Origin of the sequence: Herbaspirillum sp. LeCh32-8 (assembly GCF_017814915.1) — a bacterium.
Taxonomy (GTDB): Bacteria; Pseudomonadota; Gammaproteobacteria; order Burkholderiales; family Burkholderiaceae_D; genus Herbaspirillum.
Map to the genome: position 1 here is coordinate 1 of NZ_JAGIPZ010000019.1, position 56641 is coordinate 56641.

55 protein-coding genes, 1 tRNA gene and 2 pseudogenes (1 of these 58 cut by a window edge) are annotated in these 56641 nt (G+C 63.2%); 37 read left to right on the plus strand and 21 right to left on the minus strand.

Features of this window, described 5'->3' with window-relative positions; genetic code table 11:
• Positions 1–696: 696 nt before the first annotated feature.
• Positions 697–772: transfer RNA gene (locus tag J8I26_RS21435), tRNA-Arg, on the minus strand.
• Between the two features lie 242 nt (positions 773–1014).
• On the opposite strand from J8I26_RS21435, the gene J8I26_RS21440 reads away from it, so the two are divergent.
• A complete protein-coding gene (locus tag J8I26_RS21440; protein WP_209609153.1) occupies positions 1015–1590 on the plus strand; it encodes a c-type cytochrome in 576 nt (191 codons plus the stop codon).
• 92 nt (positions 1591–1682) lie between these two features.
• Here the strand turns inward: J8I26_RS21440 and J8I26_RS21445 are convergent, their stop codons facing one another.
• The 5 genes from J8I26_RS21445 to J8I26_RS21465 form a co-directional block, all read right to left on the minus strand.
• Entirely contained in the window at positions 1683–2408 is a 726-nt protein-coding gene (locus J8I26_RS21445; protein ID WP_209609154.1) for an OmpA family protein, read from the minus strand.
• A 209-nt stretch (positions 2409–2617) separates the two neighbouring features.
• Positions 2618–3052 carry a hypothetical protein gene (locus J8I26_RS21450; RefSeq protein WP_209609155.1) on the minus strand — a complete coding sequence of 145 codons (435 nt, stop codon included), beginning with the start codon at positions 3050–3052 and terminating at the stop codon, positions 2618–2620.
• Between the two features lie 25 nt (positions 3053–3077).
• Positions 3078–3479 carry a phage holin family protein gene (locus tag J8I26_RS21455; protein ID WP_209609156.1) on the minus strand — a complete coding sequence of 134 codons (402 nt, stop codon included), beginning with the start codon at positions 3477–3479 and terminating at the stop codon, positions 3078–3080.
• A 9-nt stretch (positions 3480–3488) separates the two neighbouring features.
• Positions 3489–3797 carry a DUF883 family protein gene (locus J8I26_RS21460; protein ID WP_079217878.1) on the minus strand — a complete coding sequence of 103 codons (309 nt, stop codon included), beginning with the start codon at positions 3795–3797 and terminating at the stop codon, positions 3489–3491.
• Between the two features lie 192 nt (positions 3798–3989).
• Entirely contained in the window at positions 3990–5102 is a 1113-nt protein-coding gene (locus J8I26_RS21465; protein WP_209609157.1) for a gamma-glutamyl-gamma-aminobutyrate hydrolase family protein, read from the minus strand.
• Positions 5103–5483: 381 nt separating this feature from the next.
• Here J8I26_RS21465 and J8I26_RS21470 point away from each other — a divergent pair, with 381 nt between their 5' ends.
• Positions 5484–6020, plus strand: coding sequence for an NAD(P)H-dependent oxidoreductase (locus J8I26_RS21470; protein WP_209609158.1), 537 nt, complete (start codon positions 5484–5486; stop codon positions 6018–6020).
• A gap of 69 nt (positions 6021–6089) precedes the next feature.
• A complete protein-coding gene (kefC, locus tag J8I26_RS21475; protein WP_209609159.1) occupies positions 6090–7946 on the plus strand; it encodes a glutathione-regulated potassium-efflux system protein KefC in 1857 nt (618 codons plus the stop codon).
• A 182-nt stretch (positions 7947–8128) separates the two neighbouring features.
• Here kefC and J8I26_RS21480 read toward each other — a convergent pair whose 3' ends face one another.
• The 5 genes from J8I26_RS21480 to J8I26_RS21500 all read right to left on the minus strand — a co-directional run bounded on the left by J8I26_RS21480 (position 8129) and on the right by J8I26_RS21500 (position 13344).
• A complete protein-coding gene (locus J8I26_RS21480; RefSeq protein WP_209609160.1) occupies positions 8129–9610 on the minus strand; it encodes a DegQ family serine endoprotease in 1482 nt (493 codons plus the stop codon).
• 374 nt (positions 9611–9984) lie between these two features.
• Positions 9985–11313 carry an ATP-binding protein gene (locus tag J8I26_RS21485; RefSeq protein WP_209609161.1) on the minus strand — a complete coding sequence of 443 codons (1329 nt, stop codon included), beginning with the start codon at positions 11311–11313 and terminating at the stop codon, positions 9985–9987.
• On the minus strand, positions 11310–11966 hold the full coding sequence (locus tag J8I26_RS21490) for a response regulator (protein WP_209609162.1): 657 nt from the start codon (positions 11964–11966) through the stop codon (positions 11310–11312). Before J8I26_RS21490 ends, J8I26_RS21485 begins: the two co-directional genes overlap by 4 nt.
• Positions 11967–11978: 12 nt before the next feature.
• Positions 11979–12173: a DUF2905 domain-containing protein gene (locus J8I26_RS21495; protein WP_209609163.1), complete on the minus strand. Its 195-nt coding sequence runs from the start codon at positions 12171–12173 to the stop codon at positions 11979–11981.
• A gap of 10 nt (positions 12174–12183) precedes the next feature.
• Positions 12184–13344, minus strand: coding sequence for a class I SAM-dependent methyltransferase (locus J8I26_RS21500; RefSeq protein WP_209609164.1), 1161 nt, complete (start codon positions 13342–13344; stop codon positions 12184–12186).
• A 22-nt stretch (positions 13345–13366) separates the two neighbouring features.
• Between J8I26_RS21500 and J8I26_RS21505 the strand changes: the two genes are divergently transcribed.
• The 5 genes from J8I26_RS21505 (at position 13367) to J8I26_RS21525 (ending at position 17183) form a co-directional block, all read left to right on the plus strand.
• Entirely contained in the window at positions 13367–14146 is a 780-nt protein-coding gene (locus J8I26_RS21505; protein ID WP_209609165.1) for an SDR family oxidoreductase, read from the plus strand.
• A gap of 18 nt (positions 14147–14164) precedes the next feature.
• Entirely contained in the window at positions 14165–14560 is a 396-nt protein-coding gene (locus J8I26_RS21510; RefSeq protein ID WP_209609166.1) for a dihydroneopterin aldolase, read from the plus strand.
• A gap of 17 nt (positions 14561–14577) precedes the next feature.
• Complete coding sequence (gene ttcA / locus J8I26_RS21515) at positions 14578–15576, plus strand: tRNA 2-thiocytidine(32) synthetase TtcA (protein WP_209609167.1); 999 nt, start codon at positions 14578–14580, stop codon at positions 15574–15576.
• Positions 15577–15865: 289 nt separating this feature from the next.
• The gene (locus J8I26_RS21520) at positions 15866–16735 is read left to right on the plus strand and encodes a phytanoyl-CoA dioxygenase family protein (RefSeq protein ID WP_209609168.1); all 870 of its coding nucleotides are present in this window, start codon (positions 15866–15868) and stop codon (positions 16733–16735) included.
• The gene (locus tag J8I26_RS21525; RefSeq protein ID WP_209609169.1) at positions 16722–17183 is read left to right on the plus strand and encodes a FabA/FabZ family ACP-dehydratase; all 462 of its coding nucleotides are present in this window, start codon (positions 16722–16724) and stop codon (positions 17181–17183) included. The genes J8I26_RS21520 and J8I26_RS21525 overlap by 14 nt, the downstream gene beginning before the upstream one ends.
• Before the next feature lie 36 nt (positions 17184–17219).
• Here J8I26_RS21525 and J8I26_RS21530 read toward each other — a convergent pair whose 3' ends face one another.
• Both J8I26_RS21530 and J8I26_RS21535 read right to left on the minus strand, forming a co-directional pair.
• On the minus strand, positions 17220–17870 hold the full coding sequence (locus tag J8I26_RS21530; protein WP_209609170.1) for a NeuD/PglB/VioB family sugar acetyltransferase: 651 nt from the start codon (positions 17868–17870) through the stop codon (positions 17220–17222).
• A 15-nt stretch (positions 17871–17885) separates the two neighbouring features.
• Positions 17886–18923: a YhdH/YhfP family quinone oxidoreductase gene (locus J8I26_RS21535; protein ID WP_209609171.1), complete on the minus strand. Its 1038-nt coding sequence runs from the start codon at positions 18921–18923 to the stop codon at positions 17886–17888.
• A 370-nt stretch (positions 18924–19293) separates the two neighbouring features.
• On the opposite strand from J8I26_RS21535, the gene J8I26_RS21540 reads away from it, so the two are divergent.
• From J8I26_RS21540 to J8I26_RS21580, 9 genes are all read left to right on the plus strand, one after another.
• The gene (locus J8I26_RS21540; RefSeq protein ID WP_209609172.1) at positions 19294–19533 is read left to right on the plus strand and encodes an acyl carrier protein; all 240 of its coding nucleotides are present in this window, start codon (positions 19294–19296) and stop codon (positions 19531–19533) included.
• 4 nt (positions 19534–19537) lie between these two features.
• A complete protein-coding gene (locus J8I26_RS21545; protein WP_209609173.1) occupies positions 19538–20959 on the plus strand; it encodes an AMP-binding protein in 1422 nt (473 codons plus the stop codon).
• The gene (locus J8I26_RS21550) at positions 20938–22023 is read left to right on the plus strand and encodes an acyl-protein synthetase (RefSeq protein ID WP_209609174.1); all 1086 of its coding nucleotides are present in this window, start codon (positions 20938–20940) and stop codon (positions 22021–22023) included. The genes J8I26_RS21545 and J8I26_RS21550 overlap by 22 nt, the downstream gene beginning before the upstream one ends.
• Positions 22004–23221 carry an acyl-CoA reductase gene (locus J8I26_RS21555; RefSeq protein WP_209609175.1) on the plus strand — a complete coding sequence of 406 codons (1218 nt, stop codon included), beginning with the start codon at positions 22004–22006 and terminating at the stop codon, positions 23219–23221. The genes J8I26_RS21550 and J8I26_RS21555 overlap by 20 nt, the downstream gene beginning before the upstream one ends.
• Before the next feature lie 35 nt (positions 23222–23256).
• Positions 23257–23730, plus strand: a complete 474-nt coding sequence (fabZ, locus tag J8I26_RS21560) for a 3-hydroxyacyl-ACP dehydratase FabZ (protein ID WP_209609176.1) — start codon at positions 23257–23259, stop codon at positions 23728–23730.
• Positions 23727–25340: a GMC family oxidoreductase gene (locus J8I26_RS21565; RefSeq protein WP_209609177.1), complete on the plus strand. Its 1614-nt coding sequence runs from the start codon at positions 23727–23729 to the stop codon at positions 25338–25340. The genes fabZ and J8I26_RS21565 overlap by 4 nt, the downstream gene beginning before the upstream one ends.
• Complete coding sequence (locus J8I26_RS21570) at positions 25337–25771, plus strand: hypothetical protein (RefSeq protein ID WP_209609178.1); 435 nt, start codon at positions 25337–25339, stop codon at positions 25769–25771. Before J8I26_RS21565 ends, J8I26_RS21570 begins: the two co-directional genes overlap by 4 nt.
• Positions 25772–25841: 70 nt before the next feature.
• Positions 25842–26582 carry a glucose 1-dehydrogenase gene (locus tag J8I26_RS21575; RefSeq protein WP_209609179.1) on the plus strand — a complete coding sequence of 247 codons (741 nt, stop codon included), beginning with the start codon at positions 25842–25844 and terminating at the stop codon, positions 26580–26582.
• A 13-nt stretch (positions 26583–26595) separates the two neighbouring features.
• A complete protein-coding gene (locus tag J8I26_RS21580) occupies positions 26596–27426 on the plus strand; it encodes a transketolase (RefSeq protein ID WP_245200455.1) in 831 nt (276 codons plus the stop codon).
• A 69-nt stretch (positions 27427–27495) separates the two neighbouring features.
• Here J8I26_RS21580 and J8I26_RS21585 read toward each other — a convergent pair whose 3' ends face one another.
• Positions 27496–28563, minus strand: coding sequence for an FkbM family methyltransferase (locus J8I26_RS21585; RefSeq protein ID WP_209609180.1), 1068 nt, complete (start codon positions 28561–28563; stop codon positions 27496–27498).
• A 40-nt stretch (positions 28564–28603) separates the two neighbouring features.
• On the opposite strand from J8I26_RS21585, the gene J8I26_RS21590 reads away from it, so the two are divergent.
• The 13 genes from J8I26_RS21590 (at position 28604) to J8I26_RS21650 (ending at position 43351) form a co-directional block, all read left to right on the plus strand.
• Positions 28604–28825, plus strand: coding sequence for a hypothetical protein (locus J8I26_RS21590; RefSeq protein ID WP_209609181.1), 222 nt, complete (start codon positions 28604–28606; stop codon positions 28823–28825).
• A 113-nt stretch (positions 28826–28938) separates the two neighbouring features.
• A complete protein-coding gene (locus tag J8I26_RS21595; protein WP_209609182.1) occupies positions 28939–29916 on the plus strand; it encodes a transketolase C-terminal domain-containing protein in 978 nt (325 codons plus the stop codon).
• A gap of 451 nt (positions 29917–30367) precedes the next feature.
• On the plus strand, positions 30368–31444 hold the full coding sequence (gene rfbG / locus J8I26_RS21600) for a CDP-glucose 4,6-dehydratase (protein WP_209609183.1): 1077 nt from the start codon (positions 30368–30370) through the stop codon (positions 31442–31444).
• Positions 31445–31478: 34 nt separating this feature from the next.
• Positions 31479–32489 (plus strand): UDP-glucose 4-epimerase GalE, encoded by a 1011-nt coding sequence (gene galE / locus J8I26_RS21605; protein WP_209609184.1) that lies wholly within the window; start codon positions 31479–31481, stop codon positions 32487–32489.
• A 13-nt stretch (positions 32490–32502) separates the two neighbouring features.
• Positions 32503–33582 (plus strand): dTDP-glucose 4,6-dehydratase, encoded by a 1080-nt coding sequence (rfbB, locus tag J8I26_RS21610; protein ID WP_209609185.1) that lies wholly within the window; start codon positions 32503–32505, stop codon positions 33580–33582.
• Positions 33579–34490 (plus strand): glucose-1-phosphate thymidylyltransferase RfbA, encoded by a 912-nt coding sequence (rfbA, locus tag J8I26_RS21615; RefSeq protein ID WP_209609186.1) that lies wholly within the window; start codon positions 33579–33581, stop codon positions 34488–34490. The genes rfbB and rfbA overlap by 4 nt, the downstream gene beginning before the upstream one ends.
• Positions 34487–35038, plus strand: a complete 552-nt coding sequence (rfbC, locus tag J8I26_RS21620; RefSeq protein ID WP_209609206.1) for a dTDP-4-dehydrorhamnose 3,5-epimerase — start codon at positions 34487–34489, stop codon at positions 35036–35038. The genes rfbA and rfbC overlap by 4 nt, the downstream gene beginning before the upstream one ends.
• Complete coding sequence (rfbD, locus tag J8I26_RS21625) at positions 35035–35949, plus strand: dTDP-4-dehydrorhamnose reductase (RefSeq protein WP_209609187.1); 915 nt, start codon at positions 35035–35037, stop codon at positions 35947–35949. Before rfbC ends, rfbD begins: the two co-directional genes overlap by 4 nt.
• Before the next feature lie 31 nt (positions 35950–35980).
• Positions 35981–36826, plus strand: coding sequence for a hypothetical protein (locus tag J8I26_RS21630; protein ID WP_209609188.1), 846 nt, complete (start codon positions 35981–35983; stop codon positions 36824–36826).
• A gap of 20 nt (positions 36827–36846) precedes the next feature.
• Complete coding sequence (locus tag J8I26_RS21635; RefSeq protein ID WP_209609189.1) at positions 36847–37641, plus strand: 2OG-Fe(II) oxygenase; 795 nt, start codon at positions 36847–36849, stop codon at positions 37639–37641.
• A gap of 40 nt (positions 37642–37681) precedes the next feature.
• Complete coding sequence (locus J8I26_RS21640; protein WP_209609190.1) at positions 37682–38608, plus strand: methyltransferase domain-containing protein; 927 nt, start codon at positions 37682–37684, stop codon at positions 38606–38608.
• Between the two features lie 83 nt (positions 38609–38691).
• A complete protein-coding gene (locus J8I26_RS21645) occupies positions 38692–39801 on the plus strand; it encodes a DegT/DnrJ/EryC1/StrS family aminotransferase (RefSeq protein WP_209609191.1) in 1110 nt (369 codons plus the stop codon).
• A gap of 100 nt (positions 39802–39901) precedes the next feature.
• Entirely contained in the window at positions 39902–43351 is a 3450-nt protein-coding gene (locus J8I26_RS21650; RefSeq protein ID WP_209609192.1) for a glycosyltransferase, read from the plus strand.
• Between the two features lie 49 nt (positions 43352–43400).
• Here the strand turns inward: J8I26_RS21650 and J8I26_RS21655 are convergent, their stop codons facing one another.
• A complete protein-coding gene (locus J8I26_RS21655; protein WP_209609193.1) occupies positions 43401–44447 on the minus strand; it encodes a glycosyltransferase family 4 protein in 1047 nt (348 codons plus the stop codon).
• Positions 44448–44727: 280 nt separating this feature from the next.
• On the opposite strand from J8I26_RS21655, the gene glmU reads away from it, so the two are divergent.
• Entirely contained in the window at positions 44728–46086 is a 1359-nt protein-coding gene (gene glmU / locus J8I26_RS21660; RefSeq protein ID WP_209609194.1) for a bifunctional UDP-N-acetylglucosamine diphosphorylase/glucosamine-1-phosphate N-acetyltransferase GlmU, read from the plus strand.
• 72 nt (positions 46087–46158) lie between these two features.
• Here the strand turns inward: glmU and J8I26_RS21665 are convergent, their stop codons facing one another.
• Together J8I26_RS21665 and J8I26_RS21670 are read right to left on the minus strand one after the other, a co-directional pair.
• Positions 46159–47211, minus strand: coding sequence for a glycosyltransferase family 4 protein (locus J8I26_RS21665; RefSeq protein WP_209609195.1), 1053 nt, complete (start codon positions 47209–47211; stop codon positions 46159–46161).
• A 109-nt stretch (positions 47212–47320) separates the two neighbouring features.
• The gene (locus tag J8I26_RS21670) at positions 47321–47800 is read right to left on the minus strand and encodes an Lrp/AsnC family transcriptional regulator (protein WP_209609196.1); all 480 of its coding nucleotides are present in this window, start codon (positions 47798–47800) and stop codon (positions 47321–47323) included.
• Between the two features lie 192 nt (positions 47801–47992).
• Between J8I26_RS21670 and glmS the strand changes: the two genes are divergently transcribed.
• Positions 47993–49810 carry a glutamine--fructose-6-phosphate transaminase (isomerizing) gene (gene glmS, locus J8I26_RS21675; RefSeq protein ID WP_209609197.1) on the plus strand — a complete coding sequence of 606 codons (1818 nt, stop codon included), beginning with the start codon at positions 47993–47995 and terminating at the stop codon, positions 49808–49810.
• 329 nt (positions 49811–50139) lie between these two features.
• Here the strand turns inward: glmS and J8I26_RS21680 are convergent, their stop codons facing one another.
• On the minus strand, positions 50140–50799 hold the full coding sequence (locus tag J8I26_RS21680) for a TetR/AcrR family transcriptional regulator (RefSeq protein ID WP_348635354.1): 660 nt from the start codon (positions 50797–50799) through the stop codon (positions 50140–50142).
• Between the two features lie 125 nt (positions 50800–50924).
• On the opposite strand from J8I26_RS21680, the pseudogene J8I26_RS21685 reads away from it, so the two are divergent.
• Positions 50925–51398: pseudogene (locus J8I26_RS21685) on the plus strand (NAD(P)/FAD-dependent oxidoreductase); the annotation flags it as partial.
• 20 nt (positions 51399–51418) lie between these two features.
• Here the strand turns inward: J8I26_RS21685 and J8I26_RS22875 are convergent.
• The 3 genes and pseudogenes from J8I26_RS22875 to J8I26_RS21695 form a co-directional block, all read right to left on the minus strand.
• Positions 51419–51763, minus strand: a pseudogene (locus tag J8I26_RS22875) (IS21 family transposase); the annotation flags it as partial.
• Between the two features lie 100 nt (positions 51764–51863).
• Positions 51864–52187: a nuclear transport factor 2 family protein gene (locus J8I26_RS21690; RefSeq protein WP_209609199.1), complete on the minus strand. Its 324-nt coding sequence runs from the start codon at positions 52185–52187 to the stop codon at positions 51864–51866.
• Positions 52188–52239: 52 nt separating this feature from the next.
• Positions 52240–52938: a pirin-like bicupin family protein gene (locus tag J8I26_RS21695; protein WP_209609200.1), complete on the minus strand. Its 699-nt coding sequence runs from the start codon at positions 52936–52938 to the stop codon at positions 52240–52242.
• Positions 52939–53421: 483 nt separating this feature from the next.
• Here J8I26_RS21695 and J8I26_RS21700 point away from each other — a divergent pair, with 483 nt between their 5' ends.
• The 4 genes from J8I26_RS21700 to J8I26_RS21715 form a co-directional block, all read left to right on the plus strand.
• Positions 53422–54117, plus strand: a complete 696-nt coding sequence (locus J8I26_RS21700) for a response regulator (RefSeq protein ID WP_209609201.1) — start codon at positions 53422–53424, stop codon at positions 54115–54117.
• Between the two features lie 226 nt (positions 54118–54343).
• On the plus strand, positions 54344–54721 hold the full coding sequence (locus tag J8I26_RS21705) for a response regulator (protein WP_209609202.1): 378 nt from the start codon (positions 54344–54346) through the stop codon (positions 54719–54721).
• A gap of 236 nt (positions 54722–54957) precedes the next feature.
• Positions 54958–55686 carry a response regulator transcription factor gene (locus J8I26_RS21710; RefSeq protein WP_209609203.1) on the plus strand — a complete coding sequence of 243 codons (729 nt, stop codon included), beginning with the start codon at positions 54958–54960 and terminating at the stop codon, positions 55684–55686.
• Positions 55687–55927: 241 nt separating this feature from the next.
• Positions 55928–56641, plus strand: partial view of an alpha/beta hydrolase gene (locus tag J8I26_RS21715; RefSeq protein ID WP_209609204.1) — the 5' portion only. Its footprint extends 279 nt past the window's final position; the window shows 714 of its 993 coding nt (coding positions 1–714); its start codon is at positions 55928–55930; its stop codon lies off the right edge, out of view.

The window sequence follows — 56641 nt, forward strand, 5'->3', positions numbered from 1 at the left end:
ACGACCGTGTGGCTGCCTTTGGAAGGCAGTGGAAGGTGGGTCAATTGGAGAGGGTCAATTCTGCGAGCAAATCAACACACTCTGCGAGCGCTTTACAAAGCAGAAGACGCAAGCGAAAAAAGAACGTTGATTTAGGCATGTGTCTGTCCGCAGGAACCGCCTCACTTGTCGGCCACTAACGTTGTACAGCAGATCCCAGTTAACGTATGAATGGTAACAGCAGGGTGATTCCTGCCAGTTGCCAAGGCAACTCACTGCTCCGCCCGTAGGGTTGGGGGCTACGCTGCTTATCTATGCAATACCCCAAATAATGCTAAGCTCTGCTCGTGCGCTTGAGGACAAGCGGGTCAAACCTTCGGGTAAGGGCCTCCCCCACAAGACAAACGAAATATGAAAAACGGCCCACCGAAGTGGGCCGTTTTTCATTTGTGATCGTAAGAACAAGTCCGATGCCCTAATTGATATTGCGCAAAGCATATCAATTGAAACAACAGCATAATATTTCCCAACGGAATACGTTGCAATTTAGATAATTGCGTTGGTTTTTCTTTGTATGCAGACGGGAATGGTTATGCGGTCGCCACAGCTCGGTTGAGGTGGAAGCATATTTTTGCCGAAGTAATTTGGAAGCATAAGGCTGCCAAACGGCAAACTTATGGTTCCTACTTCAGCAAGCCTCTGAATTGAAAAGGCTTTTGGCGCGGCTGGCGGGGATCGAACCCACGACCCTTGGCTTCGGAGGCCAATACTCTATCCACTGAGCTACAGCCGCTTTAAGGGACAATTCGGGGCAAAACCCGAAGAGGCCTGAAGGATACCGTCTTTCATTCAGGCCGTCCATGGCGCAAGGCGTTTTTCCGTGTCAAACGGAAAGCATTGTGACTATAATCAAGAGTTCGGCGAGAGAGCGCAATGAAAGCCCTGCCTGATCCTAGTTCCACGCAATGCCAGGCGATACAAAGGGAACCGACGTTTTCCGCCCCAATTTCGAGGACACACTACGGAGGGACGCTAATGAGCTCAGCTCATCAAGAACACGAGTCGGCAATCAGGACTCCCAAGCAGTTGATCGCAGCTGTCGTTGCAGGTTTTCTGGTTCCCATCGTCTGTATTGTGCTCCTGGTCCAGTATGTGACCAACGGCCAGAAGACGGGCGCCGGGTCCGACGGACAGACGTCCGAAATGATCGCGGCCCGCATCAAGCCCGTGGCCGACGACGGCTTCACCTTCCGTGACGCCAACACCCCCAAACAGCTCCAGTCCGGCGAAGAGGTCTTCAAGTCGACCTGCGCCGCCTGCCATGCCGCCGGCGTTGCCGGCGCCCCCAAGGTTGGCGACGAGGGCGCCTGGAAGGCGCGTATCGCCGAAGGCTACGACAAACTGGTCTCGCACGCCATCAACGGCCTGCGCGCGATGCCTGCCAAGGGCGGCAACCCCGACCTGGACGACGTCGAGATCCAGCGCACCGTGGTCTACATGGCCAACCAGTCCGGCGCCAAGTTCAAGGAGCCGGAAGTGAAGGCCCCGGCTGCAGCGCCCGCCGATGGCGCGGCGCCTGCCGCCGATGTCCCGGCCGCCCCCGCCAAGTAAGCGACCGGCGATCATGCATCACGCATGAAAAAGCCCCGGATTTCCGGGGCTTTTTCTTTTGCTGCCGTTGCGAGTGATCCCGTGTGGTCGCGTCAATAACGCTGCGGCGGCGGGGGCGGCGGATAGCTGCCCGGCGCGTAGCCTGCCGGCGCCTGCTGTTGGGCCGCTTGTTGCGGCTCGGCCACGAAGATTTCCACACGGCGATTCTTGGCGCGGTTGGCGTCCGAGGTGTTGGGCACCAGCGGTTCGTGCGAGCCGCGTCCTTGAATAGCGAAACGGTTCGCCGCCACGCCGCGCGTGGTCAGGTAGTCGCGCGTGCGCGCAGCGCGCTGGCTGGACAGGGGGTCGTTGACGGCATCGCTGCCGGTGTTGTCGGTATGGCCGACGATGGTGACATTGGTGGCCGGATTCTCGACCAACGTGGCGGCGAAGCGATCCAGCACCGGACGCATGTCAGGCTTGATGTCGGCACGGCCGGTGTCAAAGGAAATGTCGCTGGGTATTTCCAGCTTCAAGCGGTTGTCGGCAGTCTGTGTGACCTGCACGCCGGTGCCTTGAGTCGCTTGCTCCATGGCGCGCTTCTGGTTCTCCATGCGGTTGGACCAGATGTTGCCGGCCACGGCACCGATTGCGCCGCCGATGGCCGCGCCGCCCAGCGCGCGCCCGCCACCGCCGCCGCCGGTTGCGGCGCCCAAAATGCCTCCGATACCGGCGCCGATGCCCGCGCCGGTGGCCGTGCCGCGTTGCGTCTGACTCATGTCGGCGCAGCCGGAAATGGCCAGCACGCCTGCGATGGCCGCGATCGATAATGTCTTCATGGGGTGTCCTTTCTTGCCTTCTCAGCGTTGTTGTACGGACCTTGCGGCCGGTCTGCTTGAGAGGCGAAGAGGACGCAATATGTTCCTGCGCCGGCGCAGGATTGTGTAACACAAAAAGACAAGGGCACCCGGCGTACCGGATGCCCTCTGGCATTGCTCAAAAGCGTTCGCTGCAGCGAACGACTGCGCGGCCACGTTCCTGCTGCTGCTCAGTCCGGCAGCGGCGGCCCTTCCAACTGCGACTCGTCGTCAGCGGCAGGCTCGCCGCCGCGCTGGCTGATGTAGTACGCCAGGCCGCCGACTGCAGCGATAATGCCGCCGTACAGCATGGGCTTGCGCAGCCACCGACGCGAGAGCAGCGAGGCGCCGGTCATCAGCAGCGGCGTGACCGACTGCAGATTCACATTGCCCAAGCTTCCGCCGGCCAGCGACTTGATCGACTGCATCGTCTTGCCACCGCCCACGAAGGACGCGGCAAAATGCCCGACGCGGCTCAGCGCACCTTTGGCCAGCGACTCGGCGCTGAGGTTCTCGCGCACCACGTGGCGCGCTTCGATCACCCCAAGGCGATACAACGCGCCCTGCGCAAGCACCTTGCGCTTGCGCTCCTCGCGGGTCATGCCGTCATCCGGATCTGTTTGCATGGCTTTCCTCGAATAACCCACCCTGCTACAGCAGGGCGTCACGGTCCTTGCGCAGCTCGGACATGGTGGCCGGTAGCGACAACTTGCCCTGCGTCAGTATCGAACGCGCGTAGAACACCAGGCCAACTGTGGCCACGCTGAAGACGACGCCAAGCAGCGCCAGGATCTTCCAACCCCAGGCATCCCAGGCCAACATCACGATCAGCACGGACCAGAAGGCGATGGCGAACCACAGCGCAACCGCAGCCAGCACAAAGATAACGGCGAAGCGAACCAGGTTTGCGCCGATTTCCGACATCTCCAGCGAGGCCAGTTCGATGCGGCTGATGATGAGGCCGAGCAGGTTCTTGGCCAGGCCGAGCAAACCGGCGGTCAGCCCCGGATTAGGGGGCTGCGCCGGTTGGGCCTCCTTGTGCGGATTCGCCATCGGCGCGGCTTACTTGCTGCGACCGATGACCAAGCCGACCAGCAGGCCCAGGCCAGCCGAAATCGCCACGGCGCGCCATGGGTTTTCGTGCACGTAGTCGTCGGTCTTGGCGGCGACTTCCTTGCCCTTCTCGATGGCGGCGGCCTGTGCGGATTGCGCAGCCTCGGCGGCGGCTTCCAGCAGGGTCAGGCCCTTGGCGCGCAGCTCATCGGCCTTGTCGCCGGTAGCGGCGGCGGCTTCGGCGAACAGCGCCTGGGCGTCCTTGACGAGCGTCTTCATGTCGTTCCTGACGGTCTTGAGAGCGGCGGATTGGGGCATTCGGATTCTCCTTTTTTTCCCGGTTAGCGAAAAGACAAGCTCGGGTGCCGGCGTGACCCTGCACGGCACCCGATCGATTCTACAGAGGCCTCCGCCCGGCGGGTAGCCGGAACGGGGCAATATTGCGGCAGCGCAAAGAAAGTTCGATGGCGCACCCCGGCATTAGTTTCCGGCAATTGCCGGCGGGCCGGATCAGAACCGCGTTTCGCGGGCGGCGCGCAGGAAACTGTCGAGGATGGGCGTGCAGTCCAGCAGCTCGGCGCCGCCCGCGCGGTGGAACTCGGGGTGCCATTGCAGGCCCATCACGAACGGCGCCTTGCGGTAGCGGATCGCCTCGACAATCTGGTCGGGGCCGGACACTGCCTCCACCGACAGGTCGCGGCCGAGATCGCGCACCGCCTGGTGGTGGATGGAGTTGACCACCGCGTTCTCGGTCTTCACCAGCGTCGCCAGCGACGACCCCTGCGGGAACTGCAGCGTATGGTAATTGCTGTCGTACTGATCATTGACGTGAGGAATCGCAGTGGGAACGTCGGTGGCGATGTCCTGGTAGAGGGTGCCGCCGAAGGCCACGTTGATCAGCTGGCAACCGCGGCAGATGCCCAGCACGGGTTTACCGGCCTCGATGAATTCATGCAGCAGCTCCAGCTCGTACATGTCGCGCACGCGGTCGCCGCTCCACTCGGGGCGGGTCGCCGCCTGGGCGTAACTTTGCGGCGAGACGTCGGCGCCGCCCTGCAGCACCAGGCCGTCCAGGTTCTTGGCGTAGTCGCGCAGGCGGATGTTGCTGGGGTGAACCAGGCCGTTGGTGTTGACGGTGGGGATCATGAACACCAGCACGTCGCGCGACATCACCCACTGCGCGATCGACTCTTCCAGATATTGCAGGGTCTTGCTGCGCAAGCCCTTGGCGCCGGACTCAGGATGGAAGATGCGGGCCGACACGCCGATCTTGAGCGTGCGCTGCATGACGCGGCGGCCGGCCTTGTCGGACAGCGCGCGCATGCGGGCGGCGAAGAATTTCCAGGTCTGCGCCCATGGCGCGTCGCCAGCATGATGCGGCGGGGGCGGCAACGCCGACTGCGGCGGCGGCTGGTGCTCGGCGGCTTGCGTAGCCTGTGCCGCCGGTTGGGCGCCGGGGCCGGGCTGTACGCCCGATGCGGCGACCGGCGGTACGGCCTGAGCAGTGGCCTGAGATGCAGGATTTGCGCCGGTGGCATCGGCGGCGGTGGCGGGAACGCTGGCGGGCTTGGCCGGACCGGGTTCCTTGGGCAGGTTGGCTTCGGAATCTTGGATGTCGGACATGGCTGCAATAAGGACTGAATGTGAATAAACTGCGGCGAGTGTCACTGCCGCGGCGTCCATGCATCAAGCGCGCAAGGGTGCCGCAGGGTGGGCTCCGGGTCGGCTGAGTATAAGCGCATTGCCCGGCTTTTGATACCCGCAGGAAAATCGAAGGGAACGCAAGCGCGCAGATCAGACGCGCCGACGACGCATGGCCCGGACGCCGGCTTGTTTCATCCAAGCGGCGGCAGGCGCTTTCATGGCAAACTCCCTTCCCTCTGACAGGCAGACAACGAATGACCCGCGCATGTTCCGGCGATTTTCAGCGCGGCCCGATTTGCCGCATGACAAACAGCACTGACAGCAACGCGCCAGCCTGAACCATCCAGACAAAGACACCCGATGCCCAAGGTACTCATCCTCTACGCCCATCCCGCCGCCGAGCTCTCGCGCACCAATCATCTGATGATCGAGGCCGCCGCCAGGTTGCCCGATGTGACAGTGCATAACCTCTACGAACGCTATCCCGATTTCGTCATCGACGTCGCGCATGAGCAGCAACTGCTGGAGCAAGCCGACCTGGTGGTGATGCAGCACCCGATCCAGTGGTACAGCATGCCGGCCCTGCAAAAAGAATGGGTGGACCGGGTGCTGGCGCGCGGCTGGGCCTTCGGCCATGACGGCAACGCGTTGCGCGGCAAGGGTTTCTGGCTGGTCGCTTCCACCGGCGGCGAGACCGCGGCCTATGCGCCCGAGGGTCGTCACGGCCATCCCTTCGCCGAATTCCTGCCGCCCTACCAGCAGACCGCGCGCCTGTGCGGCATGCGCTGGATGGAACCGCTGATCCTGCACGGCGCGCATCACGTGCCGCCGGTGGAGTTCCAGCGCCACGTCGAACATTATCTCGAGCGCCTTGAGCGCTATCCGGACTGGCAGTGAGCGCGAGCGCCGCTCTCACCGTCTCCTGCGCTTTTGCCGCCACTGACCACACAACACAAAGACGCCATCATGGATGAACACCTGCTCATCGCCCTGGTCTACCTGCTCGCCGCGGTCGCCGCCGTCCCCATCGCCAAACGCCTCGGCCTGGGCGCGGTGCTGGGCTATCTGCTGGCCGGCATCGTCATCGGCCCCTGGGGCCTGGGCCTGATCGCCGACGTCAAGCACATCCTCGAATTCTCCGAATTCGGCGTGGTGCTGCTGCTGTTCCTGATCGGCCTGGAACTCGAACCCAGGCGCCTGTGGGCGCTGCGCCGCTCCATCTTCGGCTGGGGTAGCGCGCAGGTGCTGGGCGTCACCGTCGCCCTGCTGGCTGCCGCCGTCGCCGCCGGCGTACCGTGGCGCATCGCCCTGATCGCCGCGCTGGGCATGTCGCTGTCTTCCACCGCGATCGCGCTGGCCACGCTGGGCGAGCGCAAGCTGACCGCCACCCCGGCCGGCTCGGCCGCGTTCTCCATTCTGCTGTTCCAGGACATCGCCGCGATTCCGATGATGGCCGCGGTGCCGCTGCTGGGCGTGGCGGCCAACCAGGGCAGCGGCCAGGGCTGGCTGCATGCCGGCCAAGTGGCGCTGGTGATCGCGCTGCTGATCTTCGGCGGACGCGTGTTGATCCGGCCGGTGCTGCGCATCATCGCCAAGACCGACATGCGCGAGATCTTTACCGCCTTCGCGCTGTTGCTGGTGATCGCCACCTGCCTGCTGATGCAATCGGTGGGCATGTCGATGGCGCTGGGCACCTTCCTGGCCGGCGTGCTGCTGGCCGACTCGGAATACCGCCACGCGCTGGAGAGCGACATCGAGCCCTTCAAGGGACTGCTTCTGGGCCTGTTCTTCATCGCGGTGGGCATGTCGGTGGACTTTGGCGTGTTCCTTGCGCAACCCTGGCGCATCCTCGGGCTGGTGGCCGCCTTCATCGCCATCAAGTCCTTCATGATGTGGCTGCTGGCGCGCTGCTTCGGCATCCCGCGCGGCCAGCAATTGTTCTTCGCCTTCCTGCTCTCGCAGGGCGGTGAATTCGCCTTCATCGTGTTCGGCGCCGCCGTCAGCGCAAAGGTCTTGACGCCCGAAGTCTCGTCCATTCTGGTGGTAGTGGTGGCGCTGTCGATGCTGATCACGCCGCTGCTGTTGCTGGTGCACGACCGCCTGCTGGTGCGCTGGCTGGAAGGAGGCAACCGCCGCCCGGAAGACAAGATCGAGCCGCAGGATCACGAAGTCATCATCGCCGGCTTCGGCCGCTTCGGCCAGATCGTCGGACGCCTGCTGTTTGCCAACGGCATCGGCGCCACCGTACTGGATCACGATCCGGACCAGATCGACTTCCTGCGCAAGTTCGGCTTCAAGGTGTTCTACGGCGACGCCACCCGCATCGACCTGCTGCGCACTGCCGGCGCGGCCAAGGCGCGCGTGCTGGTGATCGCCATCGACGACGCCCAGGCCACGCTGGACATGGTGGAAAAGGTGAAGGAAGAATTCCCGCACCTGCAGATCGCCGCCCGCGCGCGCAATGTCACTCACTACTACGACCTGATGGACCGCGGCGTCACCGTGCTGGAGCGCGAAACCTTCGAGAGCGCGCTGCAGATGGGCCGCCAGGTGCTGCAGCAGCTGGACTTCGGCGCCTACCGCGCGCGCCAGGCGGCGATGAAGTTCCGCGCGCACAACCTCAAGACCTTGTTCGAGCTCTACCCGCACTACAAGGACCAGACGCAAATGGTCTCGATGGCCGTGCAGGCGCGCGAAGAGCTGCAGGCCATGTTCGCCGGCGACCGCGCGGCGATGGAGCGCGAACACTCGCACGACCATTGGCGCGGCGAACCGGCCTCGCCTGCACCGACGCAGGAGAAACCGGCGGCGGGACATGAATGAGCACCCCCGTCGCCCCATCCATGCGCCGATAAAAAAAGGCCGGGCACGCTTGCGCATGTCCGGCCAATCCCTCACTACATACCACGTACTACTCTCACTACTCACACTGCGACTTCTACCTCTACTGCGTACTACCCCACGAGTTGCTGCTACCGGTATTACTCACCACAAAATCTGCAATCTCAATTGAGCGTCAAGGGCACGAAGATCTTTTCGTCGCCGCGCTCCACCAGCAGCGCCACGCTCTTGCCGGCCTGGCTGGCCAGCTTGCGCAACTGGTCCGCGGAAGTCACCGGCGTGCCGTTGAGCGCCAGGATCACGTCGCCGCTCTGGATGCCGGCGACCGCAGCCGGGCCGTTGACGTCTTCCACCAGCAGGCCGTTCTGGCCGCCCAGCTGCTTCTGTTCATCCTTGTCCAGCGGGCGCACCGCCAGGCCCAGGCGGCCCTGGTTCTCCGCCTTGTTGGCCTGCGCCTCGTTCTTGGCCTGCTTCATCTCGCCGACCTTGACGTTGATGGTGCGCACCTTGCCGGCCCGCATCACCTCCAGCGGCTGCGAAGTACCCGGCGCCGTATCGGCCACCAACGTGGGCAAGTCCACCGAATGGTCGATCGCATGACCGTTGAAGCTCAGGATCACATCACCCGGCTGCAGGCCTGCCTTGTCGGCCGGTCCGCCCTTTTCCACCGACGACACCAGCGCGCCCTGCGCGCTCTTCAGGCCGAAGGATTCAGACAGCGTCTGGTTCAGGTCCTGCACCGAAACGCCCAGACGACCACGGGTCACCTTGCCGTGTTGCGCCAGCTGTTGCTCCACCTTCATCGCCACGTCGATCGGGATCGCGAAGGACAGGCCCTGGTAACCGCCGGTCTGGCTATAGATCTGCGAGTTGATGCCGATCACCTCGCCACGCAAATTGAACAGCGGGCCGCCCGAGTTGCCCGGATTGACGGCCACGTCGGTCTGCAGGAAGGGCACGTAGTTGTCGTCCGGCAGGCTGCGCGACTTGGCGCTGACGATACCGGCGGTGGCGGTGTTGTCGAAGCCGTAGGGCGAGCCGATCGCCAGCACCGGTTCGCCGACCTTGACCTTCGACGGATCGCCGATCTGCACCGTCGGCAAATTCTTGGCGTCGATGCGGATCACCGCGATATCGCTCTGCTTGTCCACGCCCAGCACCTTGGCCTTGAACTCGCGGCGGTCGGTCAGCTTGACCACCACTTCCTGCGCGCCGTCGACCACGTGGGCATTGGTCAGGATCATGCCGTCGGGCGAGATGATGAAGCCGGAGCCCAGGCCATGCATCACGCGCGGCTGGCGCGGCATCTGCAATTGCGGGCCGAAACGCTTGAAGAATTGCGCGAACGGATCATCGGGATCGGCGTCGTCATCGTTGTCGGCGACCTTGCTGGCCTTGCCGGTGACGCTGATGTTCACCACTGCAGGGCCGGCGCGCTGCACGATGCCGGAGAAGTCGGTCGCCGCCGCGATGACGGGGCCGGCCGGCGCCGCCGGCGCGGTGTTGGAGGCCACCAGCGGGGCGTTGACCGTGGCCGCCTGCGCGGACGGCAGGTCGGCGCCGCGAAAATACACGTAGCTGCCGCCGACCACTGCGGCGATCATCACGGCCAGGGTATTGCGTACGAAAACAATGCGACGGCTCATCATGCACTCCTTTTCTTCTCAGAAAAATATCATCGGCGGCGCCAGCTTTCCTGCTGTGGATGCTGCAGCTGCTCTGCCGTTGGAATGAAGATTAGAGCGGGAAAATTAAGACAAACTTAAGGAAAAAAGAGAGACGGGAAGCATGGTGGGAGACTGTGCTCAGGCCCTTGAGCGAGATGACGTGGCGAACGCCACTGGGTCCCGGCCTGCGCCGGGACGACAGGTCGTGGATAACCTCGAACATCCGAGGCTCGAGCTTTCTGCTTCGTGGCGTCCTGACGAAATTCAGGATCCAGCGTCGTTCAGCGGACGTCAATACGCAACAAACGCCCTCAGATCGCAGCCCGGGCCGCGACGACAACACTACCGCGCGGCTATGCCTGCAAGGGGAACGTGACGCGCGCCTGCAAACCCTTGCCGGTATTTTTCAACTCTACCGGCACGCGATGCAGGTCGGCGATCTGGCGCACGATGGCCAGGCCCAGTCCGCTGCCGAAGGCGGCACGCCCGGCGTTCTGCTCCTGCGGACGGCGCGCGCGGTAGAAGCGGTCGAACACGCGCGGCATCTCGCTCTCGGCGATGCCGGGGCCGCTGTCCTGGATCAGCACCGTGCAGCGACCCGTCGTAGAAGTATCAAAGGACACGTCGACCACGCCGCCCGCCGGCGTGTAGCGCAAGGCGTTGTCGACCAGGTTATTGAACAGGATGCGCAGGGCGTCGGCGTTGCCCTTCACCCGCAGCGGCGGCCCGGCGTCATCGCCGGAGAGGCCGAGATCGATGCCGCCGTGCTCGGCCACCGACAACAGGTCGCCCACCACGCCACCCAGCAATGCACGCAGGTCGACATCGGCCAACTGCATCGCATCGGGCTCCTGGCGGGCCAGCGTCAGCAGCTGATGCACAAGATGAGTGGCGCGCTCCAGGCCGTTCTTGAGATCGACGAAGGCGGCGCGGCGCTCTTCCTCATCGGTGGCGCGCTCGGCCAGCTGCGCCTGCAGGCGCAGCGCGGTCAGCGGCGTGCGCAGCTCGTGCGCGGCGTCGGCCACGAAGGCGCGCTGCGCTTCGGTGGAATGCTTCAGGCGCGCCAGCAGATCATTCATGGCATGGGTCAGCGGCTGGATCTCCTGCGGCATGCCCACATCGGCCAGGGGCTGCAGCGAGTTCATGTCGCGCGCGCCGACTTCGGCGGCGGCGCGGCGCACCGGCGCCAATCCGCGGCTGACCGCCAACCAAGCGAGCACGCCGATCAGCGGGAACAGCAGCAGCATCGGCGCCACCGTCTTGACCGCCATCTGCGCGGCGATCTCGTCGCGCGCGCTTTGCGGCTGCGCCACCTGCACCACGGTGTTGCCGATCTGGGCGCTGTAGACGCGCCACATGCCGTTGGGCCCGCGCACATTGGCAAAGCCCAGCTCGGCCTGGCGCGGCATAGCACTGCGCGCATGCGAGTGATAAATGACGGTGCCGCGACTGTCCCAGATCTGCATCATGATCTCGTCTTCCAGCTCGGGCAGCTGCTGGCCGGGCGAGATCGGCGAGAACGCCTGGCGCGGCAGCGAAGCGGCGATCTGGCGCATTTGATAATCGAAGATCTGGTTGGCCTCGCCGCGCGCCTGGAAGTACAGGCCGGCGCCGGCGATCACGATGATGGAGAACAGCCCCAGGCCCAGCCACAGCAGCAGCTTGTTGCGTACCGAATTCATGCCGGCACCAGGTAGCCGACGCCGCGCACGTTCTTGATGAAGTCGCTTCCGACTTTCTTGCGCAGCGCGTGGATGTGCACTTCGACGGCGTTGCTCTCGATGCTGTCGTCCCAGCCGTAGAGTTTTTCCTCCAGTTGGGCGCGCGACAGCACCACACCCGGGCGATCCATGAAGGCGTGCAGCAGCGTGAACTCGCGTGCCGACAGATTGACCGGCTTGCCCGCCACGGTGACTTCGTGGGTGGCGGGGTTCAACACCACCTCGCGCACCTGCACCAGGCTGTCGGCGCGGCCGGACTGGCGACGCAGCAGCGCGCGCATGCGCGCGGAAAGTTCTTCCAGGTCGAAGGGCTTGATCAGGTAGTCGTCGGCGCCGGCGTCCAGGCCGGCCACGCGGTCGGCCACGGCGTCGCGCGCGGTGGTGATCAGCACCGGGATGCCGTTGCCGCGCTCGCGCATGGTCTTCAGCACCGCCAGGCCATCCTTTTGCGGCAAGCCGAGGTCGAGCAGTAGCATGGCGTAATCCTCGTTGCGCAAGGCGGCATCGGCCGACTTGCCGTCCTGCACCCAGTCGATGGCGAAGCCGTCCTGGCGCAAGCCCTTGCGCACCGCTTCGCCCACCATGGGATCGTCTTCCACCAGCAATATGCGCATGTCGGCTCCGCTCTAGAGAATTTTGGCCAAGACGAACACCACCGTCGACAGCAGGATAGTGGACGCAAAGGGCAGCGAAAAGGTGCGCCCGAACAGGCGGAAGCGCACGTCGCCGGGCAGCCTGCCGATGCCCAGCTTTTCCAGCCAGGGCAGGATGGACGAGAACACGATCACGGCCAGGAAGATCACCACCACCCAACGTATCATGCCGTTCTCCTCACAGACGATGGGTGCGGTCGTGGCGCAGCATGCGCTGCGGCCATTCGGCGTTCTTGCCGATCACCAGCACCTTGAACAACTCGCCCATCTCGGCCGGCGAAATCAGTTTTTGCATAGCATTAGCCTGCGGCAGGTATTGCAGGCTCTGTTCGGGCGAGGTGCGCAGCAGCAGCTCGCCGATGCCGGCGTTGAGCAGGAAGGCGCCCTGGCTGGTGTAGGCCAGCACTTCGGCGCCCTCTTCCACCGCGGCGATCGCCATGGCGGTGAAGTCGACGTGGGCGGTGATGTCCTGCAGGCCGGGCCACCAGAACGGATCGTCATGGGAGTGATGGCGGTAGTGGCACATCAGCGTGCCGGCCGAGCGGTCGTGCAAATAGTATTCGGCCGCCGGGAAACCATAGTCCGGCAAGATCGCCACTGCCCCCGAACCGCCGGCCACCATGCGCGCCAGCGTGCGCATGAAACCGGTGGCCACCGGGGCCAGCTCGGTCACATACGCCTCAGGCAATTCGTCGGCCTCGGGAATCTGCGCCACCGGCAGGCCGTCAACCGCGCGGTCTTCATAGCGGAAGTTGCCCGCCGCGTCGACCGCCACGCCGCGCTCCAGCCAGCCCTGCGCCGACTTGACCGCCAGCCGCACCGGCATCGCGTCCAGCACTTCGTTGCCGACCACCACGCCGGAGAAGCTCTCGGGCAACGCGTCCAGCCACTCGACCAGGACCGCGAACTCGCCCAGCGTTTCCTTCTGGCGCGCGCGCAGCTGGGCCGATATTTCCACGATGAAATATTTCTTCGGCAATTGCCCGCGCGACTTCAGTTCAGTGAGGATGTCGAGCGCCAATTTGCCGGTGCCAGCCCCGAATTCGAGGAAAACATTGGCAAGCGCTTCACTTTCATTGATCAGTTCTGTCGCCAAATGCGCCAAAGTCGCGCCAAACAGGGGCGAAATTTCCGGGGCGGTTGTAAAATCACCGTCTTTGCCCAATTTGGCCGATCCGCCGCTGTAATAGCCCACTTGCGGCGCGTACAGCGCCAGCTCCATGTAGCGTTCGAAGGAAATCCAGCCACCCGCCGCGGCGATCTCGCCGGCGATCAGCTGTTTCAGAGAGTGCGAGGCGGCCTGTGCGTCGGCGCCCGGTTCAGGTAGTTGCAGTTGCATGGGCCGTATTGTATTTGAACTTATGGAATCCCAAACCCATCCCCAAAGCTCGGCCCGCGTGGCGCTGGTCACCGGCGCCGCGCGTCGTATCGGCCGCCACATCGCCCTGGCGCTGGCGCGCGCCGGCTGGGACGTGGCCGTGCATTACAACCGTTCACGCGACGAAGCCGACGAAGTCGTGCGCGAAATCGAAGCCCTGGGCCGCCGCGCGCTGGCCGTGCGCGCCGAGCTGGGCAATGAGGACGAGGTGCGTGGCCTGCTGGCGCAGACGGCGCCGCTGGGGCGCGTGTCCTGCATCGTGAACAACGCCTCGCTGTTCGACTTCGACGACGCCGCCAGCTTCGGCAACGACCGCCTGCAGCTGCACATGGCCGCCAACGTCGGCGCGCCGGTGCTGCTGGCGCAGGCGCTGTACGAGGCCACCCCGGCCGACAGCCAGGCGGTGGTGGTCAACCTGCTGGACCAGAAACTGTACAATCCCAACCCCGATTACCTGTCGTATACGCTGTCCAAGGCTGCGCTGCACAGCGCCACCACGCTGCTGGCGCAAGCGCTGGCGCCGCGCGTGCGGGTGGTGGGCGTGGCGCCCGGCCTCACCATGGTCTCGGGCGACCAGACCAACGAGCAGTTCGGCCGTGCGCACCAGGTCACCCCGCTGGGCAAGAGCAGCACGCCCGACGACGTGGCCGCCGCGGTCTGCTACGTGGCGTCGGCGCAGGCCGTCACCGGCACCACGCTGCTGGTCGACGGCGGCCAGCATTTGCTTCCCCTTTCGCGCGACGTCATGTTCGTGGCGAAGTAATTTTTATCTCTATTCATCATGTTCTTCGCATCCCATCCTTCCCTGCAAGATTGCCGCCGCGTGTTCCTGCGCAACTACGAGGTGTTCATCAACATCGGCGTGCACGAATTCGAAAAGAAGGGTGAGCAGCGCATCCTGATCAACGTGGATTTGTATGTCCCGCTGGCCGACACCACCCCCAAGGCCGACCAGCTCGACGAAGTGGTGGACTACGACTTCATCCGCTCCACCATCGCCCGCCGCATGGCCCAGGGCCACATCCATCTGCAGGAAACCCTGTGCGACGACGTGATGGACGCCATGCTGGCGCATCCCATGGTGCGCGCGGTGCGCGTGTCGACCGAGAAGCCGGACGTCTATCCGGACTGCGACTCGGTGGGCGTGGAAACCTTCCGCATCAAGAGCGGCAACTGAACCAGACAGGCAGGATCATGAACGACCGACTTCCTCCCTCCGCCGAGATGGCCAACCTGGCCGATCTCCCTGACTTGGCCGATCCCGCCCACGAGGCGCACGCCGATACCTGCAGCAATACTGGCGACACGCCGGCCGGCAACGAAGTGACGACCAAGGGCTCGCGCCGCTTCGAGATCCTGGAAAAAGGCATCCGCCGCATGGCCGGCAAGGCCATCGCCGACTTCGGCATGATCGAGGATGGCGACGTCATCATGGCCTGCATGTCCGGCGGCGCCGACAGCTACACCATGCTGGAAACGCTGCGCTACCTGCAAAGCGTGGCGCCGGTCCACTTCGAGATCATCGCCGTCAACCTGGACCAGAAGCAGCCGGGCTTCCCGGAGCACATCCTGCCGGAATATTTCCAGCGTATCGGCGTGCGCTACCGCATCGTCGAAGAAGACACCTACAGCATCGTCAAAGAGAAGATCGCACCGGGCAAGACCACCTGCTCGCTGTGCTCGCGCCTGCGCCGCGGGATCCTCTATCGCGTGGCCAAAGAACTGGGCGCCACCAAGATCGCGCTGGGCCATCACCGCGACGACATCCTGCACACCTTCATGCTCAATATGTTCTACGGCGGCAAGATCAAGACCATGCCGCCCAAGCTGATCGCCGACGACGGGGAGAACATCGTGATCCGCCCGTTGGCCTATTGCCGCGAACCGGACATCAAGAAATACGCCGCGGCGATGGAATTCCCCATCATCCCCTGCAACCTGTGCGGCTCGCAGCCCAACCTGCAACGCCAGGCCATGCGGGAGATGCTCAACCAGTGGGAAAAGACCAATCCGCTGTGGATCAAGAGCATGTTCACGGCGATGGCCAACATCACCCCGTCGCACATGCTGGATCGCTCGCTGTTCGACTTCGCCAGCTTCCAGGCTCTGGCCGGCAAGGAAGCCGCCGGCGACACCTTGTTCGACCGTGACGACAAGCCCGACAGCGCTCAGACGGTCGTGACCCTGCTCTGAGCCTTGCCCGGCAGTGGCGGCCCGTTGAGTCGGGCTTTTCTTGATCAACAGCAAATACATGGGATTGGATGCCAAATACCCTGCTGATTCTCGCTTGCGGGCGGCAGTCCATATGGTCTAATCTGACCATCGCGGTTGATGCCCTGGAGCGCCGTGCAGGGGAAGAACGACGCCGGCCATGCCGTCCCGGCAACCCGACCTTCGACTTCCTCCCCGGCCGGTAACGGACACTTGATCGCCAGGATCGGTGCAACCCATTACTTCACTCTCTCCCTCAGGAAGTCACGCCATGAAAGATGCCGTAGCGCGCGATGCAATAAAGATCAAGGCCCCCTTCGCCGAGTTGCAGGAAGCTGTCCGCAACGACAGGCTCATCGGCAAGGATGTCGACCTCACCAGCCTGCAGCGCTATGGCGTTCGGGTCGTGAAGCAGCACTTCAGCAAGGCGCTCATTGCGGAAATGGCGCAGCATTTCCACACACTGCTGGCCTCCGGCGACATCAAGCGCAGCGCGGCGCACCGCACGGAGGTGCGCTTTCGCGACGACCAGCCGTTCGCAAAAATCATCGAGAACCAGGAATTCCTGTCGCTGGCGCGCCCGCTCTTCGACGGCGAGATCGCGCTTGATTTCATGCGCATCGTCAAGAAGGACACGGTCGACCGCGATCCGGTGTTCCTGCACCAGGACGCCGGTTATCAGGTCGGCCGTTATGACGCGTACTCGATCTTCATCGCCCTCACCAATTGCGGTCCCGACAACGGCGGCCTGGCCTTTTATCCAGGCTCGCTCAACTATGGCCACCTGGGCGACGTCGGCGGCATCGCCCCGATCCTGCCGCCCGAATACCCCTTGCTGCATCCGGCGCTGGAAGCCGGCGACGCGGTGATCATGCACGCCGGCACCTGGCATTTCTCCACGCCGAACCGCACCGGTGACGACCGCGTGTACCTGGAGGTCAACATCCGTTCGGCCGACGACCCCGGCGCCAAGCAATTGCTGGGCTGCGAAGAAAAGCGCGAATGGATCCTGAACATCTCGGTCAGCGACCTCTTCGAGAGCTCGCGTGAACAGCGAATGAAAGCCCTGTATCAGGAGATCGCCCGCCTGAAGCAGGAGCTGGCAGAAATCAAGGACGCGCCTCAGGATGCCACTCACTAAGCTGGACCTCGAAAGGATCCTCGACATCACGGATCCTTTCCTGATGATCGATGCTGTGCCGGAACTGACGCCGGGAAAGACCTGCCATGCGCAGCTCAGCGTCGCACCGGACGAGTGGTTCATGACCTGTCACCTGACCAGGTCGCCCGTCATGCCCGGCGTGCTGCAGGCGGAAGTGATGTTGCAGGCCTTCGCGCTGCCGGTACTGACCGATGCTGGTCACGAAGGATTGCAGAGCTATCTCAGGAATTTCGAGCTGGCGCTGTACAAGAAGGTCGAACGCCGCGCCGCCCCTTTCATCCTGGACGCCAACGCCACGATCACCGATGCCCGCCGCGGCATCTACAAAGGGACGGCCGAGCTGCGCCTGGAGGGAGAACTGGTGGCCGCGCTCAAGGTCACCATGGTGTCGCCGCACGCGATGGCAGCTCCCCGCGCCGCCTCCTGAACAGGTGCGGCGACCGCCGGTAGCTGCCGGCGCTTGTTACTTGAAGACCTTCCGGTCCACGTTCTGCACCATCGCCCGGGCCGGATTGCCCAGCGCCACCAAGCCCGGCTCCAGACTCGTGAACAGACTGGCGCCCATGCCCACGATGGCGTGATCGCCGACCTGGATCTTCTCCTTCACGGTCGCGCCCATTCCGACAAAAGCCTCTTGCCCGACGACGCTTGCGCCGCCGACCGAGACCCCGCTCGAAATCACGCTGTGCGCGCCCAGTACCGCGTCGTGGCCGATCACTGAATTGATCTGCACGATCACGTTGGCCTCCAGCCGCGTCAGGCTGGACACGAATACGCCCGGCCAGATCACGCAACCCGGCGCGATGTCAGCCGAGGGCGAAACCGTGGCGCCGGGATCGATGACCCGCGCCAGCGCCACGCCGGCCGCCGTCACCTTGTCGTGCAACGTGCGGCGATGCCTGGGTTCGCCCTGGGCAATCACGCACTCAAAGGGCGCCTGTTCGCGCAGCATGTCGTCGAAGCGCAGCACCGGCATGCCGTAGTACTCGCGCTCTTCGCGGACGTCGTCGACGAAGCGGATCTGCTCCCACTGCTGCTGGCGCTGATTGATCCGGTGCACGATGTCCGCAATCTCGCAGCCAGTGCCGCCGGAGCCGTAAATGAAGAGATTCATGAGCTTGGATTTTCGTTAGATCAAGGAGACCACCAGACGCCCCGTCTGAGTGCCAGCCAGCATCCGCCCGATGCCATCCGACAGCTCATCGAGGCCGATGGTCGTTGCCAGCCCGGACAGCACGGCGGGCTTCCAGTCGCCTGCCATGCGCGCCCAGATCCGCTGGCGGTGCGCCATGTCGGTCGCTTCGGAGAAGATACCGGTCAGCCGGACGCCGCGCAGGATGAAAGGCAGCACAGTCATGCTCAGTTGCTGGGATCCCGCATTGCCGGTAGCGACCACGGTGCCGCGCTCCTTGCATTGTCGGATCAGCGTGGCCAGGGTATTGCCGCCGACGGCGTCGATGGCGCCGGCCCAGTCCTGGGCCAGCATATTGCGACCGGAATTATCGTCGACGACCTCGCGCCCGACGATACGGGCGGCGCCGATGGCCTCCAGGAAAGCGTGCGACTGCGCTTTTCCGGTCGCCGCCACCGCCTCGTAGCCGAGGTGCGCCAGCATCGCAATGGCCACGCTCCCCACACCGCCGGTGGCGCCGGAAATGATGATGGGGCCACAGCCGGGCATGAGCCCGTCATGTTGCAGCGCCTCCAACGCCAGCGCGGCGGTATAGCCGGCAGTGCCGTAGATCATGCTTTCGTGCAGGCTCAGGCCGTCGGGCAAGGGCATGGCCCAGGCGGCGGGACAGCGCACATACTGGCCGAAGCCACCAGGCATGTTCACGCCAAGACCCTTGCTGCACGCCACCACTACCGCATCTCCCGGCCGAAACAACGGCGAGGCGCTTTGCTCCACGACCCCCGCCGCATCTACCCCGGGGGTGTGAGGAAAATGCCGCGTCACGCCGGGATTGCCCGTGGCCGAGAGGCAATCCTTGTAATTCACCGAGGAATAATGCACCCGGATGAGCAGCTCGCCGGCGGGCAGGTCCGCCGTGTGGCGCTCGTCCACGGCATGCCGGAAGGTCTTGTCTTCCTGCTTGTGCACGACAAAGGCGTTGAATGAGGTCATTGGCTTGGCTGTTGATGAGGCGCGCGCCTTGCCGCGCGCCATGCGATTCTACTCCACGCCGGGAGCGGCCGAGGACGGCGAAGCGAGGGAAGAATGCGGCAAATTGGAGGGTTTTTGCGTTTTAGCTCTCCGCATCAACCCGCCCCGCCAGACGGCATACTCCGCACGAGGAATTTCAGGCTCAGCGGACCAGGGGCCGGGCGCCCGCCTCCGGCGCCGGGCCATGCCGAAGGCGATGTCACCCGGACAACCGCCATGCCCCCATCGATTGCCGGCCACGGCGGATCGCATTCGCGCGGCATTCCAGCCGTTCGGGGCGATATCCCGCATAATGTGAGCACGCCCGGCAATCGCGCTCGCGCGGCCTGCCCCGACACCGACCGCAAGGTCTTCAATCACATTGGTAACGGACATGACTAACAGGGAAACATACGACAAGGTATTCATCGACTGCTTCGCCGTCGCGCAGGATCAGCTTAACGAGAAGTTCGTCTACCAGTGCGTCACGGCCTGGGATTCGGTGGGTCACATGGGCATGATCGCGGCGCTGGAAGACGCGTTCGGCATCATGATGGAAACCGAAGACATCATCGAATTCGGCTCGTACACCATCGGCATCGAAAAGCTCAAGAAATACGGCGTCGAGGTGTAAGGCCATGAGAGAAGGCCTCGTCAGTCGCGAGCACCCGCTGCGCCCCGCCCTTATCGAAGAGGACGGTCGCACGCTGAGCTACGCCGCGCTGCACGAGGCCATCGACCAGGGAGCCGGACAGTTTCCGCCCGGCGAACTGTTGTTCATCGTCGGCGGCAACGACCTGGCGACAATGCTGTGCTACCTGCGCGCTCAGCGCGGCGGCGCGGTGGCGCTGTTGCTGGAGCGCACCATGCCGCGTGAAGCACTGGCGCGCCTGGTTGGTACATACGCGCCATCGCTGGTGTTCGCACCGGCATCGATACTGGATTTTCCTGACGACGCCCTGCAGCTGCACGAAGAAGGCGAATACGGCCTGTATCGCCTGCGATCTGCGCCAACCGGGGCGCAGGCGCTGCACCCTGATCTCGGCCTGCTGCTGGCCACCTCCGGCTCGACCGGATCGCCCAAACTGGTGCGTCTGAGCATGGCAAACCTGGCCGCCAATGCCGGCTCGATCGCGCAATTCCTCGACATCACTTGCGAGGAGCGCGCGGTGACCTCGCTGCCGCTCAATTATTCCTACGGCCTGTCCGTCATCAACAGCCACCTGTACGCCGGCGCGGCCGTCGTGCTGACCAACCGCTCGCTGATGGACACCAAGTTCTGGCAGCTGGTGCGTGACCAGCGCATCACCAGCTTTGCCGGCGTACCGTTCAGCTACGACATGTTGCTCAAGCTAAGGCTGGCCCGCATCGACATGCCTTCCGTAAGAACCCTGACCCAGGCCGGCGGTCGCCTGGACGCCGCGAAGATGCTGCAGGTCGCGCAGATCTGTCGCGACAAGGGCATCCGCTTCGTGCCGATGTACGGTCAGACCGAAGCCACCGCGCGCATCGCGTGGCTTGCCCCGGAAGACGTCGAGCGCAAGCCCGGCAGCATCGGCCGCGCCATTCCGGCCGGCCGTCTGTGGCTGGAAAGCGATGATGGCCGCGTGCTGGAGCGACCAGGCGACACCGGCGAACTGATGTACGCCGGGCCCAACGTCTCGCTGGGCTACGCGGAGAGCGCCGCCGACCTGGCGCTGGGCGACGTCAACGGCGGCGTGCTGCGCACCGGCGACATCGCTCGTTTCGACGAGGATGGCTGTTTCTATATTGAAGGTCGCCGACAGCGGTTCCTGAAAATTTTCGGCGTGCGCATCTCGCTCGATGCGACCGAGCGCATCCTGGCCGAGCTGGGCATCACCGGCGCCGCGCACGGCGTCGACGACCGGCTGACGATTCACGCTGTTGGGGCGGATCAGTGGGACGCGCCGACGCTGCGCGCCGAACTGGCGCGGCGCATCGGCGTGCACCCGACGGCGATCACGGTCGCCACGCTGGACGAGCTGCCGCGCCTGCCCACGGGAAAGGTGGACTACGCATGTCTGACCCGACTGACCTGAGCGACGACGTCCTGCAGTGGCCGCCCTACGGCCTGGCGCAGGCGGATAAACAAGCGCTGCTGCTGCGCGAGATGAACCGCCTGACCGCGCTGCACGAGGCCAACTGCGCCCCCTATCGCACGGTGCTCGAGAAATTCCATTTCGCGCGGCCGGCTTCCTCCATGGCTGACATACCGATGCTGCCGGTACGACTGTTCAAGCACGAAAAGCTGCTCAGCGTGCCGCCGGCCGACGTCGTCAAAACCATGACCTCGTCCGGCACCAGCGGCCAGAGCGTGTCGCAGATCTTCCTCGATCGCCACACCGCGCTGCTGCAGACCAAGGTCTTGTCGCGCATCGTCGGCGATCTGATCGGGCCAAAGCGGCTGCCGATGCTGGTGATCGACTGCCGAGCAACGGTGGCCGACCGCTATCGTTTTTCTGCGCGCACGGCCGGCATCCAGGGCTTTTCCATGTTCGGGCGCGACGTCGAATTCGCGCTCGACGACGACATGTCGCTCAACACCGACCGTGTGCGCGCCTTCCTCGACAAGCATGCCGGCCAGCCGATTCTGATGTTCGGCTTCACCTTCGTGGTCTGGCTGCACCTGGTGCTGGCGCTCGAAGCTGCCGGAGAGACGCTGCCGCTGGAACACGGCATCCTGATCCACGGCGGCGGCTGGAAGCAGCTCCTCTCGCAAGCGGTCAGCCCGGAAGAGTTCCGCCGGCGCATCGGCGGCGTCACCGGCCTGGCGCGCGTGCACAATTACTACGGCATGGTCGAACAGACCGGTTCGATCTTCGTGGAGTGCGAGCACGGGTGCCAGCATGCATCGTCCTGGTCGGACGTGATCATCCGCGACCCGGTGGACTTCGGCGTCCTGCCACCGGGACGACGTGGACTGATCCAGTTGCTGTCGGTTATCCCGCACAGCTATCCCGGGCATTCCCTGCTCAGCGAAGACGAGGGCGAACTCGTCGGTATCGACGATTGTCCCTGCGGTCGCAAAGGCGCCTACTTCAAGATCCACGGCCGCATCCAGAACGCCGAAACGAGAGGGTGCAGTGATACTTATACCGCCTGACATCCGCGCCCGGATGGAGATCCTGGCCGGCGACCCGGCGGCGGTGTCGGCCACGCCCGCGCCGGTGTTCGACGCGGTGCGCCTGGATTTTCTGGCCGACCTGTCGCGCGCGCTGCTGGCCCATCCCCAGGTGCGCACCCTGCCCGACGTGGTCGGCTTCGCGTACTGGTGCCGTCGCGCCAACCTGGCGCAACTGGCGGCACGCGCCGCCAAACGCGATGACACCCGCATGGGGCTGGGACTGTCGTTCCACATCTGCCCGTCCAACGTCCCGGTCAATTTTGCCTTCTCGCTGGCGTTCGGCCTCTTGTCAGGCAACACCTGCGTGCTGCGCCTGTCGTCGAAGCCGTCGGAAACCACGGACCGGATCCTCGCAGCGATCGTCCCGCTGCTGACGGAACCGAAATACGCCGCGCTGTCGCGGGATATCCTCGTGACCCGCTTTGGACATGACGACAACATCAACCGCTTCTGGCTGAACCTGGCCGACGCACGCATCGTCTGGGGCGGCGATGCCACCGTGGCGCACATGCGCAGCCTTCCCTGCCGGCCCCGCTCGCGCGAGGTAGCCTTCCCTGACCGCTACTCGTTCTGCGCGCTGGGGCCGCAGGCCGTGCTGGCGCTGGACGATGCCGGCCTGGCAACCCTGTGCGGCCAGCTCTACAACGACTTGTACCTGATGGATCAGGCAGCCTGCTCCTCGCCGCAGCTGGTGGCATGGATAGGCACAGCCAATGACGTCGCCGCCGCGCAAGCTCGTCTGTGGCCGGCGCTGGCTGCCCATGCGCGCACGCGCTACACCCAGCAGCCGGTGCGCATGATGGACAAATACGTCGATGCCTGCCGCCACGCGCTGGGCAACGAGCGTGTCGCCGACGTCACCCGGCACGGCAATATTCTTTACCGCATCGGACTATCCGGCCTGGCGCAGGACCAGGATAGCCAGCGCGGCTATTGCGGCACGGTGCACGAGGTTGTCCTCGACTCGCTCGACGCGCTCGCCCCGGTGATCAACGAGCGCTACCAGACCCTCACCTATTTCGGCCTCGACCGCAGCCTGCTGCGCGAATTCGTCGTCGGCCAGCGGTTGCGCGGCATTGATCGGGTGGTGCCGGCCGGCCGCGCGCTGGACATGGATATCGTGTGGGACGGCTACGACATCGCGGCCACCCTGTCGCGGGTCGTCGATATTCAGTGACTGGAACGGATTCCAGCGCTACAACGGAGAAACAGATGGAAAGCTTCAGCCTCAATTGCGTCGAACTTCAGGCTTACCAGCCCAACCGCTACCCCTTCCTGATGATCGACCACGTCGACGAGGTGCTGCCAGGGAAATACGCGCGCGGCTACAAGAACCTGACCATGAATGAATGGTATTTCCCGGTGCATTTCCCGGGTGGCCCCAACATGCCGGGCGCGCTCCAACTTGAGGCGCTGGCGCAGATGCTGACGGTGGCGATCACTACCCTGCCCGGGCTCAAGGGCATGGTCACCCACGCATTGCAGCACACGGTGCGCTATCGCAAGGAAGTGCTGCCCGGAAAGAAATTTGAAATCGAAACAGAGGTGCTTTCGTGGCGCCGCGGCATCTGCAAAGGTCGCGGCGTAGCGCGGGTGGACGGCGAAATCGCCTGCGAGGCCGACATGCTGATCACGATCCCCGAGATCCTCGAACAGTTCCTGCCGGCCAAACCCACGCACGCATGAAGGAAGTCGCAGACATCGTCATCGTCGGCTCGGGTGCCAGCGGGGCCGCTGCGGCCTGGTCGCTCTCGCGCATGCCTGGCGTGCGGATCGTCTGCCTCGAGCAGGGCGACCGCACCCGCCCGGCAGAGTATCCATCCACCCGCACCGACTGGGAACTGGAGCGCCACGGCGCCTACAGCCCGAATCCCTCGGTGCGCCAGAATCCGGCGGACTACCCGATCGACGACTCGGCGTCCCCGATCTCGATCGCCAATTTCAATGGCTTCGGCGGCAGCACCATTTTGTATTCGGCGCACTTCCCGCGCTTTCATCCATCCGACTTCCGCACGCGCAGCCTGGACGGCGTGGGCGATGATTGGCCGCTCGACTACACCGATCTCCAGCCTTATTTCGACGAAAACGAACGCATGATGGGCGTGGCCGGCCTGGTCGGCGACACCGCCAATCCGGATTACGACTCGCTATTGCCGCCGCTGCCGCTGGGTCAGGCCGGGCAGGCCATGGCGCGCGCTTTCAACACGCTGGGCTGGCACTGGTGGCCCTCGTACGCTGCCATCAACACCCACCGGCATGGCAATCGCGGCGCCTGCATCAACCTCGGCCCGTGCAACACCGGCTGCGCGCAGGGCGCGAAAGCCAGCGTGGACGTCACCTACTGGCCGCTGGCGCTGCGCCAGGGCGTGGAGGTGCGCACCCGCTGCCGCGTCACCGACATCACGCTGGATGATCGCGGCCTCGCCAACGGCGTGCTGTATCACGACCGCGAGGGCAAGCAGGTGCGCCTCGACGCGCGCGTGGTGGTGGTGGCCTGCAGCGGCGTCGGCACGCCGCGGCTGCTGCTGAATTCGACCTCCAGCGCCTTTCCAAACGGCCTGCTCAACGACAACGGCCTGGTCGGTCGCAACCTGATGCTGCACCCGCTGGCCTACACCGAGGGCGTGTTCGAAAACGACCTGCGTTCCAGCATCGGCCCCCACGGCGCATGCATGCTGAGCCAACAGTTTTATGAGACGGCCGCCGAGCGCGGCTTCGTGCGCGGCTACACGATGCAGGTATTGCGCGGCGCGCCGCCGGCGGAAACCGCCGTCACCGGTTACTTCATGCGGCAGATCCCGCTGGGGCCGGACCACCACCGCCGTTTCGCCCAGCTGTTCAACCGCACGGTCGGCATCTCGGTGATCACCGAAGATTTGCCCGAACCGGAAAACCGCATCGAACTCGACCGCGACCACACTGACGCCGACGGCATGCCAGGCGTGAAGGTGTTCTATCAGCTGGGCGAGAACACCAGTCGCATGCTCAAGCACGGCATCGACGCCAGCAAGGAAGTGTTTGCGGCGGCAGGCGCCAGGGTGGTGTCCTCGTTCGGACCGGTGCGACATACCGGCTGGCACATCATGGGAACGGCCCGCATGGGCGACGATCCGGCGACCTCGGTGGTCAACCGCTACGGCCAGGCGCATGCAGTGAAGAACCTGTTCATCGTCGACAGCAGCATCTTCGTCACCGCCGGCGCGGTCAATCCGGTGGCGACGGCGCAGGCGCTGACGCTGATGGCCTGCGATCACCTGGTGCGCAACCGGGATACGCTGCTGGGAGCGGCGCCATGACCGCCATCAGGATCGACCTCGTACTGGACGCCATCTTGCCGGGCGATGTCGCTCTCGGCCTGCCGGCCGCCTCAGCCACGGACTTCGAAGGCTACCAGCTGCGCCATCGCGTCACCGGCCAGATCGACGCCTTCCTCACGGTGCTGGCGCGTGTGGCGCAGGAGCGCTTCGGGCAACCGTTCGGGGCGCTCGACGACGCCACCCGGCTGGCCGCCGTCAACGCCTGTAAAATCGCTGATGTCCGCGCGTTTTCTGCGTTCGTGACGCACGCGATGCGGGCGTATTACACCGACCCGCGCGTACTGGCGACGATCTCGTCGGATCCGTCGCCGCCGTTCCCGGCGGGCGCGGAACTTCCGGAGGACGATTGGACGATACTGGAGCCGGTCTTCGAGCGCGGCCCCATCTGGCGTCGCATCGACGCCGGATAAGAACATCACAAGCGCGACATGACGGCGCGCAAGACCAGCCCGACAACGAACAGGAAAACAGGATTGCCCCATGTTGCTCACCGACAAGACCGCCATCGTCACCGGCGCCAATCGCGGCATCGGCGAAGCCATTGCCAGGATCTTTCTGGCCAACGGCGCACGGGTGATCGCTTGCGTGCGCGACGCCGAGGCTGCCCGATCCTGGCTGGCCACACTCGATCCCTCGCATGCGCAGCGCGTCCAGCTGGCGCAGCTCGACCTGGGCGATGAAGCCTCCATCAAGGCCGCCATCAAGACCATCGCCGGCCTGGCGCCACGCATCGATGTGCTGGTCAACAATGCCGGCACCGCCAGCGGCGCGATCATGCAGCTGACCTCCATGGCCGAGCTGCGGCGTTTGTTCGAAATCAATTTCTTCGGCCAGATCCTGTTCACGCAAGGCCTGGCAAGGCTCATGGCGCGCAACAAGGCCGGCTCCATCATCAACCTCAGCTCGACCGCCGCGCTGATCGCCGATCCGGGCACACTGGGCTACGGCGCCAGCAAGGCGGCGTTCGCGCGCGCCACGCAGAGCATGGCCACCGAGCTGGGCGCCAGCGGCATCCGCGTCAACGCCATCGCGCCAGGTCCGACCCGCACCGACATGTTCGAGCAGATGGCGCCTGCCGCGCGCGAACAACTTATCGCGTCATCCGCACTGAAGCGGGCGGCAGAACCGCAGGACATCGCCAATGTCGCGCTGTTCCTCGCATCCGATCTTTCATCCTTCGTCACCGGGCAGACCCTGCGCGTGGACGGCGGCATCGTTTAACCAAGGATCCATCATGAGTGCCTATTCCGACATCGACCGCATGGCGCTGTTCATGCGCCGGAAAATCCTCGACATCAGCCACCATTGCAACCTGAGCACCCATCTGGGCGGCGGACTGTCGATGGTGGAGATCATGGCCACGCTGTACGCGCGCGTGCTGCGTTACGACAACAAGAACCCGCGCTGGGACCAGCGCGACCGTTTCATCCTGAGCAAAGGCCATGGCGTGCTCGGTTACTTCCCGGCGCTGCTGGCGGCAGGCTTCATCGACGAAGAGACCTTCAACTCCTTCCAGACCAACAGCAGCGACCTGATCGCACACCCGGTCATGAACCTCGACCTCGGCATCGAATCATCCAACGGCAGCCTGGGGCAGGGCTTGTCGATGGGCGTCGGGGTCGCGCTGGCGGCCCGCAAGAAGCAGCAGCCCTACCGCGTGTTCGTTTATCTCGGCGATGGCGAATGCAATGAGGGTTCGGTGTGGGAGGCGCTGATGTCGGCGGCTCAGCTGCAACTGGACAATCTGGTGATCGTGATCGATTACAACAAGCTGCAAAGCGACGGCGACGCCCGGCAGATCATCGACTTCGGCGACCTGGCGTCACGCCTGCGCAGCTTCGGCTGGGATGTGCACGATGTCGACGGGCACAACGTCGACCAGCTGGTCGGCGCCTTCGAAGCGGCGCCGGTCGCCGGCAAGCCCCGTGCACTGGTCGCGCACACGGTCAAGGGCAAGGGAATTTCCTTCATGGAACACAACAATGAGTGGCACCACAACCGCCTGACGCGCGCCAATTATGATCTGGCGCTCGCCGAGCTGGCGCCCGAACAACCGCTGGTCTGATACCGCATCCCGGTGCGGGCGCCGCAGAGCGCGCCCGCACCGTCATGTGACGGATTCAGTGCGCCGGGCTCAATGCGCCGCGCAATAGAGCACGGTTTCCGAACTCCAGATGGTGTAGTGCCCCAGGTAAAGCTTGTAGAAGGGGAATTCCCGGTGGATGTATTCCACCAGCTCGAACAGGTCGTTGGGCTTGTGGTACAGCGACACCGCCAGCTTGGGACGGAAGCGGCGGATCGCCTCGCCGGCGCCCTGCAGCATTTCCAGCTCGGCGCCTTCGATGTCGAGCTTGATGAAATCCACCTTGTCGATCTCACCCTTCGCCACCAGGTCGTCCAGCGAGCGCAGCGGCACGTCCTGGCCATCGGTGCGGAAAGCCGGCTGGTAGTTGGTCATGACCATCGGCGGGCAGTCGACGTTGTGGTCGGACAGACCATAGGGCATGGGCACCACGTTCGGATGCTGGAATTGCGCGATGTTCAGCTCGAGCATTTTCAGGTGCTCTGCCACCGGGTCGAAGGCATAGACCTTGCCCGTCGCGCCCACCGCATTTGAAAACACCAGCGCGGTATCGCCCAGGCAAGCGCCGCCGTCAATGACCACGTCACCCTTTTCCGGCAACACCCGCACGCCGTCGCGCTCATAGAAATACTGGCGACGGAACAGGTAGTACTCGAAACCGAGGCAATCGGCGCGATAGCGGTCGCCGTCGAATTCAAAATCGTAATGCCTGAGCTTGCCCAGCATGCCGGTGAGGGGCAAGGTGCTTTCGGTGTGGTGTTCGATGCTGCGGTAGTGCTCCAGCCCGGCCTTGTCGGTCGCGAACGGCACGGGAATCCTGTGCCCCAGGAAGCCGGTCAGGCGGAAGGTGATCAGGCTCATGAACAGCCGCTTCGATTCGTCGTCCTCCAGCAGGGCGTAGGCGCGGTACAGGCCTTCGCGTTGCTGGAAGAACCAGTCGAAGTTGCGTACACGCGTGTCGAGGTCGAAGTCCAGCGTCCGGGTGACGTTGCGCTCGTCGCTGTTCAACCGGTCGACGTCATAGTTGTCGGTGAAGTTGTTGAACTTGAGCGCGTGAATCGCCGTACTGAGAATGGACGAGTAAAACGCCGACACGGAATCGGGCAAGGAGTTGAACATGAAATCCACCGACGTTGACTGATTGATCAAGAGAGCACCGATGTACAGCCCAGCAGCGCCGGCGCGGCCTATCGACACGATGGGTGCCATCTTAGCGTATTTCACGCGCCCGTCGATTGTCGTCAAAGACCTGAACAATGTACAAAAAACCAGTGTTTTCGCCGCAATCGCCATGTGTGCATATGCGATCATCGGCCAGCATCATCCGGAGCAGCGCGCGCATGCCCTCATCGCGGCCTCCGGCCACATCAAACAACGGTAAAATCGCATTGCGCCCTCGCCTGTGCGGCGGGGACATGAGACAAACGCCAACAACGCGAGATATGCGACAAGCGCGCCGCCTGGACGCCGCTGCCGGAGAGAGGAAAGTCTGACATGGTAGAAATCAATCCCAGCAATGCACGCCAGTGGTCGAGACTGGGCTCGCGCGGCGTGTTCGGCCAGGCCATCCTGGCGATCGCCGACCAGCACCCCGACATGATGGTGGTTTCGGCCGACCTGGGCAACTCATCCGGCCTGGATCGCTTCAAGAAGGCCTGGCCGGAACAGTTCCTCAACATCGGCATCGCCGAACAGAACATGATCGGCGTTGCCGCCGGCCTGTCCAAGGAGGGCTACAACGTCTTCGCCACCTCCTTCGCCCCCTTCATTGCCATGCGCGCGGCCGAGCAGGTGCGCATGAACCTGGGTTACATGGAAATGAACGTCAAAGCGGTAGCGATCGGCAGCGGCGTGTCGATGGCCTTCCTGGGCAACTCCCACTATGGCATCGAAGACGCCGCTGTGATGCGCGCCATTCCCAACATGACCGTCGTATGCCCCGCCGATTGCGCCGAGATTTTCAAGACAGTCGAAGCCGCCGCGACATTCAAGGGACCGATGTACATCCGCCTTACCGGCGCGGTCAACAATCCTCCGGTCTACACCGAAGACTATGATTTTCAGATCGGCCGCGCCCACACGTTGCGCGAAGGAACGGACGTCACCATCGTCGCCGCCGGCTCCATGGTGCACGAATCGCTGGGCGCAGCTGCGCTGCTGGAAAGCGAAGGGCTATCGGTCGGCGTGGTCAACATGCATACGCTCAAGCCGCTCGACACCGCTGCCATCGACGCCGTGATGGCACGCTCGAAGCTGCTGGTGACCGTCGAAGAGCACTCGATAATCGGCGGCCTTGGCAGCGCCGTGGCGGAATACAAAAGCACCCGCCGCAACGCACCGCCGCAATTGCTGATCGGACTGCCCGACCAGTTCGGCGACGCCGGCGAATACCGCTACCTGCTCGAGATGCACGGCCTCGTGGCCGACAAGATCGCCGCACGCATCCGCGGCGCGCTGGCCGACCAGCACTGATTCCACGGCTGCCGGACGCCGGGAGCTGCCCCGGCGCCTCCGCTCTCGCTCTCTATTCTTTCTGGCGGAACACATCGTCTCATCTGGCTCGCCGGGAAGCCGCGCCGGGTGGACTTCTCCCGTGCGTACTCCCCGCTGCCCCCGCTCCAGAAATGTAAATTTTTATTGTCGTCCGGCACATATTCGGGATTGAACGACAAATACCCTCCTGATCCTCGCTTGAAGCCAAAAACCGGCATGGTCTAATCTGACCGTCGCAACTGATGCCACAGAGCACGGTTGCGGGGGAAGAACAACCATAACCATGAAGTCGTGGTTTCGCAGGGAAACGTGGTCCCGCCACGGAAAAAACCGGGAGGCCGGCATGCCTCAGCGTCGGTCATACGCGCGGGCATGCAGTCGCGCCTCTGCACTCGAACGACTCTCTGCAATACGTGTATGAGGCTGCCTGATGTCTAACTTTTGGCGCGACAAGCGCGTTTTCGTCACCGGACACACCGGCTTCAAGGGCAGCTGGCTGACCTTGTGGCTGCATCTTATGGGCGCCAAGGTCAGCGGCTATTCGCTGCCGGCGCCGACCAATCCCAGCCTGTTCCATCTGGCGCGTCTGCAGAATTGCGTGCAGACCACTACCGGCGACGTGCGCGATCCCAAGCATGTGGCCGAGACCATGGCTGCGGTCCAGCCCGATATCGTTTTCCACCTGGCGGCGCAGCCGCTGGTGCGCGACTCCTACCAGACCCCGGTCGACACCTACGCCACCAACGTGATGGGCACCGCGCACGTGCTCGAGGCCGTGCGCAACACGCCCAGCGTGCGCTCGGTGGTGGTGGTGACCAGCGACAAGTGCTACGAGAACCGCGAATGGCTGTGGGGCTACCGCGAGGACGACCCCATGGGCGGCCACGATCCCTACAGCAGCAGCAAGGGCGCAGCCGAGCTGGTGACCTCGGCCTATCGCCGCTCCTTTTTCGCCAAGAATCCCGAGAATCCGGTGGGCGTGGCCAGCGTGCGCGCCGGCAATGTGATCGGCGGCGGCGACTTCGCGCCCGATCGCCTGATCCCTGACTTTATCCGCGCGCTGGAAAAAGAAGCCCCGGTCAGCATCCGCAACCCGCACGCAGTGCGCCCCTGGCAGTTCGTGCTGGAGCCGCTGTCGGGTTACCTGCAAATCGGCCAGCTGCTGTTTGAACACGGCGGCAAGTATGCCGAGGGCTGGAACTTCGGCCCGGCCGATACCGATCTGCAAACCGTCAGCCAGCTGTGCGCGACCTTCAACCACTCGCTGCAAAAGAACGATGTGGAGCCGGTAGAAGTACGCCTGGAACCGCAGCCCAATGCCCCGCACGAGGCAGCCTTCCTGCGCCTGGACATCTCCAAGGCGCGCCAGCGCCTGGACTGGATCCCGAAGATGGAGCTCTACACCGCGCTGGAGCTGACCGCGCAGTGGTACGCCGGCTACCTCAACAATGAGGACCTGCGCACGCTCTCCGAGAACCAGATTGCTTTCTACCAGAGTCTGACATAATCGCTGCATCGCGAATTATCAGAACGAGAACACCATGAATATCCTTGTCACCGGCGGCGCCGGCTATATCGGCTCGCATACCTGCGTGGAACTGCTCAAGGCGGGCCACGAAGTCATCGTCTTCGACAACTTCTGCAACAGCAGCCCGGAATCGGTAACGCGCGTGCAAAAGATCGCCGGCAAGTCGCTGTCGCTGGTCAAGGGCGACATCCGCAACCGCGAGCAGCTGGAAAGCGTGCTGCGCGAATTCAAATGCGAGGCGGTGATCCACTTCGCCGGCCTGAAGGCGGTCGGCGAATCGGTCGAACAGCCGCTGATGTACTACGACAACAACGTCGTGGGCACCGTGCGCCTGCTGGAGGCGATGGAAGCCACGGGCGTGAAGACCATCGTGTTCTCCTCCTCGGCCACCGTCTACGGCGACCCGCAGTACCTGCCGCTGAACGAAGAACACCCGCTGTCGGCCAGCAATCCGTACGGCCGCAGCAAGATCATCGTCGAGGACATGCTGCGCGATTACTACCGCGCGCACCCCGACTGGAAGATCATCCTGCTGCGCTACTTCAACCCGGTCGGCGCCCATGAGAGCGGCCTGATCGGCGAAGATCCGGGCGGCATCCCCAACAACCTGATGCCCTACGTGGCCCAGGTCGCGGTCGGCCGTCGCGAAAAGCTCAGCATCTGGGGCGGTGACTACCCGACCCCGGACGGCACCGGCGTGCGCGATTTCATCCACGTGGTCGACCTGGCCAACGGCCACCTGGCCGCGCTGGAAGCGCTGACCGAGCCGCAGTGCTTTGCCGTCAACCTTGGCACCGGCACCGGCTACAGCGTGCTGGACGTGGTCAAGGCCTATGAAAAGGCTTCCGGCAAGCCGGTTCCCTACGTCATCGCCGGCCGCCGCCCGGGCGACATCGCCTCGTGCTACGCCGAACCGGCCGAGGCCAAGCGCAAGCTGGGCTGGGAGGCCAAGCTGGGCCTGGACGCGATGTGCGCGGACTCGTGGCGCTGGCAGCAAATGAATCCGAACGGTTTTAAATCCTGATCCCGCGAAACCTATGATTTTTGTCACTGGCGGCGCCGGCTTCATCGGCAGCAATTTCATCCTCGACTGGCTGGCTTCCGAGACCGCCGAGCCGGTGCTCAATATCGACAAGCTGACCTACGCCGGCAACCCGTACAACCTGGCCTCGGTGGCCGACGACGCGCGCTATGCCTTCGTGCAGACGGACATCTGCGACGAGATCGCCATCGCCACGCTGCTGTCGCGCTACCGCCCGCGCGCCATCGTCCACTTCGCCGCGGAAAGCCACGTCGACCGCTCCATCCACAGCCCCGACGAGTTCATCCGCACCAACGTCAACGGCACCTTCAACCTGCTCAACAAGGCGCTGCGCTACTGGCAGACATTGCCGGCTGACGAGCAGGCCGACTTCCGCTTCCTGCACGTCTCCACCGACGAAGTATTCGGCAGCCTGGAAGCCGATGATCCGCCGTTTTCCGAGACCACCGCGTACGCGCCCAACAGCCCCTACTCGGCCTCGAAGGCGGCCTCCGATCACCTGGTGCGCGCCTATCACCACACCTACGGTCTGCCGGTGCTGACCACCAACTGCTCCAACAATTACGGCCCTTATCACTTCCCCGAGAAGCTGATCCCTCTGGTGATCGCCAATGCGCTGGCCGGCAATCCGTTGCCCATCTACGGCGACGGCCAGCAAATCCGCGACTGGCTGTACGTGTCGGACCACTGCGCGGCAATCCGCACGGTGCTGACCCGCGGCAAGACCGGCGAGACCTATAACGTCGGCGGCTGGAACGAACAGACCAACCTGCATGTAGTGCACACCCTGTGCGACACGCTGGACGCGCTGGCGCCGCGCGCCGGCGGCAGCTACCGCGAGCTGATCACCTTCGTGAAGGACCGTCCCGGGCACGACCGCCGCTACGCCATCGACGCCCGCAAGCTGGAGCGCGAACTCGGCTGGAAGCCGGCCGAAACCTTCGACAGCGGCATCCGCAAGACGGTGCAGTGGTACCTCGCCAACGGCGACTGGGTGGCGCAAGTGCGCTCCGGCGCCTACCTGAACTGGATGCAGAAGCAGTACGGCGACAATCCTCCGGGAGCCCTGATATGACAGCCGCAGCACCGCAAGCACCACAGATCAAGCGCAAGGGCATCATCCTGGCCGGCGGTTCGGGCACGCGCCTGTATCCGGCCACGACGGTCGTGTCCAAGCAGCTCATGCCGATCTACGACAAGCCGATGGTGTACTACCCGCTGACCAGCCTGATGCTGGCCGGCATTCGCGACATCCTGGTGATCTCCACCCCGCAGGACACGCCGCGCTTCGCCGAGCTGCTGGGCGACGGCCGCCAGTGGGGCCTGGACATCAGCTATGCGGTGCAGCCTTCGCCCGACGGCCTGGCGCAAGCCTTCATCATCGGCAGCGACTTCATCGGTAACGATCCCTCGGCGCTGATCCTGGGCGACAACATCTTCTACGGCCGCGACCTCGAGCCGCCCATGCGCGAGGCCAACGCCCGCACCGACGGCGCCACCATCTTCGCCTATCACGTGCAGGATCCCGAACGCTACGGCGTGGTCGAATTCGACCGCCAGCGCCGCGTGGTCGGCATCGAGGAAAAGCCGGCACAACCCAAATCCAACTTCGCGGTCACCGGCCTGTATTTCTACGACAACCAGGTCATCGACATCGCCCGCTCGATCAAACCGTCGGCGCGCGGCGAGCTGGAAATCACCGACGTCAACCGCGCCTATTTGGAACTGAATCAGCTGCAAGTGGAACTGATGGGCCGCGGCATCGCCTGGCTCGATACCGGCACCCACGAATCCCTGCTCGACGCCGGCCAGTTCATCGCCACCATCGAGAAGCGCCAGGGCCTGAAGGTCGCCTGCCCGGAAGAAATCGCCTACCGCCGCGGCTACATCGACGCCGCCCAGCTGGAGCGCCTGGCGCAACCGCTGAAAAAGAACGACTACGGCAAATACCTGTTGCAACTGCTCGCAGACCCCCTCTTCTGATCATGCAAATCGTCCCCACTTCGCTCCCCGATGTTCTGGTCGTCGAACCCAAGGTCTTCGGCGACGACCGGGGATATTTCTATGAGAGCTTCAACGCCCGCAAATTTCTGGAATTGACGGGCGTCGCGCCGGACTTCGTCCAGGACAATCACTCCCGCTCGGTGCGCGGCGTGCTGCGTGGCCTGCACTACCAGATCCGGCACGCGCAAGGCAAGCTGGTGCGCGCCAGCGTGGGCGAGGTGCTGGATGTGGTGGTGGATATCCGCCGCAGCTCGCCCGGCTTCGGCAAATGGACCAGCGTCCATCTGTCGGCCGAGAACAAACGCCAGGTATGGATTCCGCCAGGCTTCGCGCACGGCTTCGTCGTCTTGAGCGAAGCGGCCGAATTCCAATACAAGACCACCGATTACTGGATGCCGGAGCACGAGCGTTGCATCCTCTGGAATGATCCCGCCATCGGTATCGACTGGGGGCTGGCGGGCGAGCCGACCTTGTCGCCCAAAGACAAGCTCGGCGCGCTGCTGGCCGACGCCGAGGTCTACGCGTGAAAATCCTTCTGACCGGCGCCACCGGACAAGTCGGCCATGCCCTGGCCGCTCGTTTGCGCCGTCACGAGTTGCTGCTGCCCGGACGCGCCGAGCTCGACCTGGCGTCACCGGCCGCCATCGCCGCCTATATTGATCGCGAACGCCCCGACCTGATCATCAATCCGGCTGCCTACACCGCCGTCGACAAGGCCGAGAGCGAGGCCGAGGCGGCCCGCTTGGTCAACGCGGAAGCGCCCAAGGCGCTGGCGCAGGCGGCAGCGCGACATGGAATCGCGCTGGTGCATTTCTCCACCGACTATGTGTTCGACGGCAGCAAGGATGCGCCGTATGTCGAGACCGATGCCACCGGCCCGATGAGCGTGTATGGCAGGACCAAACTGGACGGCGAGCTGGCCATTGCGCAATCAGGCTGCTCGGCCTGGATCCTGCGCACCAGCTGGGTGTTCGGCACGCATGGCGGCAATTTCATGAAGACCATCCTGCGCCTGGCGCAGGAGCGCGACAAGCTCTCCATCGTCAATGACCAGTGGGGAGCCCCGACCTCCAGCCAGACCATTGCCGATGCCCTGGCCACGATGCTGGAGCGCAACCCGGGCGCCGAAGATGCGCAAGGCATAGCAGCGCACATACACGCCAGCGCGGGGATTTATCATCTGACCTGCGGCGGGCAGACCAATTGGCATCAATACGCGCGTCGCGTGGTCGACGCCATGCCGGCGCTGGGCCTGACGCCGCGCGTCGCTGCGGCCGACATCGCCGGAATCCCCACCGACGCCTACCCGACGCCGGCGCGCAGGCCTAAAAATTCCCGGCTGGCGACCGTTAAACTTGAACGGACCTTCAACCTGGTCCTGCCAACTTGGGAATTTGCACTGGATCAATGCCTGCGCGAACTGGCGCGGCAACCATAGCAAGTCCTCATTGGCGCGACAGCGAATTCCTATGGCAACCCATATTCATCAAATCTTTTATAACGACGCGACCGAAAAGCAGATCGATCGCGGCTTCATACCGCTTGAAAACCGCGGCAATCCCCGCCCCGACTGGCGCGAATACTGGACGATCCGGCAATTCTTCCTGAACAACACTTTGAATGAAGACGATCTCTACGGCTTCTTCTCGCCCAATTTTCATGGCAAGACCTTGCTGGAATCGCGCAGCGTGTATCAGTTCATCGATGCCAACCCGGATGCCGAGGTTTTCCATTTCTCCCCCTTCGTCCAGGATTCCGCCTGCTACCTGAACATGTTCGAGCAGGGCAACCGCTATCATCCGGGCATGATCGCGCTGACCAATCGCTTTCTCGATTCGATCGACCTGAAGGTGGATTTCAGCAAGCTGGGCATGGATTTCCGCAGCACCATCTACTGCAATTTCGTCGTGGCCAAGCCGATCTTCTGGCAAAAATGGTTCGCCATCAATGAGCGGCTGTTCGAAGAAGTCGAACATGGTACGGGTGAATTCGCCAAGCAGATGAACGCCCTGACCACGTATCACAAGACGCCGCTGGACATGAAAGTGTTCATCATGGAGCGCATCGCCTCCTTGATTCTGGCGCTGGACCACAGCCTGAAGGTGGCGCATTTCGACATCGGCCAGATGCCCTGGTCCGACCCCATGTACTACCCCTGCCGCGACGACATGTACACGCTCAACGCGCTCAAGATGGCCTACATCGCCAGCGGCGACGAACGTTATCTGAAGCAGTTCTTCCCGCTGCGCAACCAGGTGCTGCGCCGCTGCGATCGCCTGTACGGCGACGAGAGACGCGAAACCTTTTTCGAGTAACAGCCCGAACCGGACTTCACATGCGCCAGCCATACGCACCAATCAACATGGACGCCATGCGCGAGGCTTTCGCGCGCTACCATGACGCCGCCCCGTTCGACCACACCGTGGTCGACAATTTCATCCAGCCGGAGGTATTGGCCGGCATCGTCGAAGAGTTCCTGCCCTACGACTCGCCCAAATGGTTCTATTACAAGAACCAGATCGAGGACAAGAAGGCGCTCAACGACTGGAACATGTTCCCGCCGCGCACCTATCAATTCTTCAGCTACCTGAATTCGGACGCCTTTGTCGCCGAACTGTCGCGCCTGGCCGGCGTGCAGCTGTACGCCGACAACGGCCTGCACGGCGGCGGCTGGCACTCGCACGGCCGCGGCGGCAACCTCAATCCGCACAAGGACTATTCCATCCATCCCAAGCTGGGGCTGCAGCGCCGCATCAACATCATCATCTACGTCTCGCAGGAAATGCAGGAGGCCTACGGCGGCCATCTGGGCCTGTGGGATCACGACGACGAGACCTCTCGCCCGGGTAAGCTGGTGACGGAGATCCAGCCGGTGTTCAACCGCGCCGTGATCTTCGACACCACCCAACAGTCCTGGCATGGCATCAGCCGCCCGCTGGTGCAGCCGGAAGGCGTGTTCCGCAAATCGCTGGCGATCTACTATCTGTGCGAGCCGCAGGAAAATGCCGACCCGCGCGGACGCGCATTGTTCGCACCGCGCGAGGAACAGAAGGGGAACGATGACATTGAGGAACTGATTCGCCTGCGCTCGGGCGTCAACACCTCGGCCAAGGTCTACCAGAAACCCTGATGCGCGCCCGGGCGCCGATACATTTCCCCATGGAGACACGATGAAATTGCGTACGATGCCGTTGGCATTCAAATACTGCCTCGGCAAGGGTATCGAGCTGGGCGCGGCGCGCCACAATCCGTTCGACTTGCCGGATTGTCTATTCGTCGGCACCTGCAACGGCCGCGACTACCTGTTCCCGCAGGACCTCAGCGACTATGCCTCCTACAAGGCAGAACAGGAACGCTTCGGCGAGACGCCGCTTGAAATCGACATGCTGGGCGACTTCCAGGACATCGCCGCCGATGACGGCAGCTTCGACTACATCGTCAGCTCGCACGTGATCGAGCACGTCCCCAATCTGTTCGCCGCCTATGTGGAATCGTCGCGTGTGCTCAAGAACGGCGGCGTCTTCATGTGCCTGTTTCCCAAGCGCACCGCCGAACCCACCGATGCGGTGCGCCCGCTGACCACGCTGGAACAGATGATCGACGCCTGGGACCGCCAGCTCGACATGACCAAGATGCCGCTGGAAAACTGGCGCAGCCATTACCAGGTCTTTTCGCTGCAGAGCATGCTGCGCGCGATCAACTACATCAACTGCAACGGCCTGGGCTCGTGGATCATCGAGTGCGTGGAAGAAACCGACTCCAAGGTCGGCAATGGACACACCGTCGTGCTGCGCAAGTTCGAGCGGCTTGCCGAAATGCGCTGGCAGACGCCGGACCAATACAACGGCATGATCAACCAGCTGGTGGAAAACGGCGAACTGTCGACCGCGCTGTCCATGATCAAGGCCGATTTGTCGCACAACTTCTTCGATGCGACCAAGCTTTACATCGCGTCCATGCTGAGCATCAAGGAGGGCAACGTGCTTGAAGGCGTAGAATTCCTTCGCCAATCGCTAGTCATCAATCCCGAAAACGAGCGCTACCGCCGCGAATACCTGCGCATCGTCGGCACGCCCTTCGTCAACCCTGTGCTCTGAGACGCCAGCGTCGGGCAACGCGGCGAAGCTGCCCGCCGGGACGATCCCCGAGGTGCCAACAGAACCGGTACAAGGCTATACCGATGAAAAAACCAAGAGTATTCGTTACCCAGCCGCACCTCCCTCCTCTGGAGGAATTCATTCCCTATCTGGAGAAGATCTGGGAACGCAAGGTGCTGACCAACGGCGGCCCCTTCCACGAACAACTCGAAGCAGCATTGTGCGACTACCTCGGCGTGGAGCACCTGTGCCTGTTCAGCAACGGCACCATCGCCCTGATCTCGGCCCTGCAGGCGCTCGACATCCACGGCGAGGCCATCACCACGCCGTACTCCTTCGTCGCCACCACGCACGCGCTGGCCTGGAATCGCATCACCCCGGTGTTCGCCGACGTCGACCCGCATACTCTCAACCTCGATCCCGACAAGGTGGAGCGCGCCATCACGGAGCACACCCGCGCCATTGTGCCGGTGCACTGCTACGGCACTCCCTGCGACGTCGATGCGTTCCAGAAGATCGCCGACAAACACAAGCTGCGCCTGATCTACGATGCCGCCCACGCTTTCGGCGTGCGTTATCGCGACCAGGGTCTGCTGCATTTCGGCGACCTGTCAGTACTGAGCTTCCACGCCACCAAGGTGTTCAACACCTTCGAGGGCGGCGCGATCGTCTGCCCCGACGCGGCGACCAAGCGCCATATCGATCACCTGAAGAATTTCGGCTTCACCGACGAGGTGACGGTGGAAACCACCGGCATCAACGGCAAGATGAACGAAGTGTGCGCCGCCATGGGACTGGTGCAACTTGGCCACATGGCCGCCATTCAGGAAAAGCGCGGCAAGATCGACGCCTTCTACCGCGAGCGGCTGCGCGAGATTGACGGCGTGCGGCTGCTCGATACACCGGCAGGCACGGAATCGAATTACGCGTATTTCCCGATCCTGATCCAGGAGAATTATCCGCTCACGCGCGACCAGCTCTACGAGAAGCTGCGCGCCGACGAGATCTACGCGCGCCGCTACTTCTACCCGCTGATTTCGGAGTTCCCGATCTATCACGGCCTGCCGTCGGCAAGGGCGGCCAACCTGCCTGTTGCAACCCTCGCAGCGCAGCAGGTCCTGTGTCTGCCGATCTTCCCCGATCTCGGGCTGGAACAAGCCGGGCGCATCGTCTCGCTGATCGCACAACCATGAGCATCGACCGGCCGCCCGCTCGCCGGATGCCGCCGGCCACCAGAACATAAGCCGACAGATCCTGAGGGCGCCCTCTCTCCACACTTCGACCACCAGACCTATGCAGCGCAGCCGACTCCACTCGCCCCCAGGCCATCCCTACTATATCTACGCACCGCCCTACCGCGAGACCTCCTCGGGCGTGCGCGTGCTGCACCTGCTGTGCCATGCGCTGAACCTGGCCGGACGGGAGGCCTATATCGCCTCCACCGACAGCGTCAATCCGCAACTCAAGACGCCGCCGCTCACACGCGCCATCATCGACCGCCACCTCTCCTCCGGCCAGGTGCCGATCGCCGTCTATCCCGAAGTCATCGCCGGCAATCCGCTGGGCACCGAGGTGTGCGCGCGCTACATCCTCAACCGCGTCGGCGCGCTGACCGGCCGTGGCCTGGATGCCGGCGAGGATGACCTGCTGTTCTACTTCTCCACCCAATGGCTGGACAACCCAGAGCAGAAGGCCAGCGCCGACATCCTGTTCCTGCCGGACATCGACCCCACGCTGTCCACGCCCGAAGACGCGCACGAGCGTACCAAGACCTATCTGTACCAGCACCGCTTCCCGCTGGAGAAGATCGATTTCTCGCTGTTCCCGCCGGACACCGAGTTGCTGTCGATGGCCAATCCGGTCACGCTGACGCAACTGATCGAAAAGCTCAAGATCGGCAAGGTGCTGTACACCTACGAACTGTCGTCGACCTGCACCCAGGCCATGCTGTGCGGCTGCCCGGTGATCTACCGTGAAGAAGGCGGCCTGACGGAAACGCCGCTGCCCGCGCTGTTCGGCACCGACGGCGCCGCGATGATCTCAGAACCCGACGGCCTCGAGCGCGCCCGTGCGACGGTCGCCAGGGTGCACGATCGCTGGCTCAGGGTTGAAGAGACCTTCTGGGCTGCGCTGGAGGTATTCACCGACAAGACCCAGGCCAGAGCGAAACACAAGCAAGCCGCAAAGCGGCAGGCAAACCAGGCCGTGACGGTCAAGAAGAAAAAGCGCATCGCGGTCGTCTCCGCCGAGCCGGCGGATGGTCCCTGCCCGCATTTGCGCTTCACGCGGCCGTTCACGCTGGCAGCCGATTGGGAGCTGCTGTGGGCGATCAAGGACAACAACATCGACCTGGAGATGCTCAAGAGCGCCGACCTGGTCGTGTTCCAGCGCTATACGCCGGGCTTGCTCAGCACCGACAAGCTGGCGAGCATCCTGGCGCTGTGCAAGAAGACGGTCTATGACACCGACGACCTGCTGCACGAGATCCCCGACTATCACCCGCAAGCCGCGAGCGCGCGCGGCTGGAAGGAAGGCATCGAATACATGGCGCGGCGCGCCGATGCGGTGGTGGTGTCCACCCCCTTCCTCAAGGAAAAGCTGTCGCTGCTGAACCGTAACGTCCATGTCATGCCCAATTATCTGGACTACGACATGTTCTATCGGCCGGTCGCGGTGCAAGGCGAGCGGCCGGTTCACATCGGCATGCTGGGTACCTCGCTGCAGGGCCCCAATTTCGCGCTGGTGGACGCCGCGCTGCGCAAGATCGTCGCCACCCATCCCGGCAAGGTCAAGCTCTCTTTCGTCGGCTGGACACCGCCGGCAGGCTGGGAGAATCATCCCGCGGCCGAGTTCCATCCGGTCATCAATTCCTATCTGGACTATGCCGATACGCTCAAGAAGATGGAATGGGACATCGGCCTGATCCCGCTGGCAGACGACGAGTTCAACCACAGCAAGACCGCGACCAAGTGGCTGGAATATTCAGCCGCCGGCATTGCCGGCATCTTCAGCGACGTATCGGTCTACAACAAGGCGGTCACGCAGGGCGAGACCGGCCTGCTGGTGCCGGCCGACAGCGATGCGTGGTTCCAGGCGATCGACTCGCTGATCACGTATCCCGAGCGACGGATCCGGCTGGCGGAGCAGGCGCAAACGCAGGTGCGCGAACGCTTCAGCATCGCCGCCAACCTCGGCGCCTATATCGGCCTATACGATGCCATTGTGGAAAACCGCGCCCAGGCGTTGCCCCGGACCGCACCGCAAATCACCGCCGAGCGCTCGGCAACGCCTGCCCCGCGGACGAAGGGACGTCCCGTGATCCGGCCGATGACCCCGGCCTTGCGTACGCCCGCCGGGCCGCGTGCGGCAGCGCCTGCGGCCAGTCAGCCGGGTGCGCAGCCGGTGCCGGTCACGCCTTCGGTGCCTGCCGCTGCCACCGCAGGCCGCGCTCGCCCGCGCGTGGCGGTCTACTCGGTGGAATCGACCTGGAGCCCATGTCCGCAGATTCGCCTGATCTTGCCGTTCGAATACATGAAGGCGGACTGGGAACTGGTGTGGGCCATCAAGGACGGCAAAGTCGACCTCGATGCGGCGACGAACGCCGACATCGTCGTGCTGCACCGCTTCACGCCGGGACTGTTCTCTCAGGCGGATCTTGAGCACTTCTTCCGGCTCGGCAAGACGGTGATCTACGAGACCGACGACCTGCTCAATGACATCCCCGACTATCACCCGCAAGCCGCGGACAGCCGCAAGTGGAAGCCCGGCATCGAATATGTGGTGAAGCACGCCCACGGCGTGACAGTCTCGACGCCCTTCCTGGCCGATAAATACAGGTCGCTCAACAGCAACATCCATGTGCTGCCGAACTACCTGGACTTTGATCGCTTCTACCGCCCGCCCGCCGCGACAAGCGGCGAGGTCATTACGATCGGCCTGCTGGGCACCTCCATCACCGGCCCCAATTTCGCGCTGGTAGACGAAGCCTTGCGCACCTTGTGCGAGCGCCATCCCGGCAAAATCAAGGTGCATCTGGTCGGCTGGGAGTGCCCGAAGGGCTGGACCGATCATCCGGCCGCCGTGTACGAACCCTTCATCCACCAGTACCAGGATTACGCGCGCAAATTGCACGAGTGGAACTGGGACATTGCATTGGTGCCGCTGGTCAACGACGACTTCAATCACAGCAAGAGCGCGATCAAATGGCTGGAGTATGCCGCCGCCGGCATTGCGCCCGCATTCAGCGACGTCAGCGTCTATAACGGCATTGTCGAACACGGCCGCACCGGCCTGCTGGTGCAGCCGTCGTACGAAGCCTGGCTGGAGGCGCTTGAATCGCTGGTCACCCAAGCGGCCATGCGCCGCAGCCTGGCGCGCACGGCGCAAGCCGAGGTACGCAAGCATTACTCGCTGCACAAAAAAGTGTGGGAATATGACCGGACCTACCGTGGCTTCAGCAAGCTTCCGGTGAAGCATCACGAAGAAGAACAGCGCCTGCCGGCGCTGCTGCTGCTCGATCGCAGCGGCTCGCAGGACAAGCTCGACAGCCTGATGAAGACGGTGGATGAAGGACAGTACAAGTCACTGACCAGGATCATCCTGACCACCATGCCCGGCCAGTTGCCGGAGTGGACCGATCAGTTGCGCTACGTGCAGTTCGGCGAGGAAGAGTTTGGCGCCGCGCTGGAGCAGCTGGCGGCGCATGATGACTTCGACTGGATGCAGATTCTCGAGACCGATTGAGCCGCCGACGCCTGCCATATCGCCTCGCGGCGACATGGCAGGCAAGGGATCAATAACCCAGCTTCTTGATTTCCTGCGCCGCGTGAGTGCGATAGATGAGGCGCTCGAATTCGTCAGCCCAGTCGCTGGTCAGGTTCTTCAGCAACAGGCTCTTGCCGGCGCGCGCCAGGTTGGCGTGCACGTCGTCGTTGGAGAGCATGGTGCGCAGGTTCGATGCCAGCAGTTCGACGTTGCCCACCGGGTGCATCAGCGCGTTGACGCCGTTGCGCAGGCCGACATGACGGTAGGTCTCCAGATCGGACAGGCAGACCGGCACGCCCAGCTCGAAGGCTTCCCAGATCGTCAGCGGCTGCGATTCGCTGTTGCTGGCCAGGACGTAGACGTCGGCCGAGGCGAGGTAACGCAGCGTCTCTTCATTGGGCAGCTCGCCCATGAAGCGATAGCGCTCCGGCTGCGACTCCACCAGCTGGCGGGCGGCCGGGTCCAGCGCCAGGTACTTGCCGATGAACATATACTCGACGTTGTCGCGCAGATCAGGCGGCAACAGGTCGGCCGCCATGATCACGTCCTGCGTGCGCTTGCGCTGTTCGATGGTGCCGATGCACAGCACGCGCTTCTTTTGCTTGGGCTTGGGCGCGAGATCTTCCTGGCGATAGATCGCGTCGTTCCAGAAAGGCAGCACATGCGATTGCGCCGGCGAATCGAACAGGAAGCTGCCATAGACGATGCGCTGGAATTCGGTCTGGAACACGATGTGCGACGCCGCGCGGAAACCGTGAGCCGTCTGCGGGGCCTCTAGGAGCAGATCGCGACCGATCTCGGCTTCGTGAATCCACCAGATGACTGGGCAACGCCCTGCGATCTGCCCCACCGCCGCCCCGGAGAGGATGCAGTTGGAGACGACCACATCGACGTCACCCACTTCGCCGACGATGGGAATGCCCAGCGCCTGGAATTTTTTCTTGATGTCGCCCTCACCGTCGCGCCGCGGCAGCACCGACACTTCATGGTTTTGAACCAGTCGCTCGGCCAGGCGCAGCATCGCGATGCTGGCGCCGGTGGTGTAAAACTCATCGTTTAACAGAAGGATCTTCATGCACTTTCCAATGATGCGCCGGCCGCTTGTGCGGCCTGTCGTCGCCTGATGCCCTCGCGCTTGCACTGTCGGCAATTTTTCCCTGGTGCAACGCGCCGCTGCGGATGTGGTTCGGGCAGACTGCCATGATAATTGCCGCACGGCCACGCAAACGGTCGAGCATCCACGCAAATGCCCTTCAGCTTTGCATTTGGACAAGCCGGCCCCTCTGTGGGGCCGCATCCCGCATGCTAGACTTTGCGCTTCATTCCACTGCCAGACACAAGACCAAACGCCTCACATGAACATCGTCATCCTCGCCGCCGGCATGGGCAAGCGCATGCAATCTTCCCTGCCCAAAGTCCTGCACCCGCTCGCCGGAAAATCGCTGCTGGGCCACGTGGTCGACACCGCCCGTTCGCTCTCCCCCGCCAAACTGTGCGTGATCTACGGCCACGGCGGGGATGCGGTGCCGCAGGCCTTCGCCGATCAGGGATTGTCGTTCGCCAAGCAGGAGCCGCAACTGGGCACCGGCCATGCGGTGATGCAGGCGCTGCCTCACATCGAGGATGGCGCGCCCACGCTGGTGCTGTACGGCGATGTGCCGCTGACCACCGGCGCCTCCTTGCAACGCCTGATGGCAGCCGCCGGCAACGACAAACTGGCGGTGCTGACGGTGACGCTGGACGACCCCACCGGCTACGGCCGCATCGTGCGCGAGAACGGCAAGATCGTGGCCATCGTCGAGCAGAAGGACGCCAACGAGGCACAGCGCGCCATCCGCGAGATCAACACCGGCATCATCGCCGCCCCCACGGCCAAGCTGCGCAAGTGGCTGGCGGCGCTGTCCAACAACAACGCCCAGGGCGAGTACTACCTGACCGACGTGATCGCCGCCGCAGTGGCCGACGGCGTCGAGGTGGTCTCGGCCCAGCCGGACGATCTGGCTGAAACGCTGGGTGTGAACAGCAAGGTGCAATTGGCCGAGCTGGAGCGCGTGTACCAGCTGGGCGTGGCGCGCAGGCTGCTGGAAGCCGGCGTCGGCCTGGCCGACCCGGCCCGCATCGACGTGCGCGGCGCGCTGGAGTGCGGCCGCGATGTCGCCATCGACGTCAACTGCGTGTTCGAGGGCAAGGTAGACATCGCCGACGGCGCCTCCATCGGCCCCAACTGCGTGATCAGGAACGCCACCATCGGCGCCGGCGCCAACATCAAGGCCTTCACCCATATCGAGGATGCGGTGGTCGGCGCCGGCGCCCAGGTTGGCCCGTACGCGCGCCTGCGCCCGGGCACCGAGCTGGCCAGCGACGTCCACGTGGGCAACTTCGTCGAGGTCAAGAACAGCATCGTCGGCGTGGGCAGCAAGGCCAACCACCTGGCCTATGTGGGCGATGCCGATGTGGGCAGCGGCGTCAACATCGGCGCCGGCACTATCACCTGCAACTACGACGGCGCCAACAAGTTCCGCACCATCATCGAGGACGACGCCTTCATCGGCAGCGACACCCAACTGGTGGCGCCGGTTCGCGTGGGCAAAGGCGCCACCATCGGCGCCGGCACCACGCTGACCAAGGACGCGCCGGCCGGGCAGCTGACCCTGTCGCGCGCCAAGCAGCTGTCGCTGGCGGGATGGCAGCGACCGGTGAAGATCAAGAAGTAAGGCAGGCACGCAGAAAAAAGCCGGCTCCGCGGAATGCGGGCCGGCTTTTTTTTGCGCCCATCGGCGCGCGGATCAGTAACCGAGCTTTTTGATATCGGCCTGGGTCTTGGCGCGCAGGATGATGCGTTCGAACTCGTCGGCCCAATCCCGGGTCAGGTTCTTCAGCAGCAATGCCTTGCCGGCGCGCACCAGGCTGCTGCGCACGGCGTCGCTGCCGAACAGCGTCTGCAGATTGGCGCGCAGCAGCTCGACATCGCCCACCGGGTGCATCAGCGTGTTGTGCGCGTGACGCAAGCCATAGTGACGGTAGGTCTCCAGATCCGACAGGCACACCGGCACTTCCAGCTCAAAGGCCTCCCAGATGGTCAGCGGCTGCGACTCGCTGCTGCTGGCCAGCACATAGGCGTCCGCCGAGGCCAGGTAGCGCAGCGTCTCCTCATTGTGCAGTTCGCCCAGGAAGCGGTAGCGCTCCGGCGCGGCCTCAGCCACCGCGCGGGCCTCATTGGAGAGCTCGAGGTATTTGCCGATGAACACGCATTCGACCTGGCTGCGCAGCGCCTCATCCATGCCGTGCACGGCCATGATGATGTCTTCGAAGCGCTTGCGGTTATCGATGGTGCCGATGCCGACGATGCGCTTCTTTCCCTCGGGCTTGGGTTTCGGCTGCAGGTCTTGCTGGCGATAGATGGCGTCGTTCCAGAACGGCAGCACATGGGTGGTGACCGGGCTGTCGAACAGGAAGGAGCGATAGACGATGCGCTGGTACTCGGTCTGGAACACGATGTGCGCCGCATGCCTGAACCCCGGCGCCACTTGGGGAAAACGCAGGATCAGCTCGCGCCCGACCTCGGCTTCATGAATCCACCACACCACCGGCACCTTGGGCCCGACGTCGGCCACGTGGATACCCGCCATCAGGGTGTTGGCGACCACCAGGTCGACCGTGTCGATGTTCTGCACGATCGGGATGCCGAGGGCTTCGAACTCCTGCCGGATCGGGCCGTCGCCCTTGCGCCGCTGCATCACGATGACCTCGTGATTGCGGACCAGTCGCTCGGCCAGGCGCAGCATCGCGATGCTGGCGCCGGTGGTGTAAAACTCGTCGTTCAACAACAGGATCTTCATCCCTCATCCCCATCAATCTTCAAACGCGCGAACGGCAGAGCATAAACGCAAATGCGCCGGTGTGGCCGCTCTTGCCTCAGATGGTCCGTGCCGTACGCCCCCGCCGGGGTCAATCGCGGACCGGCGTGATCGGCACCGCCGTCTCGAACTTGCTGCGCAGGATGGAAAAATAGCTGCGCACATTGCGCACGTTCTTTTGCGAAGTGAACAGCCGGTGCGCCAGGGTATGGTAAGCCGGCATGTCGGCCACCAGCACCACCAGCACGAAGTCCGGGCCGGGCGAGACGCGATAGCACTGCTGCACGGCAGCCTCACTCCTGACCGAGGCCTCGAAAGCCTGCTGCTCCTCCTCGCCCTGGCGGTCCAGGGTGATCTCCACGATGGCGGTCAGCGCGGAGGAGAGTTTCTCCGGATCCAGCAACACCACCTGGCGCGCGATCACGCCAGCCTCGGTCAGCCGCTTGACCCGCCGCAGGCAGGTCGGCGGCGAGGCATGCACGGCCTCGGCCAACTGATGGTTGGTTTGGCTGGCGTCAGTTTGCAGCGCCTTGAGGATACGCCGATCGAGGTCGTCCAGTTCCAGTCGCATGAGAATCGAAGAGGGTTATCAAGAATCTGAGAGTTTTAATTGAAATTAAATTTCATTAACTACATTTTTATCACTATTTATTTCACCGAAGATTTTCACGGCAATAATAGTTCAAAACTTAGTAATTTTAGAAATCTTATTTCATCAATGCTCGCCTAATATGACCTCACATTTTTTCAAACGAGGTGTTCCATGTGCGGTATCGTCGGCGCGGTTGCGCAGCAAAACGTCACTCCCATCCTGCTCGAAGGCCTGAAGCGCCTTGAGTATCGCGGCTACGACTCCTGTGGCGTGGCGCTGCATGTGGACGGCAAGCCGCAGCGCTCGCGCAGCACCTCGCGCGTGGCCGACCTGCAGCAGCAGATCGCCCAGACCGGCCTGGCCGGCTTCACCGGCATTGCCCACACGCGCTGGGCCACCCATGGCGCCCCGGCCACCCACAATGCCCACCCGCACTTCTCACGCGACCGCGTGGCGCTGGTGCACAACGGCATCATCGAAAACCATGACGAGCTGCGCGCGGAACTGCAGGCCGCCGGCTACGTCTTCGAAAGCCAGACCGACACCGAAGTGATTGCCCACCTGGTCGACCACATGTACGACGGCGACCTCTTCAACACCGTGCAGCAGGCGGTGCGCCGCCTGACCGGCGCCTATGCCATCGCGGTCTTCTGCGCCGACGAGCCACACCGCGTGGTGGCCGCACGCCAGGGCTCGCCGCTGATCGTGGGCGTGGGCGAGAACCAGAACTTCGTCGCTTCCGACGCCATGGCGCTGGCCGGCACCACCGACCAGATCATCTACCTGGAAGAAGGCGACGTGGTCGACCTGCAGCTGCAAAAGGTCTGGATCGTCGATGCCACAGGCAAGCCGGCGCAGCGCGAAGTGCGCACCGTGCAAGCCTTCACCAGCGCGGTCGAACTCGGCCCGTACCAGCACTACATGCAAAAGGAAATCTTCGAACAGCCGCGCGCCATCGCCGACACGCTCGAAGGGGTGGTCAGCATCATGCCCGAGCTGTTCGGCGACAAGGCCTACAAGGTCTTCAAGGACATCGACTCGATCCTGATCCTTGCCTGCGGCACCAGCTACTACGCCGGCCTGACCGCCAAGTACTGGCTGGAATCCATCGCCAAGATCCCGGTCAACGTCGAAATCGCCAGCGAGTACCGCTACCGCGACAGCGTGCCCAATCCGAAATCGCTGGTGGTCACCATCTCGCAAAGCGGTGAAACCGCCGACACGCTCGCCGCACTCAAGCACGCGCGCAGCCTGGGCATGCAGCACACCCTGACCATCTGCAACGTGGCCACCAGCGCCATGGTGCGCGAATGCGAACTGGCCTACATCACGCGCGCCGGCGTCGAGGTCGGCGTGGCCTCGACCAAGGCCTTCACCACCCAGCTGGCCGCGCTGTTCCTGCTCACGCTGGCGCTGGCGCAAACCCGCGGCCTGTTGACCGCCGAGCAGGAAGAAGCCCACCTGAAGGCCATGCGCCACCTGCCCGCCGCGCTGCAAAGCGTGCTGGCGCTGGAACCCAGCATCGCCGCCTGGGCCGAAGCCTTCGCCCGCCGCGAGAACGCGCTGTTCCTGGGTCGCGGCCTGCACTACCCGATCGCGCTGGAAGGCGCGCTCAAGCTCAAGGAAATCACCTACATCCACGCCGAAGCCTACGCCGCCGGCGAACTCAAGCACGGCCCGCTGGCGTTGGTGACCGACCAGATGCCGGTGGTCACCATCGCTCCCAACGACGCGCTGGTGGAAAAGCTGAAGTCGAACATGCAGGAAGTGCGCGCCCGCGGCGGCCAGCTCTACGTGTTCGCCGACGGCGACTCCCACATCGCCTCGGCCGAAGGCCTGCACGTGATCCGCATGCCGGAACACTACGGCGTACTCTCGCCGATCCTGCACGTGGTGCCGCTGCAGCTGCTGTCGTACCACACCGCCCTGGCGCGCGGCACGGACGTGGACAAGCCGCGTAACCTCGCGAAATCGGTGACGGTGGAGTAAGCCTTCTGCGGCATGGGCCTGTGTGTGGGGCTTGTGAATAAGGTCTAGAACGTGGGAATAAAGCCTAGAACAACGAAATAAAGCCTAGAACAACAAAAGCCATCTAAAAAGCAGACACGCACGAAAAGCAAAAAAGCCCGCGAACGCGGGCTTTTTCTTGAGGTTGATCACAGATGGTGAATTGCACTGATATCCCTCTAACTAATCGCAAAGGTTGATCTCTTCAACTGCTCGTCCGCAATCGGCCAGAAGCCGTCATTCAGTAGTACTAAGGCATTGCTTCTAAATGGAACAAAACCACTGGATATTGTCCTTGAAGCAGTACCAGGTCACCGCCGCGATATCTCTCCTTGGATGCCAGCGTGCGCGGCCATGAACATGGCGACCGCTGCCCGACAATAGGTTTCGACTTCGTTGTCGTCCTCTGCTCTGGCCTCATCGAAACGCGCGATCATCACAAGATCTGAGCCTTTGAAAAGCGCAGCAAACAAACGGGCGGACCGAAGCGGATCTGGCACGTTAAGGAGCGCCTGCACGTGCAACTGACGCAAAATGGCCTCGATTTGCTCAATGACATGGGCGGGGCCGGCTTCGTAATGGAGTTTGCTTAACGACTTTTGATTTGTCTTGTCGGCCATGACCATGGCTTCGACATTGCGGACGTGTGGTCTCAACAGGGTGCGAAGCAATAATGATCCTACTGCCATCAGTTGATCTTCGACCGAACCTTCGACGCCCTTAAGAAGGGCCTGCGGTGCAAACAACTGATGGCAGCCGGCCACCATAGCTGCGGTGAACAGTGCCTCCTTGTTCGCGAAGTGACGATAAATGCTGAGCTTGGATATCTTCGCTCGTTGGGCGACCTTGTCCAATGTTGTCGCTTGAAAACCTAATTCCACGAAGAGTTCGGACGCGGTATCGACGATTGTTTGGCTAAGCGCCTTGTTGGCGGGCCGGCCCCGCCGGGTCTGGCTGTTGTTTTGGCTCACGAAATATAGTCTTTGACAGTATCTTAAATTCATAATTAAGATACCACACAGTTTCGTAAATTTGCAAGATGCGCCAGGCCCAGCCGAGTCCGTCTTCCTCTATCCGCAATCCGGAGCCCATCACAATGAATCACGTCATCATCATCGGCGGCAGCTTTGCTGGCCTCGCCGCCGCTCTGCAGCTGGGTCGTGCCCGCCGTAACGTCATCGTTCTCGATACCGGTCTTCAGCGTAACCGCTTCGCTGGCCGCTCACACGGTATGCTGGGCCACGATGACAAGCCGCCGTCCGAGATCTTGGCCGCTGCGCGGCAGCAACTCGCGCGCTACCCTGCCATCAGGATGGTCAATGCCCGCGCCGACAGCATCTCTGGCGCTATCGACAATTTCTCCGTCCTCACTGGCGATGGCGAAACCCTGAGCGCGCGCCGCTTGATCCTGAGCTACGGCGTTGTTGACCAAATGCCTAATGTTCCGGGCTTTGCGGAGAACTGGGGCACATCCGTCATTCCATGTCCCTATTGCGACGGCTTCGAAGTTGCTGATCAGCATTGGGGTCTCGTCTGGTCTGGCCCGCAGTCGATGAATCAGATCCGTGTTGATTTGCTCGCAGAATTGACCCTCTCCATTTGACCCACCTTCCATTGCCTCCCGAAGGCTGCCACGCTGTCATACCACCCTTCATATCCCAGCTCCCTTAAGTCCAGGAACATCTGTTTAAGGGTTCGTCTTTGCTTGCGCGATTTGACTGCCTCAGCGCTGAGCCAGGCTGAAAGTCGAGGCGCGAATTCATCCAGGGCACTGGATGATTGCCTTGAGGGGTAGGAAGGCTCGATCGCTCCGGATCGGATATAGCGACGAACCGTGTTTCGAGAGATGTCCAGCCGGCGGGAGATTTCCCTGATCCAGATGCGATCGCGGATGTACCAGCGTCGAATAATTCCAAGTAGGGCCACGTCTATCACTCCGTTCTCCCGCTCGCTGTGATGAGCAGGATTGTGGTCTAAACGTGGGTCAACTTAGGATGCAAATTCCTGGGGAAAGTGGGTCAGTTTTCGATGCAACTCAACACTTTCCGTTTTCGGCGATGAGCAGGCCTGCATAGGTCTGCTTGTAGACCTTGCCGGTATCGACTACCAGCGCCTCGAGGTGATATTCCGCAAACACCCGCTCAGGCGTATCGATCCAGACGGTCGGGTTGACCAGGCGAAAATCCGGGATCTTCTTCAGGATGCCCGTAATGAGCCGGCTCACCTCCTGCGGCCCCTGGACCCGGGCCTTGACCCAGGGAAGCTCCAATACACCATCCGTCGCGAACAGTTCGCCTGCGACCTCAGGAGATTGCACGTTGTCCAGATACGCCTGTAAAAGCTGATTTGCTGTTTTCATGTTTTTCTTTCAAGAATCATCAGGTATGCGACTGTCGGTTCGCCGCAGAGGATCAGGTACAGACGACGAATACCAGCTCGGCATCCTTGCGGGCGGAGATGGCGATGGCCTCTTCATCCTTGATGGCCAAGCCGCTGCGCTCGGTGACGACCATCTCCCCCACCGAGACCTCGCCGGCCGCCACGACCAGGTAGCCCAACTGCTCCTTGCCGAATGCGTAGGAGATCGTGGCGCCGGCCTCCAGCATGGCGCTCATCACCCTGGCATCCGCATTGATGAAGACGGCGCCGGCATCTTCCGTAATGCCGCTGGCCAATGGCACCAAGGTATTGGCGCGCTCCTGCCTGGGAAAGAATCGCGTTTCCCACCGGGGTACGATGCCGAGTTGCCGGGGCTTGATCCAGATCTGGAATAGCCGAAGCGGCGTTTTCCCGCTGTTTCTCTCGGCATGGCGTATGCCTGTGCCGGCGCTGAACGCTTGCACATTGCCGGCGGCAACATGACCGACATTGCCCAGGCTGTCTTCGTGCTCCAGAGTGCCTTCGCGAACGTAGGTCACGATTTCCATGTCCCGGTGCCTGTGCATGGGAAAACCCGCGCCGGCGGAAATCTCGTCGTCGTTGAGAATCACCAGATGGCCAAGCGGCATATGCGTCGGATTTTCCAGTGCACTGACGGCAAAATGATGTCTTGCCTTCAGCCATTGATTCTCGTCGCCACCCAGGCTTTCAAGCGGCCTCAGCTGATACATCCCGATTTCCCCTCAATTCGATCAGGAGCCGCGCCATTCAACAATGGAAGCGGGCTCGTTGAGACAGTACCCATGACTCCTTTCATACAACGAGGAGAGACGGGGAATAAAAACATGCGCATGAAATCAGCCGCACCAACACTTCCCACGGTGACTTGCAACGCGGCGGCCATGTTTGATGGTCATGGCGGCGCTTGGGTCGCTGTAAAGGCGGCGTTCTTGCGGCCAAGAATACGAGTGGAGACGAAAGCGCGCATCCCGCTTTTGGTCCCTGCCACTGGCCGAAAGTCGTAGATGCGTTCCCAGCCTGTCGATATTGAAAACGGCCGATTAGAAACGGCCATTACCAAATCTTTGTTATATTTCCTGTCGCGCGATTTAGTGATAAAAATGCAAGCCATTCCTCCTGCGAGAACGCCGAGTTGCCGCAGCCGCTACGCGTGAAACTCTGTTTCCAACTGATTGATACCAAGGTGATTGTTCATGGACTCTGATGCCGGATCAGCGTCGTACGTTAATCCTGAGCCTTTGGTTCACATCATCGACGACGATGTGAACATCAGGGACGGCTTGTCAGAGCTGTTGGCCAGCGCCAACCTGGAGTGCCAAACTTACTCGTCGGCCATGGAGCTTCTTGCCAGGCCCCTCGCCCAACGCCCCAGCTGCCTGGTGCTGGACGTGCGCATGCCGGGCGGCGGCGGGCTCGAATTGCAGGCCCAGCTCAACGCCCTGGGCGAAGGATTGCCGATCATCTTCATGACCGGATACGGCGACGTCGAATCCTGTGTCCGCGCGATGAAGCTCGGCGCAGTGGAGTTCCTGACCAAGCCCTTTCAAGACAAGGAAATGCTCGACGCCATCACGCTGGCGCTCGGGCGGGATCGGATGCGACGCGCCAGGCTGGCCACGCTGGACGCCATGTCCAGGATGCTGGAGACGCTCACGAAGCGCGAAGCGGAAGTGATGTGGCTGGTTGTCGATGGCCTGGCCAACAAGCAGATCGCCTTTGAAATGGGCATTACCGAGGTCACCGTGAAGCTGCATCGGGGCAAGGTCATGCAGAAGATGATGGCGTCGTCCCTCGCCGACCTGGTGAAAAAAGCGGGGATCTTGCGCGAGTCGCAGGCGGCAACGGCCTCACTTTCCGAGACGGGACATGGCGTGAGCATGCCTGGCTAGCCGAAGGCACAGGCGCTTTCAGCGCCATACCCGACCGCATTTTTCCAAAAGGACTAGAGCAAGCTGTCCAAAGGAGGGGGCTGCAACCGGCCACTTGGTATGGTCATGGCAAGACCCCTCACGGAGATATTGTTCTCGCGTTTCTTTGGCGTACACTTCCGGCAGGCGTTCCTTTTCAGTGCGCTGCGTCGGCTGTACCGCCTCTTCCCTTTTCGCTAGGTTCTTTGTGAATGCGCTGCAATTGATTGCCCTGGTAGATGACGACGAGGCGTTTCGCGAAGCGCTGCGAGATCTCCTGGATTCTGCGGGAATCGAAAGCATCGCATTCGAATCCTGCGAAAAATTCCTGGGCGACCCACGCGCGCTCAAGGCAACGTGCATCCTGTTAGATATCAACCTGCCCGGCATGACAGGGCTGGAGTTGCAGCGCGTGTTGAACTGGGCAAGCATAACCACCCCCATCATTTTCCTCACCTCCGTCGACGATGCACACGCACGCGAACGTGCGATGACATCGGGCGCGGCAGGTTTTCTGACCAAACCGGTCGACAGCACGCATCTGTTGAGCTGCATCCATGCACTGGCGAACAGCCGCAAGCACTGAGCAAGGCCTGCGCCGCCCGCATGCGAGCGAGATGAAGGCGCCATGCGCGCCGTTTTCCACCCTTTTTTGCAAATCCACGACTTTGGTCTAGTACCCAAGCGGGGGACGGCGACGTAAAGTCATGTCAAGCCTGGTCGGCCTGACAAGAGACAAGCAATGTTGGCGCCTGCCGGATCAGTATCGTTTATTGCATGGCTCATTGCGCGATTGCACCGCGCACATCCGGGAAACACAACATGACAAGCCCCCATGAAAGCGCACGCCCGATTCGCGTGCTGGTTGCCTATCTCAGTCCGCTTGTGACGACGGGCGTCGTGGTCTCGCTGGGTTCACAGCGCGCCTTTCATGCACAACCGGGTACGTTTGACGCCCTCCCGGATCCGGCAGAGCAGGCTTGCGCTGAGCCGTTCGATGTCGTCATCACCGGCAAGGAGCACGCCCTGCGCCTGGCGCAGGCTATGCGCGGGCAGGCCGCGCCTCGCATGATTCGCCACGCGCGCATCTTCGTGATCAATCAGGGCAGCGGAGAGCTGGACCTGCGCGGCGCCCTGGAGCTGGGAATCCTGGGCTACGCCGCGGCGACGCTGACCCATGAGCAATTGCAGGACGGCGTGCGCACGGTCGCTCGCGGACTGCGCTACGTGTGCCCGCATACCGCCCGCTTCCTGGCCGACCTCATGACGCGTGAATCGCTCACCGCGCGCGAAACCGAGGTCTTGGGCCAGCTCGCCCGGGGCATGGACAACAAGACGATTGCCCAAGAGCTGGGCATGGCCATCGGCACCGTCAAGGCGCATATCAAGGCGCTGATGTCGAAACTGGACGCGCGCTCGAGGACGCAAGTCGTCACCATTGCCATTGCACGCGGGCTGGTCGTGCCTGGCGCTGGCGAGAGTGCTGCGCCGGGTGCATTTTCCTGCGACGCGGAAGCGGTGACACATTCCCCCCTGCGATTTGCCGCGTAATACGCGAGGCCGGGTCCACGGCTAGCGCGCGTCCCTCGCCGCCCATACGCAAAACGACTCATCGCGGCCGTTGAGACTGGCCGATAGAGGTAGTCGTACATAGGCTCCTGCCCGATTGAAAGCGCGATTCTCAAGTGGTCTGATGTGTATTGAATGGCACTCCGGCATTGCGGCGGCGTCCCTGCGAAGCCGCACGCCATTGCCCGGAGCGCCCCCGCTCAATCCACCTGGACATCCCCCCATGAGATACCTCCGCCTTGCCGTTGTCTGCTTCGCCTTTTTTGCACACCACTGTTTCGCCCAGACCCCAAGCCTGGCCACTGAACCCGCCGTCGGCACAAGCGACGAGGAATTGGTCGGGCGGCTCCCCGGGTTCGAGAACGCCTACGCCGAGGTCAATGGCGTGCGACTGCATTACGTGATCGGCGGCAGCGGCCCGCTGGTGATTCTCTTGCCCGGATGGCCGCAGAACTGGTGGGAATACCACAAGATCATGCCCGCCCTCGCCGGCCAGTACCGGGTGGCGTCGGTGGATATCCGCGGCATGGGCAGCTCAAGCAAGCCTGCCGGCGGCTACGACAAGAAGACGATGGCGCGCGACGTGGCCGGGCTGATTCGCACCCTGGGCGCCAAGGAGGCCTATGTCGTCGGCCACGACATTGGCGCCCAGGTGGCTTTCACCGTGGCCGCGAATCATCCCGAGCTCACGCGCAAGCTGGTGTTGATTGATGTCGCCCACCCCGATGCGAGCCTCATGAGCTGGCCGCTGTTGCCCACCCAGGGACAACTGCAAGACAAGGTCGGCGACGGCAGCAGCGCCTATCTGTGGTGGTTTGCGTTCCATCAGGTCAAGGAACTGCCTGAAAAGCTGATGGCCGACGGCAGGGCCCGGCTGGAGCAAGACTGGTTCTTCCACTACCTGACGAAGGATGACAGCTCCATCGATGGGCTCAGC

Bases quoted from the DNA above. Each gene is read 5' to 3' on its own strand.
- J8I26_RS21440 (WP_209609153.1), top strand. From the start codon at position 1,015: ATGAGCTCAGCTCATCAAGAACACGAGTCGGCAATCAGGACTCCCAAG.
- J8I26_RS21445 (WP_209609154.1), bottom strand. From the start codon at position 2,408: ATGAAGACATTATCGATCGCGGCCATCGCAGGCGTGCTGGCCATTTCC.
- J8I26_RS21450 (WP_209609155.1), bottom strand. From the start codon at position 3,052: ATGCAAACAGATCCGGATGACGGCATGACCCGCGAGGAGCGCAAGCGC.
- J8I26_RS21455 (WP_209609156.1), bottom strand. From the start codon at position 3,479: ATGGCGAATCCGCACAAGGAGGCCCAACCGGCGCAGCCCCCTAATCCG.
- J8I26_RS21460 (WP_079217878.1), bottom strand. From the start codon at position 3,797: ATGCCCCAATCCGCCGCTCTCAAGACCGTCAGGAACGACATGAAGACG.
- J8I26_RS21465 (WP_209609157.1), bottom strand. From the start codon at position 5,102: ATGTCCGACATCCAAGATTCCGAAGCCAACCTGCCCAAGGAACCCGGT.
- J8I26_RS21470 (WP_209609158.1), top strand. From the start codon at position 5,484: ATGCCCAAGGTACTCATCCTCTACGCCCATCCCGCCGCCGAGCTCTCG.
- kefC (WP_209609159.1), top strand. From the start codon at position 6,090: ATGGATGAACACCTGCTCATCGCCCTGGTCTACCTGCTCGCCGCGGTC.
- J8I26_RS21480 (WP_209609160.1), bottom strand. From the start codon at position 9,610: ATGAGCCGTCGCATTGTTTTCGTACGCAATACCCTGGCCGTGATGATC.
- J8I26_RS21485 (WP_209609161.1), bottom strand. From the start codon at position 11,313: ATGAATTCGGTACGCAACAAGCTGCTGCTGTGGCTGGGCCTGGGGCTG.
- J8I26_RS21490 (WP_209609162.1), bottom strand. From the start codon at position 11,966: ATGCGCATATTGCTGGTGGAAGACGATCCCATGGTGGGCGAAGCGGTG.
- J8I26_RS21495 (WP_209609163.1), bottom strand. From the start codon at position 12,173: ATGATACGTTGGGTGGTGGTGATCTTCCTGGCCGTGATCGTGTTCTCG.
- J8I26_RS21500 (WP_209609164.1), bottom strand. From the start codon at position 13,344: ATGCAACTGCAACTACCTGAACCGGGCGCCGACGCACAGGCCGCCTCG.
- J8I26_RS21505 (WP_209609165.1), top strand. From the start codon at position 13,367: ATGGAATCCCAAACCCATCCCCAAAGCTCGGCCCGCGTGGCGCTGGTC.
- J8I26_RS21510 (WP_209609166.1), top strand. From the start codon at position 14,165: ATGTTCTTCGCATCCCATCCTTCCCTGCAAGATTGCCGCCGCGTGTTC.
- ttcA (WP_209609167.1), top strand. From the start codon at position 14,578: ATGAACGACCGACTTCCTCCCTCCGCCGAGATGGCCAACCTGGCCGAT.
- J8I26_RS21520 (WP_209609168.1), top strand. From the start codon at position 15,866: ATGAAAGATGCCGTAGCGCGCGATGCAATAAAGATCAAGGCCCCCTTC.
- J8I26_RS21525 (WP_209609169.1), top strand. From the start codon at position 16,722: ATGCCACTCACTAAGCTGGACCTCGAAAGGATCCTCGACATCACGGAT.
- J8I26_RS21530 (WP_209609170.1), bottom strand. From the start codon at position 17,870: ATGAATCTCTTCATTTACGGCTCCGGCGGCACTGGCTGCGAGATTGCG.
- J8I26_RS21535 (WP_209609171.1), bottom strand. From the start codon at position 18,923: ATGGCGCGCGGCAAGGCGCGCGCCTCATCAACAGCCAAGCCAATGACC.
- J8I26_RS21540 (WP_209609172.1), top strand. From the start codon at position 19,294: ATGACTAACAGGGAAACATACGACAAGGTATTCATCGACTGCTTCGCC.
- J8I26_RS21545 (WP_209609173.1), top strand. From the start codon at position 19,538: ATGAGAGAAGGCCTCGTCAGTCGCGAGCACCCGCTGCGCCCCGCCCTT.
- J8I26_RS21550 (WP_209609174.1), top strand. From the start codon at position 20,938: ATGTCTGACCCGACTGACCTGAGCGACGACGTCCTGCAGTGGCCGCCC.
- fabZ (WP_209609176.1), top strand. From the start codon at position 23,257: ATGGAAAGCTTCAGCCTCAATTGCGTCGAACTTCAGGCTTACCAGCCC.
- J8I26_RS21565 (WP_209609177.1), top strand. From the start codon at position 23,727: ATGAAGGAAGTCGCAGACATCGTCATCGTCGGCTCGGGTGCCAGCGGG.
- J8I26_RS21570 (WP_209609178.1), top strand. From the start codon at position 25,337: ATGACCGCCATCAGGATCGACCTCGTACTGGACGCCATCTTGCCGGGC.
- J8I26_RS21575 (WP_209609179.1), top strand. From the start codon at position 25,842: ATGTTGCTCACCGACAAGACCGCCATCGTCACCGGCGCCAATCGCGGC.
- J8I26_RS21580 (WP_245200455.1), top strand. From the start codon at position 26,596: ATGAGTGCCTATTCCGACATCGACCGCATGGCGCTGTTCATGCGCCGG.
- J8I26_RS21585 (WP_209609180.1), bottom strand. From the start codon at position 28,563: ATGTTCAACTCCTTGCCCGATTCCGTGTCGGCGTTTTACTCGTCCATT.
- J8I26_RS21590 (WP_209609181.1), top strand. From the start codon at position 28,604: ATGTACAGCCCAGCAGCGCCGGCGCGGCCTATCGACACGATGGGTGCC.
- J8I26_RS21595 (WP_209609182.1), top strand. From the start codon at position 28,939: ATGGTAGAAATCAATCCCAGCAATGCACGCCAGTGGTCGAGACTGGGC.
- rfbG (WP_209609183.1), top strand. From the start codon at position 30,368: ATGTCTAACTTTTGGCGCGACAAGCGCGTTTTCGTCACCGGACACACC.
- galE (WP_209609184.1), top strand. From the start codon at position 31,479: ATGAATATCCTTGTCACCGGCGGCGCCGGCTATATCGGCTCGCATACC.
- rfbB (WP_209609185.1), top strand. From the start codon at position 32,503: ATGATTTTTGTCACTGGCGGCGCCGGCTTCATCGGCAGCAATTTCATC.
- rfbA (WP_209609186.1), top strand. From the start codon at position 33,579: ATGACAGCCGCAGCACCGCAAGCACCACAGATCAAGCGCAAGGGCATC.
- J8I26_RS21630 (WP_209609188.1), top strand. From the start codon at position 35,981: ATGGCAACCCATATTCATCAAATCTTTTATAACGACGCGACCGAAAAG.
- J8I26_RS21635 (WP_209609189.1), top strand. From the start codon at position 36,847: ATGCGCCAGCCATACGCACCAATCAACATGGACGCCATGCGCGAGGCT.
- J8I26_RS21640 (WP_209609190.1), top strand. From the start codon at position 37,682: ATGAAATTGCGTACGATGCCGTTGGCATTCAAATACTGCCTCGGCAAG.
- J8I26_RS21645 (WP_209609191.1), top strand. From the start codon at position 38,692: ATGAAAAAACCAAGAGTATTCGTTACCCAGCCGCACCTCCCTCCTCTG.
- J8I26_RS21650 (WP_209609192.1), top strand. From the start codon at position 39,902: ATGCAGCGCAGCCGACTCCACTCGCCCCCAGGCCATCCCTACTATATC.
- J8I26_RS21655 (WP_209609193.1), bottom strand. From the start codon at position 44,447: ATGAAGATCCTTCTGTTAAACGATGAGTTTTACACCACCGGCGCCAGC.
- glmU (WP_209609194.1), top strand. From the start codon at position 44,728: ATGAACATCGTCATCCTCGCCGCCGGCATGGGCAAGCGCATGCAATCT.
- J8I26_RS21665 (WP_209609195.1), bottom strand. From the start codon at position 47,211: ATGAAGATCCTGTTGTTGAACGACGAGTTTTACACCACCGGCGCCAGC.
- J8I26_RS21670 (WP_209609196.1), bottom strand. From the start codon at position 47,800: ATGCGACTGGAACTGGACGACCTCGATCGGCGTATCCTCAAGGCGCTG.
- glmS (WP_209609197.1), top strand. From the start codon at position 47,993: ATGTGCGGTATCGTCGGCGCGGTTGCGCAGCAAAACGTCACTCCCATC.
- J8I26_RS21690 (WP_209609199.1), bottom strand. From the start codon at position 52,187: ATGAAAACAGCAAATCAGCTTTTACAGGCGTATCTGGACAACGTGCAA.
- J8I26_RS21695 (WP_209609200.1), bottom strand. From the start codon at position 52,938: ATGTATCAGCTGAGGCCGCTTGAAAGCCTGGGTGGCGACGAGAATCAA.
- J8I26_RS21700 (WP_209609201.1), top strand. From the start codon at position 53,422: ATGGACTCTGATGCCGGATCAGCGTCGTACGTTAATCCTGAGCCTTTG.
- J8I26_RS21710 (WP_209609203.1), top strand. From the start codon at position 54,958: ATGACAAGCCCCCATGAAAGCGCACGCCCGATTCGCGTGCTGGTTGCC.